Origin of the sequence: Aeromicrobium phragmitis (assembly GCF_003674095.1) — a bacterium.
Taxonomy (GTDB): domain Bacteria; phylum Actinomycetota; class Actinomycetes; order Propionibacteriales; family Nocardioidaceae; genus Aeromicrobium; species Aeromicrobium phragmitis.
In genome coordinates this window covers 226,775-284,445 of record NZ_RDBF01000003.1, presented here as the reverse complement: position 1 = coordinate 284,445, position 57,671 = coordinate 226,775, and the positions used below count along the sequence as shown (strand labels likewise).

At 67.9% G+C, this 57,671-nt stretch carries 54 protein-coding genes and 2 tRNA genes (2 of these 56 running past the window's edge); 15 read left to right on the top strand and 41 right to left on the bottom strand.

Features of this window, described 5'->3' with window-relative positions; genetic code table 11:
• The 7 genes from D9V41_RS06095 to recO form a co-directional block, all read right to left on the bottom strand.
• Positions 1-279, bottom strand: partial view of a YnfA family protein gene (locus D9V41_RS06095; protein ID WP_121793638.1) — the 5' portion only. It extends 57 nt beyond the left edge of the window; only the first 279 of its 336 coding nucleotides appear in the window; the start codon lies at positions 277-279; its stop codon lies beyond the left edge, outside the window.
• A gap of 72 nt (positions 280-351) precedes the next feature.
• A tRNA-Glu gene (locus D9V41_RS06090) sits at positions 352-427 on the bottom strand.
• Positions 428-469: 42 nt separating this feature from the next.
• A tRNA-Gln gene (locus D9V41_RS06085) sits at positions 470-541 on the bottom strand.
• Between the two features lie 92 nt (positions 542-633).
• Positions 634-2,118: a glutamate--tRNA ligase gene (gltX, locus tag D9V41_RS06080; RefSeq protein WP_121793637.1), complete on the bottom strand. Its 1,485-nt coding sequence runs from the start codon at positions 2,116-2,118 to the stop codon at positions 634-636.
• Entirely contained in the window at positions 2,115-2,921 is an 807-nt protein-coding gene (locus D9V41_RS06075) for a fumarylacetoacetate hydrolase family protein (RefSeq protein ID WP_121793636.1), read from the bottom strand. The genes gltX and D9V41_RS06075 overlap by 4 nt, the downstream gene beginning before the upstream one ends.
• Positions 2,922-3,062: 141 nt before the next feature.
• Entirely contained in the window at positions 3,063-3,830 is a 768-nt protein-coding gene (locus D9V41_RS06070) for an isoprenyl transferase (RefSeq protein ID WP_121793635.1), read from the bottom strand.
• Positions 3,827-4,561 (bottom strand): DNA repair protein RecO, encoded by a 735-nt coding sequence (recO, locus tag D9V41_RS06065; protein WP_121793634.1) that lies wholly within the window; start codon positions 4,559-4,561, stop codon positions 3,827-3,829. Before recO ends, D9V41_RS06070 begins: the two co-directional genes overlap by 4 nt.
• A 60-nt stretch (positions 4,562-4,621) precedes the next feature.
• Here recO and D9V41_RS06060 point away from each other — a divergent pair, with 60 nt between their 5' ends.
• Together D9V41_RS06060 and D9V41_RS06055 are read left to right on the top strand one after the other, a co-directional pair.
• Entirely contained in the window at positions 4,622-5,023 is a 402-nt protein-coding gene (locus tag D9V41_RS06060) for a hypothetical protein (protein ID WP_121793633.1), read from the top strand.
• A 150-nt stretch (positions 5,024-5,173) separates the two neighbouring features.
• A complete protein-coding gene (locus D9V41_RS06055) occupies positions 5,174-6,145 on the top strand; it encodes a quinone oxidoreductase family protein (RefSeq protein WP_121793632.1) in 972 nt (323 codons plus the stop codon).
• 130 nt (positions 6,146-6,275) lie between these two features.
• On the opposite strand, the gene leuA is transcribed toward D9V41_RS06055, so the two are convergent.
• Complete coding sequence (gene leuA, locus D9V41_RS06050) at positions 6,276-7,970, bottom strand: 2-isopropylmalate synthase (RefSeq protein ID WP_121793743.1); 1,695 nt, start codon at positions 7,968-7,970, stop codon at positions 6,276-6,278.
• Between the two features lie 226 nt (positions 7,971-8,196).
• On the opposite strand from leuA, the gene D9V41_RS06045 reads away from it, so the two are divergent.
• Positions 8,197-9,201, top strand: coding sequence for a glutathione S-transferase C-terminal domain-containing protein (locus D9V41_RS06045; RefSeq protein WP_121793742.1), 1,005 nt, complete (start codon positions 8,197-8,199; stop codon positions 9,199-9,201).
• Between the two features lies 1 nt (position 9,202).
• Here the strand turns inward: D9V41_RS06045 and D9V41_RS06040 are convergent, their stop codons facing one another.
• The 3 genes from D9V41_RS06040 to D9V41_RS06025 are packed head-to-tail and all read right to left on the bottom strand — an operon-like array spanning position 9,203 to position 13,436.
• Positions 9,203-11,359 (bottom strand): transglutaminase TgpA family protein, encoded by a 2,157-nt coding sequence (locus D9V41_RS06040; protein ID WP_121793631.1) that lies wholly within the window; start codon positions 11,357-11,359, stop codon positions 9,203-9,205.
• Positions 11,356-12,507 (bottom strand): DUF58 domain-containing protein, encoded by a 1,152-nt coding sequence (locus D9V41_RS06035; protein WP_243697176.1) that lies wholly within the window; start codon positions 12,505-12,507, stop codon positions 11,356-11,358. The genes D9V41_RS06040 and D9V41_RS06035 overlap by 4 nt, the downstream gene beginning before the upstream one ends.
• A gap of 2 nt (positions 12,508-12,509) precedes the next feature.
• The gene (locus D9V41_RS06025; RefSeq protein WP_121793628.1) at positions 12,510-13,436 is read right to left on the bottom strand and encodes an AAA family ATPase; all 927 of its coding nucleotides are present in this window, start codon (positions 13,434-13,436) and stop codon (positions 12,510-12,512) included.
• Between the two features lie 65 nt (positions 13,437-13,501).
• Here D9V41_RS06025 and D9V41_RS06020 point away from each other — a divergent pair, with 65 nt between their 5' ends.
• Positions 13,502-13,954: a flavodoxin family protein gene (locus D9V41_RS06020; RefSeq protein ID WP_121793741.1), complete on the top strand. Its 453-nt coding sequence runs from the start codon at positions 13,502-13,504 to the stop codon at positions 13,952-13,954.
• A gap of 32 nt (positions 13,955-13,986) precedes the next feature.
• On the opposite strand, the gene D9V41_RS06015 is transcribed toward D9V41_RS06020, so the two are convergent.
• The gene (locus D9V41_RS06015) at positions 13,987-15,018 is read right to left on the bottom strand and encodes a PHP domain-containing protein (protein WP_121793627.1); all 1,032 of its coding nucleotides are present in this window, start codon (positions 15,016-15,018) and stop codon (positions 13,987-13,989) included.
• Between the two features lie 55 nt (positions 15,019-15,073).
• Here D9V41_RS06015 and D9V41_RS06010 point away from each other — a divergent pair, with 55 nt between their 5' ends.
• Positions 15,074-15,352, top strand: coding sequence for an acylphosphatase (locus D9V41_RS06010; protein WP_121793626.1), 279 nt, complete (start codon positions 15,074-15,076; stop codon positions 15,350-15,352).
• A gap of 8 nt (positions 15,353-15,360) precedes the next feature.
• Here D9V41_RS06010 and era read toward each other — a convergent pair whose 3' ends face one another.
• Positions 15,361-16,281, bottom strand: coding sequence for a GTPase Era (era, locus tag D9V41_RS06005; RefSeq protein ID WP_121793625.1), 921 nt, complete (start codon positions 16,279-16,281; stop codon positions 15,361-15,363).
• The gene (locus D9V41_RS06000) at positions 16,281-16,613 is read right to left on the bottom strand and encodes a cytidine/deoxycytidylate deaminase family protein (protein WP_121793624.1); all 333 of its coding nucleotides are present in this window, start codon (positions 16,611-16,613) and stop codon (positions 16,281-16,283) included. The genes era and D9V41_RS06000 overlap by 1 nt, the downstream gene beginning before the upstream one ends.
• Before the next feature lie 40 nt (positions 16,614-16,653).
• Here D9V41_RS06000 and D9V41_RS05995 point away from each other — a divergent pair, with 40 nt between their 5' ends.
• Positions 16,654-17,394, top strand: coding sequence for a carbon-nitrogen hydrolase family protein (locus D9V41_RS05995; RefSeq protein WP_166375934.1), 741 nt, complete (start codon positions 16,654-16,656; stop codon positions 17,392-17,394).
• On the opposite strand, the gene D9V41_RS05990 is transcribed toward D9V41_RS05995, so the two are convergent.
• The 6 genes from D9V41_RS05990 to hrcA all read right to left on the bottom strand — a co-directional run bounded on the left by D9V41_RS05990 (position 17,351) and on the right by hrcA (position 22,951).
• A complete protein-coding gene (locus D9V41_RS05990) occupies positions 17,351-18,634 on the bottom strand; it encodes a hemolysin family protein (protein WP_121793622.1) in 1,284 nt (427 codons plus the stop codon). The genes D9V41_RS05995 and D9V41_RS05990 overlap by 44 nt on opposite strands.
• On the bottom strand, positions 18,631-19,113 hold the full coding sequence (gene ybeY / locus D9V41_RS05985; RefSeq protein ID WP_121793621.1) for an rRNA maturation RNase YbeY: 483 nt from the start codon (positions 19,111-19,113) through the stop codon (positions 18,631-18,633). Before ybeY ends, D9V41_RS05990 begins: the two co-directional genes overlap by 4 nt.
• 28 nt (positions 19,114-19,141) lie before the next feature.
• Entirely contained in the window at positions 19,142-20,131 is a 990-nt protein-coding gene (locus D9V41_RS05980) for a PhoH family protein (protein WP_121793620.1), read from the bottom strand.
• A 167-nt stretch (positions 20,132-20,298) separates the two neighbouring features.
• Positions 20,299-20,643, bottom strand: a complete 345-nt coding sequence (locus D9V41_RS05975; RefSeq protein WP_121793619.1) for an HIT domain-containing protein — start codon at positions 20,641-20,643, stop codon at positions 20,299-20,301.
• A gap of 109 nt (positions 20,644-20,752) precedes the next feature.
• Complete coding sequence (gene dnaJ, locus D9V41_RS05970) at positions 20,753-21,910, bottom strand: molecular chaperone DnaJ (protein WP_121793618.1); 1,158 nt, start codon at positions 21,908-21,910, stop codon at positions 20,753-20,755.
• A gap of 9 nt (positions 21,911-21,919) precedes the next feature.
• Positions 21,920-22,951 carry a heat-inducible transcriptional repressor HrcA gene (gene hrcA, locus D9V41_RS05965; RefSeq protein ID WP_121793740.1) on the bottom strand — a complete coding sequence of 344 codons (1,032 nt, stop codon included), beginning with the start codon at positions 22,949-22,951 and terminating at the stop codon, positions 21,920-21,922.
• Positions 22,952-23,013: 62 nt separating this feature from the next.
• On the opposite strand from hrcA, the gene D9V41_RS05960 reads away from it, so the two are divergent.
• Both D9V41_RS05960 and D9V41_RS05955 read left to right on the top strand, forming a co-directional pair.
• Positions 23,014-23,436 carry a hypothetical protein gene (locus D9V41_RS05960; RefSeq protein WP_121793617.1) on the top strand — a complete coding sequence of 141 codons (423 nt, stop codon included), beginning with the start codon at positions 23,014-23,016 and terminating at the stop codon, positions 23,434-23,436.
• The gene (locus tag D9V41_RS05955) at positions 23,426-24,262 is read left to right on the top strand and encodes a DUF3097 domain-containing protein (RefSeq protein ID WP_121793616.1); all 837 of its coding nucleotides are present in this window, start codon (positions 23,426-23,428) and stop codon (positions 24,260-24,262) included. Before D9V41_RS05960 ends, D9V41_RS05955 begins: the two co-directional genes overlap by 11 nt.
• Before the next feature lie 7 nt (positions 24,263-24,269).
• Here the strand turns inward: D9V41_RS05955 and hemW are convergent, their stop codons facing one another.
• The 4 genes from hemW to D9V41_RS05935 form a co-directional block, all read right to left on the bottom strand.
• A complete protein-coding gene (hemW, locus tag D9V41_RS05950; RefSeq protein WP_243697167.1) occupies positions 24,270-25,415 on the bottom strand; it encodes a radical SAM family heme chaperone HemW in 1,146 nt (381 codons plus the stop codon).
• Positions 25,416-25,447: 32 nt separating this feature from the next.
• Positions 25,448-27,286: an AMP-dependent synthetase/ligase gene (locus D9V41_RS05945; RefSeq protein WP_121793615.1), complete on the bottom strand. Its 1,839-nt coding sequence runs from the start codon at positions 27,284-27,286 to the stop codon at positions 25,448-25,450.
• 101 nt (positions 27,287-27,387) lie between these two features.
• Complete coding sequence (lepA, locus tag D9V41_RS05940; RefSeq protein WP_121793614.1) at positions 27,388-29,235, bottom strand: translation elongation factor 4; 1,848 nt, start codon at positions 29,233-29,235, stop codon at positions 27,388-27,390.
• Positions 29,236-29,251: 16 nt separating this feature from the next.
• Positions 29,252-29,593: a hypothetical protein gene (locus D9V41_RS05935; protein WP_121793738.1), complete on the bottom strand. Its 342-nt coding sequence runs from the start codon at positions 29,591-29,593 to the stop codon at positions 29,252-29,254.
• A 145-nt stretch (positions 29,594-29,738) separates the two neighbouring features.
• Here D9V41_RS05935 and rpsT point away from each other — a divergent pair, with 145 nt between their 5' ends.
• Positions 29,739-29,999 (top strand): 30S ribosomal protein S20, encoded by a 261-nt coding sequence (gene rpsT, locus D9V41_RS05930; RefSeq protein ID WP_121793613.1) that lies wholly within the window; start codon positions 29,739-29,741, stop codon positions 29,997-29,999.
• Positions 30,000-30,068: 69 nt separating this feature from the next.
• On the opposite strand, the gene holA is transcribed toward rpsT, so the two are convergent.
• The 9 genes from holA to D9V41_RS05885 all read right to left on the bottom strand — a co-directional run bounded on the left by holA (position 30,069) and on the right by D9V41_RS05885 (position 41,928).
• A complete protein-coding gene (gene holA, locus D9V41_RS05925; RefSeq protein ID WP_121793612.1) occupies positions 30,069-31,043 on the bottom strand; it encodes a DNA polymerase III subunit delta in 975 nt (324 codons plus the stop codon).
• Between the two features lie 34 nt (positions 31,044-31,077).
• On the bottom strand, positions 31,078-33,312 hold the full coding sequence (locus tag D9V41_RS05920) for a ComEC/Rec2 family competence protein (protein ID WP_121793611.1): 2,235 nt from the start codon (positions 33,310-33,312) through the stop codon (positions 31,078-31,080).
• Positions 33,309-34,016 (bottom strand): ComEA family DNA-binding protein, encoded by a 708-nt coding sequence (locus tag D9V41_RS05915; protein WP_121793610.1) that lies wholly within the window; start codon positions 34,014-34,016, stop codon positions 33,309-33,311. The genes D9V41_RS05920 and D9V41_RS05915 overlap by 4 nt, the downstream gene beginning before the upstream one ends.
• An 89-nt stretch (positions 34,017-34,105) precedes the next feature.
• Complete coding sequence (locus tag D9V41_RS05910; protein ID WP_121793609.1) at positions 34,106-34,948, bottom strand: DegV family protein; 843 nt, start codon at positions 34,946-34,948, stop codon at positions 34,106-34,108.
• Between the two features lie 51 nt (positions 34,949-34,999).
• Entirely contained in the window at positions 35,000-37,852 is a 2,853-nt protein-coding gene (gene leuS / locus D9V41_RS05905; RefSeq protein WP_243697166.1) for a leucine--tRNA ligase, read from the bottom strand.
• Between the two features lie 55 nt (positions 37,853-37,907).
• The gene (locus D9V41_RS05900) at positions 37,908-38,150 is read right to left on the bottom strand and encodes a hypothetical protein (protein WP_121793607.1); all 243 of its coding nucleotides are present in this window, start codon (positions 38,148-38,150) and stop codon (positions 37,908-37,910) included.
• Between the two features lie 9 nt (positions 38,151-38,159).
• Positions 38,160-39,848: a sodium:solute symporter family protein gene (locus D9V41_RS05895; RefSeq protein WP_121793606.1), complete on the bottom strand. Its 1,689-nt coding sequence runs from the start codon at positions 39,846-39,848 to the stop codon at positions 38,160-38,162.
• A 54-nt stretch (positions 39,849-39,902) separates the two neighbouring features.
• Positions 39,903-40,577: a potassium channel family protein gene (locus D9V41_RS05890; protein WP_243697165.1), complete on the bottom strand. Its 675-nt coding sequence runs from the start codon at positions 40,575-40,577 to the stop codon at positions 39,903-39,905.
• On the bottom strand, positions 40,570-41,928 hold the full coding sequence (locus D9V41_RS05885) for a TrkH family potassium uptake protein (RefSeq protein WP_243697164.1): 1,359 nt from the start codon (positions 41,926-41,928) through the stop codon (positions 40,570-40,572). Before D9V41_RS05885 ends, D9V41_RS05890 begins: the two co-directional genes overlap by 8 nt.
• Positions 41,929-42,002: 74 nt before the next feature.
• On the opposite strand from D9V41_RS05885, the gene D9V41_RS05880 reads away from it, so the two are divergent.
• Together D9V41_RS05880 and D9V41_RS05875 are read left to right on the top strand one after the other, a co-directional pair.
• Positions 42,003-42,974, top strand: coding sequence for a glycosyltransferase (locus D9V41_RS05880; protein ID WP_121793604.1), 972 nt, complete (start codon positions 42,003-42,005; stop codon positions 42,972-42,974).
• Positions 42,975-43,057: 83 nt separating this feature from the next.
• Positions 43,058-44,872 (top strand): glycosyltransferase, encoded by a 1,815-nt coding sequence (locus D9V41_RS05875; RefSeq protein WP_121793603.1) that lies wholly within the window; start codon positions 43,058-43,060, stop codon positions 44,870-44,872.
• Between the two features lie 64 nt (positions 44,873-44,936).
• Here the strand turns inward: D9V41_RS05875 and glf are convergent, their stop codons facing one another.
• Both glf and D9V41_RS05865 read right to left on the bottom strand, forming a co-directional pair.
• Positions 44,937-46,106, bottom strand: a complete 1,170-nt coding sequence (gene glf, locus D9V41_RS05870) for a UDP-galactopyranose mutase (protein WP_121793602.1) — start codon at positions 46,104-46,106, stop codon at positions 44,937-44,939.
• Positions 46,107-46,182: 76 nt separating this feature from the next.
• Positions 46,183-48,033, bottom strand: coding sequence for a hypothetical protein (locus tag D9V41_RS05865; protein WP_133434121.1), 1,851 nt, complete (start codon positions 48,031-48,033; stop codon positions 46,183-46,185).
• Between the two features lie 162 nt (positions 48,034-48,195).
• Here D9V41_RS05865 and D9V41_RS05860 point away from each other — a divergent pair, with 162 nt between their 5' ends.
• The 4 genes from D9V41_RS05860 (at position 48,196) to D9V41_RS05845 (ending at position 51,853) form a co-directional block, all read left to right on the top strand.
• Complete coding sequence (locus tag D9V41_RS05860; protein WP_121793600.1) at positions 48,196-49,251, top strand: glycosyltransferase family 2 protein; 1,056 nt, start codon at positions 48,196-48,198, stop codon at positions 49,249-49,251.
• Positions 49,248-50,345 carry a glycosyltransferase gene (locus D9V41_RS05855; RefSeq protein ID WP_208006759.1) on the top strand — a complete coding sequence of 366 codons (1,098 nt, stop codon included), beginning with the start codon at positions 49,248-49,250 and terminating at the stop codon, positions 50,343-50,345. The genes D9V41_RS05860 and D9V41_RS05855 overlap by 4 nt, the downstream gene beginning before the upstream one ends.
• Positions 50,346-50,383: 38 nt before the next feature.
• A complete protein-coding gene (locus tag D9V41_RS05850) occupies positions 50,384-51,268 on the top strand; it encodes a lysylphosphatidylglycerol synthase domain-containing protein (protein WP_208006758.1) in 885 nt (294 codons plus the stop codon).
• Positions 51,269-51,343: 75 nt separating this feature from the next.
• On the top strand, positions 51,344-51,853 hold the full coding sequence (locus D9V41_RS05845; RefSeq protein WP_121793598.1) for a GtrA family protein: 510 nt from the start codon (positions 51,344-51,346) through the stop codon (positions 51,851-51,853).
• Here D9V41_RS05845 and D9V41_RS05840 read toward each other — a convergent pair.
• The 6 genes from D9V41_RS05840 to ispD form a co-directional block, all read right to left on the bottom strand.
• Complete coding sequence (locus D9V41_RS05840; RefSeq protein WP_166375933.1) at positions 51,779-52,726, bottom strand: NAD-dependent epimerase/dehydratase family protein; 948 nt, start codon at positions 52,724-52,726, stop codon at positions 51,779-51,781. The genes D9V41_RS05845 and D9V41_RS05840 overlap by 75 nt on opposite strands.
• On the bottom strand, positions 52,716-53,705 hold the full coding sequence (locus D9V41_RS05835) for a glycosyltransferase (RefSeq protein WP_121793596.1): 990 nt from the start codon (positions 53,703-53,705) through the stop codon (positions 52,716-52,718). Before D9V41_RS05835 ends, D9V41_RS05840 begins: the two co-directional genes overlap by 11 nt.
• Before the next feature lie 63 nt (positions 53,706-53,768).
• The gene (locus D9V41_RS05830; protein ID WP_121793595.1) at positions 53,769-55,388 is read right to left on the bottom strand and encodes an ArnT family glycosyltransferase; all 1,620 of its coding nucleotides are present in this window, start codon (positions 55,386-55,388) and stop codon (positions 53,769-53,771) included.
• A 79-nt stretch (positions 55,389-55,467) separates the two neighbouring features.
• Positions 55,468-56,235 carry an ABC transporter ATP-binding protein gene (locus D9V41_RS05825; protein WP_166375932.1) on the bottom strand — a complete coding sequence of 256 codons (768 nt, stop codon included), beginning with the start codon at positions 56,233-56,235 and terminating at the stop codon, positions 55,468-55,470.
• Positions 56,236-56,242: 7 nt separating this feature from the next.
• Positions 56,243-57,106 (bottom strand): ABC transporter permease, encoded by an 864-nt coding sequence (locus tag D9V41_RS05820; protein ID WP_121793594.1) that lies wholly within the window; start codon positions 57,104-57,106, stop codon positions 56,243-56,245.
• 95 nt (positions 57,107-57,201) lie between these two features.
• Positions 57,202-57,671, bottom strand: partial view of a 2-C-methyl-D-erythritol 4-phosphate cytidylyltransferase gene (gene ispD / locus D9V41_RS05815; RefSeq protein ID WP_121793593.1) — the 3' portion only. It continues 229 nt past the right edge of the window; 470 of the gene's 699 nt are visible here — the last part of the coding sequence; its start codon lies off the right edge, out of view — the gene reads right to left on this strand; it ends in the stop codon at positions 57,202-57,204.

The following is a 57,671-nucleotide window of genomic DNA, read 5'->3' as shown; positions in this document are numbered from 1 at the left end:
GCCGACGACGTCCCATCGGTCCGGACGGAACCCGTCGACGGCCATGCCCCACAGGAGCGAGCCGGCCACGAACACGCCCCCGTACGCGGCGAGGATGCGGCCGAAGTTGGCGTCGGGCTGCAGGGTGGCGACGGCGCCGTACAGCCCGAGAGCGATGACCCCGAGGCCGATCCACAGCCATCCGCGGTGCTCGCGGATGCCTTGCCAGACGAGCCACGCTCCGCCGATTTCGAACAACGCCGCCAGCACGAACAGCGGAATCGAGCGCAGAACGTCCATGGACCACGATCCTAGGGGGCCCGGAAACCAGCACACCCCCGGTCTCGGGAGGAGACCGGGGGTGAGTCGCGCTGGTAGCCCCGACGGGATTCGAACCCGCGCTACCGCCTTGAGAGGGCGGCGTGCTAGGCCGCTACACAACGGGGCCAGGCGGTGAAAACCTTATCAGACGCTGCTGAGGAGGTCTTCGCTGGGGTACTAGGACTCGAACCTAGAACAACTGAACCAGAATCAGCCGTGTTGCCAATTACACCATACCCCACCGGTTCGGCCGTTCCGAGGAACGCCTCGAACCGAAGGACGACTTTACCCGACGCCCCCTCGCTCCCCCAAACCGGGGTCGCGTCGCGACGGTCAGCCGAGCACGGCCGCCAGTCGCGCCAGCGACGCGTCGCGACCGAGCAGTTCGAGCGACTCGAACAGCGGCGGAGACACCCGGCTCCCGGTGACGGCCACGCGCACGGGGCCGAACGCCAGACGCGGTTTGAGGCCGAGTCCGTCGACGAGCGCGGTACGCAGCGCAGACTCGATCTCCGCGGTCGTCCAGGAGTCGAGCGCCGACAGCGCCTCATGCGCCGCCCGCGCGACCTGCAGCCCGTTCTCGTCGAGCTGCTTGGCCCGGTCGGCCTCGTCGATCGTGAACGCGTCGTCGCTGACGAACAGGAAGCGCAGCATGTCCACGGCCTCGGTCAGCAGGTTGGTCCGCTCGTGGACGAGCGGTGCGGCCGCGGCGAGAGCGGAGCGCTGCCGCTCGGTGATCGGGTCGGCGACGAGTCCGGCGCGCTGGAAGTACGGGACGAGCCGCTCGGCGAAGTCCTCCACCGAGAGCATCCGCACGTGGTCGCCGTTGATCGCCTCGCACTTCTTGAGGTCGAACCGTGCCGGGTTGGGGTTGACCCGCGAGATCTCGAACGCCTCGACCATCTCGGCGAGCGAGAACACGTCGCGGTCCTCCGCGATCGCCCACCCGAGCAGCGCGAGATAGTTCAGCAGACCTTCGGGTAGGAACCCCTGGTCGCGGTACGCCAGCAGGTTCGACTCGGGGTCGCGCTTGGAGAGCTTCTTGTTGCCCGCCCCCATGACGTAGGGCAGGTGCCCGAAGCGTGGCGTCGAGCCGTCTCCGATGCCGATCTCGGCGAACGCCTCGTACATGGCGATCTGCCGCGGGGTGGAGCTGAGCAGGTCCTCGCCGCGCAGCACGTGGGTGATGCCCATGAGGGCGTCGTCGGTCGGGTTGGTCAAGGTGTACAGCGGCTGGCCGTTCGCCCGCACGATGACGAAGTCCTGCACGTTCTCGGCACCGAACGTGATCGGGCCGCGGACGAGGTCGTCGAAGGTCCAGTCCTGCTCGGGCATCTTGAAACGGATGACCGGCTGACGGCCCTCCGCCTCGAACGCCGCCTGCTGCTCGGGCGTGAGGTCGCGGTGGAGGCCGTCGTAACCGCTGGGGCGGCCCTCGGCACGCGCCTTCTCCCGGCGCTCCTCCAGCTCTTCGGCCGTGTCGTAGGCCTTGTACGCCCACCCCGCGTCGATGAGCCGCTGAGCGACGTCGGCATAGACGTCCATGCGCTCGGACTGGCGGTAGGGACCGTTCGGGCCGCCGACCTCCACGCCCTCGTCCCAGTCCAGCCCGAGCCAGCGCATGACGTCGACGAGCAGCTGGTAGGACTCCTCGGTATCGCGAGCGCTGTCGGTGTCCTCGATGCGGAAGACGAACGTGCCGCCGTGGTGCCGGGCGAACGCCCAGCTGAAGAGCGCCGTGCGGGCCATCCCGACGTGGGGGTTGCCGGTGGGCGAAGGGCAGAAGCGAGCCACGACGGGCTTGCCGCTGGCGGTCATGCGTAGGTCTCCGTTTCCTCGTCGTCCTCGTCGGCGACGATCTGGTTGGTGAGTGTGCCGATGCCCTCGATGGTGACGCTGACGGTGTCGCCGACCTGCATCGGACCGACTCCCGCGGGCGTACCGGTCAGCACGACGTCGCCGGGCAAGAGCGTCGTGAAGCTCGTGACGTACTCGATGACGTCGGCCACCGAGAAGATCATGTCCTTCGTGCGACCGTCCTGCTTCACGTCGCCGTTGAGCTCGGTGGTGACCCGCAGGTCGGCCGGATCGAGGTCGGTCTCGATCCACGGACCGAGCGGGCAGAACGTGTCGAAGCCCTTGGCCCGCGCCCACTGCCCGTCGCGTGACTGGAGGTCGCGCGCCGTGACGTCGTTGGCGACGGTGTACCCGAAGATCACCTTGGCCGCGTCGGCGGCGGGCACCTTGCGGCAGATCCGTCCGATCACGACGGCGAGCTCACCTTCGAAGTGCAGGTCCTCGGTCTGCTGGGGGTAGAAGACCGGCTCGCCGGGGCCGATGACACTCGTGTTGGGTTTGAGGAAGATCAGCGGCTCTGCCGGGACCTCCCCGCCCATTTCCGCGGCGTGGTCGGCGTAGTTCTTGCCCACGCAGACGACCTTGCTGCGCGGGATGACCGGTGCGAGCAGGCGGACGTCGTCGATCGGGAGTTTCTGCCCGGTCAGGTCGAAGCCCGCGTAGAGCGGATCACCTTTGAGGGGAGCGACGACGGTCGTCCCACCGTCGTCACCGACCACACCGAATCGGGGTTCGTCGTCCAGGGAGAAGCGGGCCACGCGCATGCCCTCACCCTACCCAGAGGAGCGCGTCCCGCCGCGAGCACGGTCAGAACGCGCTGAGTGTGACGTTTCGCAGCTGAACACGGGGGTTTCGGCTGCGAAACGTCACACTCAGGGTGTGGGTGCGGGGAGCAGCGGGGGTGGTCAGGCGGACCCGAAGCGACGTTGGCGCGCGGCGTACTCCTCGATCGCCGTCCAGAGCGCGCGCCGGTCGACATCGGGCCAGGCGATGTCACTGAAGACCAGCTCGGCGTAGGCCGACTGCCACAACAGGAAGTTGCTCGTGCGCTGCTCCCCGGAGGTGCGCCAGAACAGATCGACGTCGGGCATCCAGGGCTCGTCGAGGTAGCGGGCGAACGTGGCCTCCGTGATGCGATCGGGATCGACCTTCCCCGCCTTGACGTCGCGGGCGAGGGCGGCCGCGGCGTCGGCGAGTTCGGCACGGCCGCCGTAGTTGACGCACATCGTCAGCGTCATGACGGTGTTGTGCTTCGTCATCTCCTCGGCGATCTCGAGCTCGCGGATGACACTGCGCCACAACCGCGGACGTCGCCCAGCCCAGCGCACCCGCACCCCGAGCGCGTGCATCTCGTCGCGGCGGCGCCGGATGACATCGCGATTGAAACCCATCAGGAACCGCACTTCATCGGGCGAGCGCTTCCAGTTCTCGGTCGAGAACGCGTAGGCCGAGACGGCTTTGACGCCCACCTCGATCGCGCCCTCGACCACGTCGAACAACGCGGCCTCCCCCATCTCGTGACCGGCAGTGCGCGGCAATCCGCGTTGCTTGGCCCAACGGCCGTTGCCGTCCATGACGATGGCGACGTGGGCCGGCACCTGGTCCGGGGAGAGCTGGGGAGGTCGCGCGCCGGAGGGATGGGGATGCGGGGGCCGGGGGGCCGGCTGGGTCATGAGTATCGATCCACGTGAGCCAGGGAACGCAGACCGCGCTCCAGATGCCAGGACAAGTAGGCGGCCACGATACCGGTGGCCTCGCGCCGAGCGCGGTCATCGGAGGACTCGACCGCGGGCCAGTCGCCGGCGAGCAGGGCGCCGAGCAACTCGATGGTGACCGGCGATGGCACCGTCGAGCCCGCGACCCGGCAGTGGTCGCACAGGACTCCGCCCGACGGGACGTGCACGAAGCGATGAGGGCCCTCGCGGCCGCAGCGCGCGCAGGAACCGAAGGACGGGGCGTAGCCCGCGATGGCCAGGGACCGGAGCTGGAACGAATCGAGGATCAGACCGGGGTCATGCCGCTTCTCGGTGAGCGCACGCAGGGCGCCGACGAGGAGCGTGAACTGCGGCACGGACGGTTCGGCGGTGTCGGCGACGAGGCGCTCGGCGGTCTCGAGCATCGCGCACCCGGCGGTGTAGGCGCCGTAGTCGTCGCCCAGCCACTTGGCGAAGGGGGTGAGGGTGACGACCTGCGTGATGAAATCCAGCGACTTGCCCTCGCCCAGCTGAAGGTCGACGTGCATGAACGGCTCCAGCCGGGCGCCGAACCGGCTCGACGTCTTGCGGACGCCGCGCGCCGCCGCGCGGACCACCCCGCGCTCGCGGGTGAGGAGCGTGATGATGCGATCGGCTTCACCCAGCTTGTGGGTGCGCAGCACGATGGCGGCATCACGGTAGAGGCTCACCTGTCCATTGTGCCGGGAAGGGCCTCCAGGTGGTGATCACGACACCGTAGGCTGACGGCCATGGCCAGGCTTTTCGTCATGATCGGCGTGTTCCTCGGTTCGGCTGCACTCGGGCTGCTGGCCGCCGCAGGGCTCGTCGACGGGTTCCGCCTGCGCATCTTCGGCTTCGTCACCACGGTCGTCATCTACGCGATCGTCCAGAGCCTCGTGACCGCCTGGCTCGGACGAGTCGCAGAAGCACGGGCGCGGGCGCTCGTCGGACTGAGCGGCCTCGGTGCCACCGTGATCGCCCTCGTCATCGCGTCGTGGTTCGGCGGTGCGATCTGGATCTCAGGGCTGACCGCGTGGTTCTGGGGTGCGATCGTGGTCTGGGCGGTGTCGTCGGTCGCTGCGCTGGCTTTGCCGCGACTCCTCGCGGCCCTCGGCGTCGAGGCCGCCCGGGAGAGGCCCGCGGAGGCATAGCCGGCCCGCGCCCCGCCCGCTCCGTCCCCCGCGAGTGGTGCACGTTCGCGGTCCGGGCGGCCGATGCGTGACGAATCTGCACCACTCGCATCGACATCTGCACCACTCGCGGTTGCGCGATGACCTGCCGGCGGAGCCTAGGCTGTCGGCATGAGCCACGCGATCGTCATCGAGCAGACCGGTGGACCGGAGGTCATGACCTGGCAGGAGGTGCCGCGGCCGGCCCCGGGTCCCGATGAGCTTCTGGTCGAGGTCGGCGCCGCAGGGGTCAACTTCATCGACATCTACCTGCGCACCGGGATCTATGACTCGCCGCTGCCATTCACGCCCGGCAAGGAGGGCGCTGGCCGTGTCGTCGAGGTCGGCGAGCGGTTGCGGGATCGGTTCGCCGAGGGCGACCGGGTCGCCTGGGCCATGGGCACGGGCGGCTACGCCGAGTTCGCGACCGTGCCAGGCGATTTGGCTGTTCGCATCCCTGACGGCGTGAGCGACGAGCAGGCTGCCGCCGTTCTCCTGCAGGGCATGACCGCGCATTTCCTCACCCACTCGATCGTCGCCCTCGAGCCCGGCGACCCGGTCCTCCTTCACGCGGGAGCAGGCGGCGTGGGGCTGTTGCTCACGCAACTGCTCGTGCGCGAGGGCGTGCGGGTGGTGACCACGGTCTCGACGGAGCAGAAGGCCGCACTGTCACGTGGGGCCGGGGCGAGCGAGGTCATCGTCGGCTACGACGGGTTCGCCGAGAAGGTGCGTGAGCTGACCGACGGAATCGGCGCACGGGTCGTCTACGATGGCGTCGGCGCTGACACGTTCGACGGCAGCCTCGACGCCCTCCGCACCCGCGGGACGCTCGTGCTGTTCGGTGCCTCGAGCGGACCGGTCTCCCCCGTCGACCCGCAGACGCTCAACGCCAAGGGATCGCTCGTCCTTACCCGCCCGTCACTCGCGCACTTCATCGCCGACCGCGAGGAGCTCGAGCGGCGCGCGTCCGACCTGTTCGAGGCCGTCGCGACGGACGAGCTGGACGTGCGGATCGGTGCGACGTATCCGATGCCGGACGCCGGTCGCGCGCACGAGGAGCTCGCCGGCCGGCGGACCACCGGAAAGCTCCTGCTGCTGCCCTGACCGCGCCCACCTCGCAGCTCGCGAGTGGTGAAAATTCGTCGGCGAGTGGTGCAGATTCGCGCCCGCCGACGACGCGGCGTGACGAATCTGCACCACTCGCGGAGCGAGAACCGCCGTGACGCGGCTCGGGTCAGACGGCGGGGATGGTGGTGGCGGCTGCCCGGTTGGCGGCGCACACCACCGCGCGCAGTGACGCCGTCACGATGTTGGCGTGGATACCCACACCCCACACGACCTCGCCGGCGATGTCGCACTCCACGTAGGCGGCGGCGAGGGCGTCGCCACCGGCGGACAGTGCGTGCTCGCTGTAGTCCAGCACCCGGATCTCGGCGCCGGTCTGGCGCATGCCGTCGACGAACGCCGCGACGGGGCCGTTGCCCTCACCCTTGAAGGAGCGGTGTTCACCGCGCACGATCAGGTCGACGATCTGCTCGTCGTAGCCCTCGGCCGTTGTGGTGGAGCTGAAGCTCTCCAGCGCGTACGGCTGCTCGCGATCCAGGTACTCGCGGCGGAACGCGTCCCAGATCTGCGACGCCTCGATCTCGCCGGCCTCGCCCTCGCTCATGTTCTGGACGACGCGGCTGAACTCGATCTGGAGGCGGCGCGGCAGGTCCAGTTGGTGTTCGGCCTTGAGGATGTACGCCACACCGCCCTTGCCGGACTGGCTGTTGACGCGGATCACGGCCTCGTACGTGCGGCCGACGTCGTGCGGATCGATCGGCAGGTAAGGGGCCTCCCACGGCACCTCCGCCACCGGCACGCCCTGCTCGGCCGCGATGCGGTCCAGATCCTCCAGACCCTTCTTGATCGCGTCCTGGTGCGAACCGCTGAACGCCGTGTAGACCAGATCGCCGGCGTACGGGTGTCGCGGGTGAACCGGCAGGTTGGTGCAGTACTCGACGGTGCGGCGGATCTCGTCGATGTCGCTGAAGTCCAGCTGCGGGTCCACGCCCTGACTGAACAGGTTCATGCCGAGCGTCACCAGATCGACGTTGCCCGTGCGCTCGCCGTGACCGAACAGACAGCCCTCGACGCGGTCGGCGCCGGCCATCATCGCCAACTCGGTGGCGGCGACGGCAGTGCCACGGTCGTTGTGCGGGTGCAGGCTGATCGCCACGTGCTCGCGATGCTCCACGTTGCGGCTGAACCACTCGATCTGGTCGGCGTAGGTGTTGGGCGTCGCCATCTCGACGGTGGCCGGCAGGTTGAGGATGATCTCCCGGCCGGCCTCGGGCTGCCAGACGTCCATGACGGCGTTACAGACCTCGACGGAGAACTCCAGTTCGGCACCGGTGAAGATCTCCGGGCTGTACTGGTAGCCGAAGGCGGTGTCGGTCATGTTCTGCTCCGCGTACTTCATGACCATTTCGGTACCGCGGGTGGCGATGGAGCGTACCTCGTCGCGCGAGGCGTTGAAGACGACGCGGCGGAACAGTGGAGCGACCGCGTTGTACAGGTGGATGTTGGCCCGGTGGGCGCCGCGCAGGGCCTGCGTCGTGCGCTCGATGAGGTCTTCCCGCGCCTGGGTCAGCACCGAGATCGTGACGTCGTCGGGGATCAGGTCCTGCTCGATCAGGTCGCGGACGAACTGGAAGTCGGTGTCGCTGGCCGACGGGAAACCGACCTCGATCTCCTTGAACCCCATCCGCAGCAGCAGGTCGAACATGCGGCGCTTGCGGGCCGGGGTCATCGGGTCGATGAGCGCCTGGTTGCCGTCACGCAGGTCGGTGGACAACCACCGCGGGGCGGCGGTGATGGTCTGCGACGGCCACGTGCGGTCGGGCAGGTCGATGGGCTCGAACGCGCGGTAGCGCCCGAACGGCATGGGAGAGGTCTGCTGAGCAGAGACGATGTTGTTCTTCACGATGGGGCTCCTCGGGACATGGGGTTCGTCACGTGCGGTCGGTCACGACGAACTCCGCGCCGAGGGGCCCGACCTAGTGGACCTCGACGCGGCAGCGAAGGAGGAGGTTCGCGTAGCGCATGTCACGGTCACAGTAGCACCCCTGCGAACCACGGCCGAGATCCCACCCCTGGGGCAGACTGGGGACATGAGTTCCTCGACCGAGTCCGACCAGTCCACCAGCGGCGCCTACGTCACGGCCGGGCAGGAGTTCGACCGCGACATGAACTACATCCCCGACCGGATCACCGCGCAGGGCGGCGAGCCAATCGACGGCCGCGCCGGCACCGGTGCGAGCAGCCCCTCGGATGCCCCGCGCTGGCCGGTCGAGGCCGGCCGGTACCGGTTGATCGCGGCGAAGGCGTGTCCGTGGGCCAACCGGTCGATCATCGTGCGATCGCTGCTCGGACTCGAGGACGTCATCAGCCTCGGCACGCCCGGTCCGACGCACGACAAGCGCAGCTGGACCTTCGATCTGGACCCCGACGGCGTCGACCCGGTACTCGGCATCGAGCGGCTCCAAGACGCCTACTTCGCCCGGTACCCGGACTATCCGCGGGGCATCACGGTGCCGGCGATCGTGGAGATCGAGTCGGGCAAGGTCGTCACCAACGACTTCCCGTGGATCACCCACGACTTCTTCTTCGAGTGGCGTGAGCACCACGCGCCGGACGCGCCCGATCTGTGGCCTGCGGACGTGCGCGACGAGATGGAAGACGTGATGGTGCGAATCTTCCACGAGATCAACAACGGCGTTTACCGCTGCGGCTTCGCCGGTTCCCAGGAGGCCTACGACGCCGCCTACGACCGGCTGTGGACGGCGATGGACTGGCTGGAGGACCGGCTCTCCACCCGCCGGTATCTCATGGGCGACGCCGTCACCGAGGCCGACGTCCGACTCTTCACCACTCTCGCGCGGTTCGACGCCGTCTACCACGGCCACTTCAAGTGCAACCGCAACAAGCTGACCGAGATGCCGAACGTGTGGGGTTACGCCCGTGATCTGTACCAGATCCCGGCCTTCGGCGACTCGATCGACTTCGAGCAGATCAAGGCGCACTACTACGTCGTGCAGACCGACATCAACCCGACGCAGATCGTCCCCAAGGGTCCGGACCCGTCGCTGTGGCTCGAACCGCACGGACGCGGCTAGGTCATTCGGCGCGACGGGCCAGGGACCGAGGGAAGCAACGTGCCAGCCAACGCCGCCAGGCCGGCACGGACGTCTCCAGCGACCGGACGCTCGACCTCGCCTCCTCGAGCACCGTCGTCGGACCCCGGGTGGAGGCGTACCGCTCGCGTTCGACGGACTCCATCACGGCGACCAGTCCCGGTCCGGCATGGCCCTGCAGCGGCTCGGCCTGGCCCCGCACCGTAGCCCGGGCCGGCAGCGCGAAACCGAGGTCGGTGGCGGTGTCGATGATCTCGCGCCACAGGGGTTCGGTGCGGTCGCGACCCTTCCGCCAGCGCCACCAGCGGCGGGTGCGCCGGGCCGACGCCGGCAGGACGAGCAGCACCGCGGCCGTCGCCGCTGCGCCCAGCGCGAGCGTGGATCGCGAGGGGCCGCCTGCGTTCGCCGCCGCGCCCGCAGCGACCGCCTGCTCGCCCTCGGTGAGAGCCTGCGGGTCCTGCGGAGTGCCTCCCGCGACCGTGCCCGGGTTCGGGAGGTCGCCGACCGGCGCAGGACCGCCGACACGCGGCTCGTCGAATCCGGTCGGCCGGCCCACGCCCGGAGTCGCATCGAACCTCACCCATCCGACACCCTCGAAGTAGACCTCGGTCCAGGCGTGCAGAGAGTCCGAGGACGTGGAGTAGATGCGCTCTCCCTCAGCGGTGCGTCCGGCGGGGTCACCCGGTGCATACCCGACGGCGATGCGCGCCGGAATCCCGAGCGAACGGGCCATGACCGCGAGCGCCGAGGAGAAATGGACGCAGTAGCCGGACTGTTCCTCCAGGAGGAAGCGCTCGATGACCTCGACACCGCTGCCGTCGTAGCCCTCGGCCACCGGTGACGACTCCGAATAGCTGAAGTCCGCGCGCATCCAGTCCTGAAGGGCGACGATGCGGTCGTAGTCGTTCGTGAGGCCCGCCGTCTGTGAGCGGGCCACGGCCGCGATGCGAGGTGGCGTGTCCGGCGGGAGGGTCAGGTACCGCCGCGTGAGCGGGGCCGGCAGCAGCGCTTGACGCTCGCGCATCTGCCCGGCGTCCGGCGTGATCTCCACATAGTCCGCCACGTACGTCTGACCGCGCGTGGTGTCGGTCCGCGACCGCACCGTCCCTCCGACCGGGTGCCAGAACCACGTGCCCACCAGCCCACGGACCCCCTCCGCCGGGTAGGGCATCGGCAGCATCGTGGAGTCCAGATCGTCGACCGCGATGCTGATCTCCTCGGCCGTGCTCTCGATGGCAGGGTCGAGGCCATCGAGCGGTTGCTCGACCGGCAGGCCGTCGGCATTCACGATCGGCTCCCAGGTGTCCCCCTCCACGTCGACGAGCGTCGCGACCTTCAAGTACGGCGCCTCCTCGGCGGACGTGATCGAGCGCAGTACCTCGACGGAGTCACCGCGCCGCAGGTTCTCGCCGAGTCGCAGCATCGGGTTGATGCCGCGTCCGAAGATGTCGACGGGCGCTCGGCCCCAGGTCGACGCGGCTGGAGTGAGGTCGGCGGCCACCACGGACGGCGCGAACACGCCCGCGATCAACGCGGTCGCCCCCATCGCGGTGGCGAGCACCACGCGCGACGGCGACGGCGCGGACGACCGCGCGACGACGAGCGCGAGCCAGCCCGCCGCCGTGACGACGAACGCCGGGAGCGGCGGGTTCGCCCCGACGATGAGCGAGGCGATCGCGAGCCCGACCATGAAGACCGCGCCGACGCCCCACACGCCGAGCCGCCGGGAGCGCACGAGCGCGTCGACGACGATGACGAGCAACCCGAAGCCGACGGCCATCCCGGTCAGCAGCGGCTCCGGTGGGATCAACGGCGCCTGCTCCTCAGCCACGACGGCGATGGCGAGGCTCAGCTGTTGCCGCAACGCCTGCAGCGTCGTCGCCGTAGGGATGCCGGCCACGGTGCTGCCGGGCACGAACACCCACACCACGAGAAGCCCGAGCGCCAGGCCACCGGCGAGCGGGGCGAGCGTGGCGTGCCAACGCCGTGCGACGAGCAGCGAGACCTGCACGCCGACCATGACGAGGACGACCCGCGACCACCAGGTGTCGCCCTGCAGCACGTTGCCGAAACCCCACAGGACGCCGATCAACCCGACGAGTCCCGCCAGGTGCGCGCCGACGCCGAATCGGTTCGTCATCGTCGCACCTCGGCATCGCTCCACAGTTCGGCCACGTCGTCGCGGTCGCGGTACGTGAGACACGTCCAGCCTTCGCGGCGCAGCGCCCCCAAGGCCTCGTCGTCGCTCGACGCGTGGACGAACACGGCAACCGGCGCGCGGTCCGGTTGAGCGAGCCACGCCCGTGCAGCGGCGACGTCCACGCGCCCGGCGAACACGAGGCGATCGGCACCGGGGTCGCCCCAGCGGGCTGCCGCAGCACTCGGTTCGGCCAACGCCAGACTGATGAGCGCCTCGTGCGGCGACGTGTCCGGTGCGACGTCGACCGACGACTCGCCCACCACGACCTGGACGTCGGAGCCGTCGCGATGCAATCGCTCGAGCACCGACGCCGCCGCGCTGGCTCGCCAATCGAGTTCGCGCTCGTCGTCGCTTCGGGTCTCGACGACGAGGACGACCCGGCGACGAGACTGCTGCTCCTCCTGACGAACCATGAGCGACCCGCGGTGCGCCGTCGCCTTCCAATGGAGCCGTTTGACCGGGTCCCCGAAGCGGTAGGGCCGGGCGAGCACATCGGGTTCGCCGAGACCACGCGAGCTGGTCGGCCGCTCGACGAGCTGATCGCGCCCACCGAGCACATCCATCAACGCACTGTCCGCGGACAACGGGACGCGACGCGGGAGCACCACCACCGACGACTCCCCCGGCAGCTCGACCCAGCGCGTCGCGAGACCGAAGGGGTCACTGACCCGGACGCTCGTCGGACCGATCCCGTGGCGGCCGCGCTGGGACAGGCGCAGCTCGTAGCGGGCGGCGGGCGCACGCCCTCGGCCCTCGTCGAGCAGGACGCCGCTGTGACCGCCTCCGGAGGCGTCCTCCCACCATTCCACGACGTCGAGGGCACTGTGCCCCTGGCGGGTTAGCTGCATGTGGACGGCGATGGGTTCGCCGGGATCGGCCACCCGCGGTTCCACGTCACGCTGGACGCTCCACGCCGGACGACCGAACGCGACCGCGAGCATCGCCAGCACGAAAGCGCCGACGAGGACGCCGCCGGCCTGCACCAGGACCGGCACCGACCAGACGAAGGCGAGCACGACGACGAGTGCGGCGACGACGAGGAAGACGACGCCGCGCCGCGAGGGCGCGGGCCACCGCGACCAGGACATGGTCACGGGCCCGCCGGCACCGGGGTGCGCTCGACGATCGATCGCACGATGAGCTCGGCATCCGGTTCGCCGCGCTGGACGATGAGCCGATGCGCGAGCACCGCCACGGCGAGCGTGTCGACGTCATCGGGGACGACGTACTCGCGCCCGCGGACGGCGGCGTAGGCCTTGGCGGCTCGCACCAGTTGGAGCGTCGCCCGCGGGCTCGCACCCAGCAGCAGGCGATCGTCCGCACGGGTCGCGGTGGCGATATCCACGACGTAACGTCCCACCGCGTCGGAGACGTGGACCGCGCGCGCCTCGACGATCATCGCGGCGAAGTCCTCCAGCGACACCACCGGTTCGAGGGCGTCGATGGGTTCGGTGCGGTCGTGGCCGTGAATCATGTCCAGCTCGGCGGCGGCGTCCGGATAGCCCATCGAGATGCGCGCCATGAAGCGATCGCGCTGTGCCTCTGGCAGCGCGTACGTGCCCTCCATCTCGAGCGGGTTCTGCGTCGCGACCACCATGAAGGGCCGGCTGAGCTGATACGTCGTGCCGTCGACGGACACCTGACGCTCGCTCATCGCCTCCAGCAGAGCCGACTGGGTCTTGGGCGAAGCGCGGTTGATCTCGTCGCCGATGACGACGTGCGCGAAGACCGCTCCGGGGCGGAACTCGAAACGGGCCGTCGCCTGATCGAACACCGACACGCCGGTGATGTCCGAGGGCAGGAGGTCGGGCGTGAACTGCACGCGGTTGACGCTGCCGTCCACCGAGCGAGCGAGCGCGCGGGCCAGGGCGGTCTTGCCCACCCCCGGGACGTCCTCGATGAGCAGATGCCCCTCGGCCAGCAGCACGACGATGGCCGTGTCGATGGCATCCGGCTTGCCGTCGATGACCCGACTCACGTTGTCGTGGAGGGCGCGGGCGGCCGCGGCGAGATCCATGGAACGATCCTAGGCACCTCGTGGTCGGCGTGCGCGAGAACGCGGCATGCGATTACCGTCGGGTCATGCCACGTCTGCTGGTCGTTCACCACTCGCCCACCGAGAACGTCGCACGTCTCGCCGACACCGTGCTCGCGGGCACGCGCGACGACGCCCTCGACGGTGTGGAGGTCGTCGAGCGGCCTGCCCTCGAGGCGACCGTCGATGACGTCCTCGCCGCTGACGGCTACCTGCTGGGCACCACCGCCAACTTCGGCTACATCAGCGGGGCGCTCAAGCACTTCTTCGACACCACCTACGACGCCGTCCGCGAGCCGACCGCGCAGCGCCCGTTCTCGTACTGGATCCACGGCGGCTACGACACGACCGGCGCCGAACGCGCGATGGAGTCGATCACGACCGGACTGGGATGGCGACTGGCCGCCGAACCCCTCGTGTTCACCGGCGAGGTCACCGAGGAGCACCTGGAACGCGCCTACGAGCTCGGCGGCACGCTGGGTGCCGTCCTGATCTCCTGAGCCGGTCTCGCTACGCCGCTCGTCCCTCGCAACTACTCGACCACCTCCTCGGTCGAGCCGGCCCAGGCGCGGAGTCGATCCAGCGGCCACGTCGTGACGATCCGCTCCGCCGGGATTCCGGCCGCCGCCGCGCGCTCGGCCCCGTAGTCGAGGAAGTCGAGCTGGCCGGGGGCGTGCGCGTCGGTGTCGATAGCGAAGAGACAGCCGGCGTCCAGGGCGATGTCGATGAGACGTTCGGGCGGATCCTGCCGTTCGGGCCGCGAGTTGATCTCGACGGCCACGTCGTGCTCGACGCACGCCTGGAACAGCGCCGTCGCGTCGAACTGCGACTGCGGCCGCTTGCCTCGGCTGCCTTCCACCAGGCGGCCCGTGCAGTGCCCGAGGATCCTGGTCCGGGGGTGCTCGATCGCGCGGATCATGCGGCGCGTCATGGGACCGGGGTCCATCCGCAGCTTCGAATGGACGCTCGCCACCACGATGTCGAGCCGGTCGAGGAGGTCGTCGTCCTGGTCCAGCCGGCCGTCCTCGAGGATGTCGACCTCGATGCCGCTGAGCAGCGACAGGTCCTCGGACTCGTCGTTGATGGCGTCCACGACATCGAGTTGGGCACGCAGACGATCGGCGCTCAACCCGTTGGCCACCGTCAGTCGCGGGGAATGGTCGGTAAGCGCGACGTACTCGCGCCCGCGCCAGCGCGCCGCACGCACCATCTCTTCGATCGGCGAGCCGCCGTCGGACCAGTCCGAGTGCGTGTGGAGGTCGCCGCGCAGCCGCGCACGCAGTTCCCGGCCGCCGACGGCGAGCGGCCCGTCGTTTCGGGAACGGAGGTCGGCCAGATAGGCCGGCACACCACCGGCGAGCGCCTCCTCGACGACGGCGAGCGACTTCGGGCCGATCCCCTTCATCCGCGCCAGTTCGCCGCGCTCGGCGCGGCGAGCCACCTCGTCCGGGCCCAGCGGCGCCAGGACCGTCGCCGCGCGCCGGAACGCCTCGACCCGATACGACGTGGCCCGCTCACGCTCGAGCCAGAAGCCGATCTCGCGCAGGGCGTCGACGGGATCCATGTCCGCATCGTGCCATCAGGGCACGCCACGCGCCTCGCGATGGTGTGATGGAGACATGACCGACGACGTGATCGCTCGCCATGTCATCGTCCGCGGGCAGGTCCAGGGCGTGTTCTTCCGTGCCTCGTGCGAGCAGGAGGCACGCCAGGCCGGGGTCGACGGCTGGGTCCGCAATCTCTCGGACGGCAGCGTCGAGGCGATGTTCGAAGGGCCGGCCGCGGCCGTGCAACAGCTGATCGACTGGTGCCATACCGGCCCTCCCCGCGCCGCCGTCGAGGCGGTGGAGGTGGACGAGTGTCAGCCGACCGGCGCCACGGGATTCTCCACCCGCTGAGCCAACCGCTAGAAGCCGAGCTTGCGAAGCTGCTTGGGGTCGCGCTGCCAATCCTTGGCGACTTTGACGTGGAGGTCGAGGTACACCGGGGTTCCGAGCAGCCGCTCGATCTGCTGACGCGAGGTCGCGCCGATCTCGCGCAGCCGGGCGCCCTTCTTGCCGATGATGATGCCCTTCTGGCTGTCGCGCTCCACGTAGACGTTGACCCGGACGTCCAGCAACGGCTTGTCGGCGGGCCGGTCCTCGCGGGGAACCATCTCCTCGACCGTGACGGCGAGTGAGTGCGGCAGTTCGTCGTGGATGCCTTCGAGCGCGGCTTCGCGGACGATCTCGGCGACGAGAGTCTCCTCCGGCTCGTCGGTGAGCTGTCCCTCCGGGTAGAACGCCGGGCCCTCGGGCAGAGCCGCGAGGAGCAGATCGGCCAAGAGCCCGACCTGGTCACCGGCGACGGCCGACACCGGAACGATCTGCGCCCACTCGATGCCTTCGTCCTGGCCGGCCTGGGCGATCGCTTGCAGGTGTTGGGCGAGCCGCTCGGGAGAGACGAGGTCGGTCTTCGTGGCGATCGCGAACATCGGTTTGCGCCGCAGCGAGGAGAGCTCTCGCACGAGGAAGCGGTCGCCGGGACCTATCCGCTGGTCGGCGGGGAAGCACATGCCGACGATGTCGACTTCGGACCATGTCGAGCGCACCAGGTCGTTGAGCCGCTCCCCCAGCAGCGTGCGCGGCTTGTGCAGGCCCGGGGTGTCGACCAGCACGAGCTGACCGTCGGGACGATGCACCAGTCCGCGCACGGCGTGGCGTGTCGTCTGCGGCCGCGAGGAGGTGATCGCGATCTTGTCACCCACGAGCGCGTTGGTGAGCGTCGACTTCCCCGCGTTGGGACGGCCCACGAAGCAGACGAAACCGGAGCGGAAGACCTCGCTCATCAGGCGTCCAGGACGGTGTCGACGGTGCCGGTGGCGTCGGCGACGATGACGGGGACACCGGTACCGCCGAACTCCGCGACCGTGTCGGTGCGGATCGGGACGTCACCCTCGGTGACGACCGCCGCGGCCTCGAGACCCTTGGCGCCCGAGGACACGGCCATCGCGACGGCGAGGTCCAACGCCGAGAGCTTGAGCGAGTCCATCGCCACCGTCGACGCCGTGTAGGTACGGCCGTCGAGGTCACGCACTGCCGCGCCCTGCGAGACCGCGTTGCGCGCTCTCGTGGCGCGGGCGAGCGTGACGAGTTTGGCGTCTTCAGCGGACAAGTCCATGAGGTGAAGGGTAACGGGCGACCCCGGCTACTCTCGCATCGTGCGCGTCGCTCTCGTCCAGTCCGCCAGCCTCCGCGGCGACGTCGTCGCCAACGTCGCCCACCACGTCGAGTGGATCGAGCGCGCGGCAGGGGTCGGAGCTCAGCTCGTGGCCTTTCCTGAGCTGTCGCTGACCGGGTACGAGCTGGATCTCGTCGCCGTCGCCCCGTCCCTCACCGTGACCGAGGACGACCCGCGTCTGGAACCGATTCGCCGGGCCTGCGCCGCCGCCGGCATCACCGCCGTCGTCGGCGCGCCGGCCCTGCTCGACGGACGACGGCGACTCGCCGCGGTCGTCATCGACGGCGAGAGCACGCGCAGCTACGCCAAACGACGACTCTTCGGCCGCGAGGCGGACGTCTTCACACCGGGGACCGAGCCGCTCGTGCTGACGTTCGGGGACGTGCGAGTCGCACTCGGGGTGTGCGCCGACCTGGGCGCGGCTGGACAGGTCGACGAGACCGCTCGGCTCGAGGCCGACGCCTGGGTACTCGGTTCACTCGTGTCCGCGGAGGGATACGAGCTCGAGGCTCAGCAGGCGGCCGACGCTGCCGGCCGGATCGGCGGGGTCGTGGCGTTCGCCAACCATGCCGCGCCCACGGGCGGCTGGACGCCGGCCGGGCGCAGCGCAGCCTGGCGCGAGGGCAGCCGGCTCGCTGCCGCCGAAGGGCGAGACGAGAGCTTGGTGGTCTTCGAGCTCACCGCTCGGGAGACTCGCCGTCCACCGAGTCGGCACGACTGACGAGTACCCGGCCGATGCGGTTACGCCGTCCGGCGGGCGCCTGTGCCTCGAACCGCAGGCCGTCGATCTCCACCACGCTGCCCGGAATCGGCACCTTGCCCAGATACTTGGCCATCAGACCGCCGACGGAGTCGACGTCGTCGTCCTCGACCGGCGTGCCGAACAGTTCCTCGAGGTCGTCGACCTCGAACCGGGCGCTGACCCGCCAGGAGCCGTCCGAGAGCCGCTCCCGCTCATCCGGCTCGGTGTCGTACTCGTCGGTGATCTCGCCGACGATCTCCTCCAGGATGTCCTCGATCGTCACCATGCCGGCGGTGCCGCCGAACTCGTCGACCACGATCGCCACGTGCGTGCGCTCGGCCTGCATCTCCCGCAACAGGTCGTCGACCTTCTTCGTGTCCGGCACGAACATGCAGGGCCGGCTGATCGAGTCGACCTTCTCGGTGGTCTCGGCGACGTGATTGTCGAAGACGCGCTTGGTGATGTCCTTGAGGTAGGCCATGCCCACGACGTCGTCGAGGTTCTCCCCCACGACCGGTATCCGCGAGTAGCCGCTGCGCAGCGCGAGGCTCATCGCCTGGCGCAGGGTCTTGTGCTGCTCGATGAAGACGAGGTCGGTCCGCGGCACCATGACCTCGCGCACGATGGTGTCGCCCAGTTCGAAGACGGACTGGATCATGCGCGACTCGTCGCTCTCGATCACCGCCGAGGCGGCAGCGAGGTCCACGAGTTCGCGGACCTCGACCTCGGAGGCGAACGGACCCTCGCTGAATCCCTTACCCGGCGTCAACGCATTACCGACGAGGATGAGGAATTTGGGCAACGGTCCGAGCAGCGCCGTGAGCACGATGACGGGCCAGGCGGAGGCGATCGCGATGCGTTCGGCGTGCTGCTTGCCGACCGTCCGGGGACCCACGCCGATCGCCACGAAGCTCACCACCGCCATGATCGCGACCGCGATGAGGACGTTGCTCCACAGTCCCTCCACCTGGTCGGCGATGACGGCGGCGACCAGCACGATGCTCGCCGTCTCGGCGAGGATGCGCAGCAGCAGGACGGTGTTGAGGTACGGGGCCGGATCCTCCAGGATCGTGCCCAGCCGTTTGGCTCCGGCACTGCCCGACTCCGCGAGCTCCTCCGCGCGGGCGCGAGAGAACGACGAGATGGCCGCATCGATGCTCACCAGGACGCCGGCCACCACGGCCAGGACCACGGCGAGCACCAACGGCGTCACGGTCACGGCGCGTCAGGGTCCTTTCCCGCGGCCGTCTCGTGCCACTCGACCAGGAGACGGCCCTGGATGCCGAACATCTCGGCGTGCTCCTCCGGGGTGGCGTGGTCGTACCCCATGAGGTGCAGCATCCCGTGCACGGTCAGCAGCGCGATCTCGTCGTCGCGGTCGTGACCCGCGGCAGGCGCCTGCTGCTCGGCGACCTGCGGGCACAGCGCGATGTCGCCGAGGTAGCCCGCATCGTCGTCTTCGTCCGGCTCGGCGCGGCCGGGGCTGAGCTCGTCCATGGGGAAGGAGAGCACGTCCGTCGGCCCCTGCTTGCCCATCCACTGCTCGTTCAGCGTCGCGATGGTGGCCGGCTCGACGAGCCGCATCGTCATCTCCGTCTGGGGATGCAGCCGCATGCGGCGCAGCACGAAACGGCAGAGCCGGGTCAGCGTGGCGACGTCGACCTCGATCCCGGACTCGTTGAGGACATCGACACTCATGCCGGCGCCCCGCGTCGCTCAGGCTCGCTCATGAGCTCCCTTGACGTCGCGACGACCCGGCCTCGTAGGTGTCGTAGGCCGCGACGATGCGCCCGACCAGCTTGTGCCGGACGACGTCGTTGCTGGTCAGTCGCGAGAAGTGGATGTCGCGCACGTCGCCGAGGATGCCTTCCACGACCCGCAGCCCGCTGGTGGCACCGCCGGGAAGGTCGACCTGCGTGACGTCGCCGGTCACGACCATCTTGGAGTTGAAGCCCAGTCGGGTGAGGAACATCTTCATCTGCTCGGCGGTGGTGTTCTGTGCCTCGTCGAGGATGATGAACGCGTCGTTCAGCGTGCGGCCGCGCATGTAGGCCAGCGGCGCGACCTCGATGACCCCGCTGGTCAGCAGCTTGGGGATCGACTCGGGGTCGAGCATGTCGTGCAGCGCGTCGTAGAGCGGCCGCAGGTAGGGATCGATCTTCTCGCTCAACGTGCCCGGCAGATACCCGAGCCGCTCGCCCGCCTCGACCGCCGGCCGGGTCAGGATGATGCGGGTGATCTCCTTGGCCTGCAGTGCCTGCACGGCCTTGGCCATGGCGAGATAGGTCTTGCCCGTTCCGGCCGGACCGATGCCGAACACGATGGTGTGCTCGTCGATGGCGTCGACGTAGCGCTTCTGGTTGAGCGTCTTGGGCCGGATGGTGCGGCCACGGTTGGACAGGATGTTGAGGCTGAGCACCTCGGCGGGACGCTCCTGGGTCTCGGTGCGCAGCATCGCGATGCTGCGCTCGACCGTCTCGCGGCTCAGCGACTGCCCGGTGCGCAGGATCGTGACGAGTTCGTCGAGCAGTCGCTCGACGAGGGCGGCCTCGGGCGGTTCGCCCTCGACCGAGATCTCATTGCCACGGGCATGGATGCGCGCCTCGAAGGAGTCCTCGATGAGGCGCAGGAACTCGTCGGCAGGACCGAACAGGGCCACTGCCGGGACGCTCGACGGCACGGTGAACACGTGGCGAGCGCGAATGTCATCAGTCATACGGTCTCCAGTCTACGTGCCCGCGCACTCGCGCGTCGCCATTCGCGCCATACCTCGGGCGGTGGGGTTCCACCTCACGGACCCGTGCGGGGTGCGTGGACAACGCATCAGGCGCGCGGACACGTTGCCCGTTGCCGCCGCACCGCTCGCCGGCGAGAGCGGCGAGCTCAGGCCAGGAAGAGCTTCGAGACGTCGACGCCGGCGAGCACGTGAGCGTGCGCGTGGAAGACGGTCTGGCCGGCCTCCGCACCGGTGTTGAACACGATGTTGTAGTCCTCGTAGCTCTCCTGCCGCGCGACGACCCGGGTCTGTTCGAGCACCTCGGCTGCGACGGCCGGTGACGCTGCGGCGAGGCTCGCGATGTCGGGCTGGTGTTCGCGGGGAATCACCAGCACGTGCACCGGCGCCTTGGGGTTGATGTCGCGGAAGGCGACGGTCTGGTCGGACTCGGCAACGATCTCGGCCGGGATCTCTCCCGCGGCGATCTTGCAGAACACGCAGTCTGAGGCCATGGCGTCAGTGTACGAACGCCGGCAGATCCCTCGCCTCCTTGCGTCATACGTTCTGTGGGCTGCCGACCTCGAAAGGTATGACGCAAGGACGGGTGAGGGCCGCGCGACGTCACTTGAAGGCGTCGCGGATGCGCCCGAAGACGCCGCCTCGGTGGGCGTGGCTCACGACGGTCTCGGGACGTTCCTCGTCACGGAGCCGGGCGAGGTCGAGGAGCAGTTCGCGCTGCCGCTCGTCCAACCCGGTGGGCGTCTCGACGACGACCTGGACCACGAGATCGCCCCGCCCGCTGCCGCGCAGGCGCGTGACGCCCTGGCCGCGAACGATGATCGTCTCCCCCGACTGCGTGCCGGCGGGCACGTCGATCGGAACGGTGGCGGGCGACGAGTCGGCCAGGTCGGCACGCTCGGACTCCAGCGTCGGGATCTCGACGCGGGTCCCGAGCGCGGCCGCCGTCATGGGCACCGTGACCTGGCAGGCCAGCTGATCGCCCTTGCGGGTGAAGATCTCGTGCCGCTGCACGCGGACCTCGACGTAGAGGTCGCCGGCCGGACCACCGCCGGGGCCGACCTCGCCTTCGCCCGCGAGCTGGATGCGGTTGCCGTCGTCGACGCCGGCGGGAATGTTGACCGTGATGCTCCGGCGAGCCCGGACACGGCCGTCCCCGCCGCACTCCTGGCACGGATCGGGGATGACCGTGCCGAAACCGTGGCACGTGGGGCACGGACGCGAGGTGCGAATGTCGCCGAGCAGCGAACGCTGCACGGACTGGACTTCGCCGTGCCCGTGGCACGTCCCGCAGGTGACCGGCTCAGAGCCCTCGCGAGCGCCCGAGCCCGCGCACACGTCGCAGACGACAGCCGTGTCGACCTTGAGTTCGCGGGTGACGCCGAACGCCGCGTCGGCAAGCGTGATCGCCACACGCAGGAGCGCATCGGAACCGCGTTGCACCCGGGAGCGGGGACCGCGTGAGGACGCGCCCTGGCCGAAGAACGCGTCCATGATGTCGTCGAAGCTGAAGCCCTGGCCGAATCCGCCGCCCATGCCGCGGCCGCCGAACGGATCGCCGCCGCGATCGTAGACCGCGCGCTTCTGCGGGTCGGAGAGCACCTCGTAGGCCTGCGAGACCTCCTTGAAGCGCTCCGCGGCATCCGGCGCATCGTTGACGTCCGGGTGCAACGTGCGGGCGAGCTTGCGGTACGCCTTCTTCAGTTCCTCGGGCGTCGCCTGACGCGTCACACCCAAGAGTTCGTAGTAATCCTGTGCCATGTCTCTTCCTCAGCCGTCCGCGAGGATCCGGCCGACGTAACGGGCGACCGCACTGACGGCGGCGATCGTCCCCGGGTAGTCCATGCGGGTGGGTCCGACGGTACCGAGCGTCGCCAGGATCTCCGCGTCCGACCCATAGGGGCTGGAGACGACGGCGGTCCCGGCGAAGCCTTCGTGCCCGGTCTCCGAGCCGATCCGGACCCGCGGATGCTCGGTAGGACGCGGCCGGCTGGCCTCGCCGAGCAGCTTCAGCAGGACGACCTGCTCCTCCAGCGCCTCCAGCACGGGGCGGATGGCGGTGTCGAAATCGGTACCGAAACGGGCGAGGTTGGCCGTCCCGCCCACGGCGATGCGCTCGTCGGAGCGTTCGTTGGAGAACGTCTGGCTGAGCGTGGTGACGATGCTCGTGACGATGGGCCGGTCACCGGGGGCGAAGCTGCCGATGATCTCGGCGAGGTTGAGCGAGGCCTCCGGCAGCCGCTCGCCCACCGTCGCCCGGATGATCCGCGATCGCAGATCGGCCACGAGCTCCTCGTTCGGCGTCTCCTCGAGTTCGACGATGCGTTGCTCGACGCGTCCGCTGCTGGTGATGACGACCAGGAGCACGCGCGCCGACTCCAGCGCGACGAGCTCGATATGGCGCACCGTGGACCGGGTCAGTGACGGGTACTGCACGATCGCCACCTGGTTGGTGAGCTGAGCGAGCACCTTGACGCTGCGCTGGATGACGTCGTCGACGTCGACGGCACCGGCGAGGAACGTCTCGATGGCGCGCCGTTCGGCCGACGACATCGCCTTGACGGTGGCGAGCCGGTCGACGAACATCCGGTAGCCCTTGTCGGTCGGAATGCGACCAGCGCTCGTATGCGGCTGGGTGATGTACCCCTCGTCCTCGAGCGTGGCCATGTCGTTACGGATCGTCGCCGGCGACACCCCCAGGTGATGGCGCTCCACGAGGGCACGCGATCCGACGGGTTCTTGTGTGGCGACGTAGTCCTCGACGATGGCGCGCAGCACCTCGAGCCGACGTTCCTCGGACATGATCGTGCTCACCTCCCCGTGTCGCACTGGCACTCGCGGATTTCAAGTGCCAGTCTAGCGAGGTGGTCGATCTCGAGGTGCGCGACGACGGCGCGATCGCGGTGAGCTCGCAGGACGAGACCCTGCTGTACACGCCCTACCGGGTCACCGCCCCCGACGGCTCCGTGATCGCCCACGAGTCGCGAGGAGGCTCCCTCGCCGGCGCCTGGGCCACGCAGCTCGGGACGGCATTCGTGGAGATCGCGTTCCTCGGCGACGGACCCGAAGGCGGGGAACTCGCGATGGTCGTGACCGAGGACGGCACCACCCAGGTGGCGCTCGGCGCCCTCGTCACCGACGACGTACCCGCCGACGTGCCTCCCAGCTGGCCGGCTGCCATCGACCTCGCCCTCGGGCTCATCGCCGACACCACGCTCGATGCGGGCTCCAAGGACGACGTCGAGCGGTTCCACCAGCGACTCCTGGAGATCGTCCATGGGCTCTGACCGCTACGGCCAGGACGTGCTGTCCGGCGACTGGCGCCGTCCTCCCCGCGGCCGTTCGACCGAGCTGGCCGCCGATCCGGGTCTCGTCGTCGAGGAGGCCACCACCGGCTTCGTCGGAGAGATCACCCGGGTGGAGCGCGACCTCGGGGTCGTCGAACTGGAGGACCGCCGCCTGCGCCGCAAGACGTTCCCGCTCGGGCCGGGCTTCCTCCTGGAGGGCAAGCCGGTCGTTCTCGTCGCACCCGCCCGCGCCGTTCCCGCGGCATCCACCCGCACCGCGTCGGGCTCCCGCGTCGTGGCGGATTCCCGCGCCAAGGTCGCGTTGCCGAGCCGGATCTACGTCGAGGGGCGGCACGACGCCGAGCTCGTCGAGAAGGTGTGGGGCGACGACCTCCGCGCCGAGGGCGTCGCCGTGGAATACCTGGGCGGCATCGACGACCTCGCCGCCATCGTGGCGGACTTCGCGCCCACCGCCGAGCGGCGCCTCGGTGTCCTCGTCGACCACCTCGTTCCCGGTTCCAAGGAGTCGCGCATCGCCGAGCAGTTCAGCGCTCATCCGCACGTCCTGGTCGTCGGCCATCCGTACGTCGACGTGTGGCAGGCGGTCAAGCCCGAGCGACTCGGTGTGCAGCAGTGGCCGACCGTCCCGCGCGGGACCGACTGGAAACGGGGCATCTGCTCCGCGTTCGGCTGGCCGCACGCGGAGCAGGCCGACATCGCCCGCGCGTGGAAGCACATCCTGTCGCGGGTGCGGACCTACACGGACCTCGAGCCCGCCTTCCTCGGCCGGGTCGAGGAACTCATCGACTTCGCCACCGTGGGGTGACCGGGCGCTACGTCAGTTCACGGACGACGTGATCGGCGAGAAGCCGGCCGTCGAGGGTGAGTACGACGCGGTCGCCGCGCGGTTCGAGCAGGCCCTGGGCGATCAGCGGTTCCGGATCGCCCGCCAGTGCGCTTCGCTCGATGCCCTCGCGCAAGCGGATGCGCAGCATGACGTCCTCGAGCCGACGTGACGCGGCATCGAGCCGCTCGCCCTCCATGCGCGGCGACACGCCGTTCGCCGTCCGCTGGGCGTAGGCCGCGGGATGTTTGACGTTCCACCAGCGCTCGCCGGCCACGTGGGAGTGAGCGCCCGGCCCGATCCCCCACCAGTCGCCGCTGTACCAGTACCCGAGGTTGTGCCGACAGCGCCCGGCGTCGTCACGAGCCCAGTTCGACAGCTCGTACCACTGGAGCCCGGCCTGGGAGAACAGCTCGTCGGCGAGGACGTACTTGTCGGCGGTCTCGTCGTCGTCGGGCATCGTGACCTGACCGCGACGGACCTTGCGAGCGAACGCCGTGCCCTGCTCGACGATGAGCGCGTAGGCGCTGATGTGGTCGGGCTCCATCGCCAGTGCGTCCTCGACCGTGCGGCGCCAGTCGTCCACGCTCTCGGTGGGGGTGCCGTAGATGAGGTCGACGCTGACCTGCTCGAAGCCGGCCTCGCGCGCCCAGTGCACCGCCTGCGGCACCCTCGCCGGGTCGTGGGTCCGGTCGAGCATCGCCAACACGTGGGGCACGGCCGACTGCATGCCGAACGAGATCCGGGTGAAACCGCCTTCTCGCAGCTCGGCCAGCGAGGCGGGGGTGACGCTGTCGGGATTGGCCTCCGTCGTCACCTCCACGCCGGGCGCGAAGCCGAAGGCGTTCTCCATGCCGCGCAGCATGCGGACGAGCTCGGACGAAGCCAGCTGTGTGGGCGTCCCTCCGCCGACGAAGACCGTGTCGATCCGCCGTTCCCCCACCGCTTCATGTGCGAGGGCGATCTCGGCGAGCGCCGAGTCTGCGTACTGCGCCCGCGTCGCGCCCTCGCCCAGTTCGTCGGACGTGTAGGTGTTGAAGTCGCAGTATCCGCATCGCACGTCGCAGAACGGCACGTGGAGATAAAGGCCGAAGGAGCGACCCCACTCCCTGGCGGTCGCTCCTTCGGCGGTCACGCGAGCCAGCCTAGCGGCCGGCAGCAAGACCCTCAGGCGGTGTAGAAACCGTCGAGGATGTCCTTGTAGTTCTCCTCCACGACGCGCCGCTTGACCTTCAGGCTCGGCGTGATCTCGCCCGACTCGACCGACAGATCGTGGTCGAGGATCGCCCACTTCTTGATCGTCTCCCAGCGGTTCAACTTGGTGTTGAGCTCGGCGATATAGCCCTCCATCTCCTGCTGCATCTGCGGCGAGGAGACGACCTCCGCGTACGGCTTGCCGGTCATGCCGTGCTGCTGCGCCCAGCCCTCCACGGCGTCGGGGTCCAGCGTGATGAGCGCGGAGCAGAAGTTGCGCTCACTGCCGTGCACGACCATCTGGCTGGCCAGCGGGCAGACCGCCTTGAACATGCCCTCGATGTGCGACGGCGCGACGTACTTGCCGCCCGAGGTCTTGAACAGGTCCTTCTTGCGGTCGGTGATGGTCAGGAAGCCGTCAGCGTCGAGGTGGCCGATGTCACCGGTGGCGAGCCACCCGTCCTCGGTGAGCGAGGACGCCGACTCGGCCTCGAGGTTGTGGTAGCCGCGCATGACGCCGGGCCCCTTGATGAGGACCTCGCCGTCCTCGGCGATCTTGACCTCCGTGCCGGGCATCGGCAGGCCCACCGTGCCGATCTTGAAATCGTCGGGGTGGTTGACGAATGAGCCGGCCGAGGTCTCGGTCAGGCCGTACCCCTCGAGCACCAGCACTCCGGCGGCGTGGAACCACTCGGCGATGTCACTCGACAGGGCCGCGGCGCCGGAGATGAAGAATCGGACCCGCCCGCCGAATCGCGCGCGGATCTTGGTGAACACGAGCTTGTCGGCGATCGCGTACTGGATCTTGAGCGGAGCAGGGATCGTCTTGCCGGCGCGCTCGAGGCGGGAGTGCTGCAGGCCCACCTTCTCGGCCCATCGGAAGAGCTTGAGCTTGACGCCGCCCTCCTCCTCCATCATGCCGACGATGCGGCCGTAGGCCTTCTCGAAGATACGCGGAGCGGCACCCATGAAGGTCGGCTGCACGACCGCGAGGTTCTCGACGATCTTGGGGACGCGGCCGTCGATCGCGGCCGGGAATCCGACCTGGAGCTGGGTGGTGAGGAGCACCTTGCCGAACGAGTGCGCCATCGGCAGCCAGCGGAACTCCAAGTCGTCGACGGAGAGGAATCCGCCGGCCGCGACCGCCGCGCCCTCGTACGTCCAACCGTCGTGGCTCAGCCGGACGCCCTTGGGGCGGCCCGTGGTGCCGGAGGTGTAGATGAGGGTGGCGAGGTCGTCGGGCTGTGTGGCTGCCACCCGGTCCTGGACGATCGTCGGGTGGTCCTGGAGGTGCTTCTCGCCGATCGCCTCGAGCTCGGTCAGGCCGATCACCCAGTCACCGTCGGTCTGGCCGTCGAACGTCACGACCTTGGCGACGCTGGGCAGCTCGGACCGCTTCTCGCGGAGCTTGGCGATCTGCTCGTCGTCCTCGGCGAACACGATCCGGCTGTCGGAGTCGGCCAGGATGTACTCGACGTCGTCGGCCACCGTGGTGGGGTACACCGTCGTGGTGGCCGCGCCGGCCGCGTTGACGGCCAGGTCGGCGAGAATCCACTCGTAGCGGGTGTTGGACGCGATCGCGACACGCTGCTCGCGCTCGATGCCGAGCGCGATGAGGCCGGCCGCGAGCTTCGTGACATGCTCGCCGGCCTCGGCCCAGGTGATGGACTGCCAGTTCTCGTTGGCGTCGGGGAATCGGAACGCTTCTCGGCTACCGGACTTCGCGACGCGGTCGAAGAACATCTCGCCCACGTTGCGGGCGCGGTTGTTGACGATCTCGAGCTGTTCGGGCGTGGCAGTGGCAGCGGACATCGTGCTCCTTCACCAGGGGGTTGTGGTGTGGATCACCCTAACCCATCGGGCGCACTTCCCACAGTGCTTTCCCGACGGGTGAAAGGACGTGGCGCCGCGTTTCAGGACGACTTGGGCTCGCTGGTGGACAGCGCGGCGATGAACGCCTCCTGGGGAACCTCGACACGGCCCACCATCTTCATGCGCTTCTTGCCTTCCTTCTGCTTCTCCAACAGCTTGCGCTTACGGCTGATGTCGCCGCCGTAGCACTTGGCGAGCACGTCTTTGCGAATCGCGCGGATCGTCTCGCGGGCGATGATGCGCGCTCCGACGGCGGCCTGGATCGGCACCTCGAACTGCTGACGCGGGATCAGCTCCTTGAGCTTGCCCGCGAGCGCGACACCGTACGAGTACGCGCTGTCGCGGTGGACGATCGCACTGAACGCGTCGACGATCTCACCCTGCAGCAGGATGTCGACCTTGACGAGGTCCGCGGCTTGCTCGCCGGACGGCTCGTAATTGAGCGAGGCGTAGCCCTTGGTCCGCGATTTCAGCTGATCGAAGAAGTCGAACATGATCTCGCCCATGGGAAGCGTGTACCGGATCTCGACGCGGTCCTCGGACAGGTAGTCCATGCCCTGGAGCTTGCCCCGCCGGGCCTGGCAGAGCTCCATGATCGCGCCGATGTAGTCGGCGGGAGCGAGGACCGTGGCGTCGACGATCGGCTCGTAGACGTTGGCGATCTTGCCGCTCGTGGGGTACTCGCTCGGATTGGTGACGACGACCTCGCTGCCGTCCTCCATCTCCACGCGGTAGACGACGTTCGGCGCCGTGGAGATGAGGTCGAGATTGAACTCACGCTCGAGCCGCTCGCGCACGATCTCCAGGTGGAGCAGTCCGAGGAAGCCGATACGGAAGCCGAAGCCCAGCGCACCGGACGATTCCGGCTCGAACTGCAGCGCCGCGTCATTGAGCTGCAGCTTCTCCAGCGCATCGCGCAGCGTCGGGTAGTCGTCGCCGTCGATCGGATAGAGCCCGGAGAACACCATCGGGTTGGGGTGCTGGTAGCCGCCGAGGGGTTCGGCGGCGGGCTTGCCCGCCGACGTGACGGTGTCGCCCACGCGGGACTGCCGGACCTCCTTCACGCCGGTGATGAGGTACCCGACCTCGCCGACACCGAGACGCCTCTCCTTGAGCGGCTCGGGGCTGATGACGCCCACTTCGAGCATCTCGTGGACGGCCCCGGTCGACATCATCTTGATCCGATCGCGATGACTGAGGCTGCCGTCGACCACGCGGACGTAGGTGACCACACCGCGGTAGGTGTCGTAGACCGAGTCGAAGATCAGGGCGCGAGCCGGGACGTCGGCGTCACCCTCGGGCGGCGGCACCTGGTCGACGATGACGTTGAGGAGGTTCTCGACGCCCTCGCCGGTCTTGGCCGAGACACGCAGGACATCGTCGGGATCGCCGCCGATGATGCCGGCGATCTCCTCGGCGTACTTCTCCGGCTGCGCGCCGGGCAGGTCGATCTTGTTGAGGACCGGGATGATGTGCAGATCGGCGTCCAGTGCCAGATAGAGGTTCGCGAGCGTCTGCGCCTCGATGCCCTGAGCGGCGTCCACGAGCAGGATCGCGCCCTCACAGGCCTCGAGGCTGCGGCTGACCTCGTACGTGAAGTCGACGTGCCCGGGGGTGTCGATCATGTTGAGCACGTACACCGTGCCGGCGTCGTCGCCGGTGCTCTTGGCGAACGGCATGCGCACGGCCTGGCTCTTGATCGTGATGCCGCGCTCACGCTCGATGTCCATCCGATCGAGATACTGGGCGCGCATCGCACGCTCGTCGACGACGCCGGTGTGCTGGAGCATGCGGTCGGCGAGTGTGGATTTGCCGTGGTCGATGTGCGCGATGATGCAGAAGTTCCGCAGCAACGCGGGGGGCGTGGAGCCGGGTTCCGGGCCCAACATGGAGGTCACCTACCGTCTACCAGACCAACGCGATCACGATGTTCACCACGACCAGGCCCGCGACGACGTGCGCCATCGGATTCGGGGCGGGCTTCTTCTGCTGGGTGAACGCCAGAACGGTCGCGATCAGCGCCACGAGCAGCTTGATCCCGATCTTGACGTGATTCGGGTCGCCGTCCTTGACATCGGTCATCTCCCACAGCGCCACCAGGATCAGACCGGTGACGAGAGCACCCGCGATGCTGTGGGCGATCCCCGGCGCGACCCGCGGTGCACGGATGTCGCGCAAGTACACCACGAGGGCGGCGGCCCAGCACACGATGTGCAGGACGAGGAGGACGGTGTAAAGAATGGACACGTCGACCATCCTAGGGGTCGCCTCGATTTGAGTCGGCGCCCCTGCGGCTGGTATCGTTGACGATCGCGTGTTCGACCGCGCCTCAAGCCGGCCGGCCGCGACCACCGCGTCACCCGTCGTTTCATGAGAGAACAGGTTTTGCCCCGTGGCGAACATCAAGTCGCAGATCAAGCGCAACCGTCAGAATGAGGCTGCGCGCCAGCGGAACAAGTCCGTGCGTTCGGCTCTGAAGACCTCGGTCCGCCGCTTCAACGAGGCCGTCGAGGCCGGCGAGCTCGACAAGGCTCAGGAGCTCGCCCGCGAGACCAGCCGCCGGCTGGACAAGGCCGCCTCCAAGGGCGTCATCCACAAGAACCAGGCCGCGAACCGCAAGTCCGCGATCGCCAAGAAGGCCGCTGCGCTCTGACGCACCCGCGCTGACACGATGCCCGCTCCCCCGAGGGAGCGGGCATCGTCGTTTCTGGCGACCCTGAGGTCAGGCGCGCTGGCGAGCGGCAGCGACGCGCAGGATCATCCGCTCGATCGCATACCCGGGCTCGGAGCCACCGCCTTTGACCTCGACGTCGGCATCGGCGACCGCGTCCATGGCGCGTCGCAGACCTTCGCTGTCCCACGAGCGCAGCTGCTGACGCAGCGCGCGAATCTTGAACGGCGGTGCGCCGACCTGCGCGGCGAGGTCCTGATCGCGCAAGCCGCCGGGGGCGCTGGCGAGAGAGGCGAGCTGACGAAGCCCTGCAGCGAAGGCCGAGGTGATGAGCACCGGAGCGACCCGCGCGGTCTCGGCCCACCGGGCGCGTTCGAGTGCGTTGGCGAGTTGCCCGGCGATGGCCGCGTCGGCGATCTCGTAGCCGCGGACCTCGGCCCTGCCGCCGAAGTACTGTCGGACGATCGCGCCGGTGATCGGGGCGCCGGGTTCGGTCGTCACGGTGAGTTGGTCGAGCGCGCCCGCGAGCGCACGCAGATCCTGTCCCACGGAGGTGACCAGTAGCCCGGCGGCCTGCTCGTCCATCGAGCGACCGAGGTCGCGGGCTTCGGTGCGCACCCACGCGATGTAATCGCGCTCATACTTCGGCGGCTGCACCTTGATCTCATGGACGGCCGCCGCCTTGCGCAGCTTGTCGAGCACGCCCTTGCCCTTGTTGCCGCCGCCGTGCACCAGGATGACGGCCACGTCCGGCTGCGGCTCGCCCGCGTAGGCGAGCAGCTCGACGGCCGCCGCCTCGGGGAGGTTCTCCAACTCGGTGAGCACGAGCGCAGTGGAGGCGGAGAACAGCGAGGGGCTCGTCAGCGCGGCGAGCTCGCCGGCGGCGACGCCCCCACCCACAGCCTCGGTGAGCTCGACATCGGCCTGTTCCTCGCGCACGGCCCGCACCGCGCGTACGCGGGTGCGCTCGGCCAGGAACTCGGCATTGCCGGTGATGAGAAGGATCTTGCCGAATGCCGTGGCCACGCCTCGAGGATAACGACGGCGACCGACACGTCCGTCACGGCGTGACGGCACGCAGATCGTCACCGTCGCGGACGACCGCGACGTCGCCGTGCAGGTCGGTCCGCCACCACCGGATACCGTGATCGCGCAGGAGTCGGAGCGCTGTCGCGGTGGGATGGCCGTAGTCGTTGTCGGCCCCGGCACTCACCGTCGCCACTCGTGCTCCGGTGCGCGCCACGAACTCCGCCGACTGGTCCGCGCTGCCGTGATGAGCGACCTTGAGGACGTCCGCCGTGATGTCGGTCGTTCGCATCGCCCGGCGCTGGGCCTCCTCCCCCAGATCGCCCGTGAACAGCACCCGCACTCCGTGCACCGTGACCCGCTGCAGCAGGCTGACGTCATTGCGTTCGGCAGGCGCGACATCGTCGCTCAGGGCGGGCCAGAGAGTCTCCAGCGTCACGTCCCCCAGGCGGATGACGTCACCGGGAGCGGTGGTGGCGCGCGGGACGCCGGGGATCTCAGGACCGCCTGACGGTCCGACGAGGACCCGGTCCACCGTGCGGCCCCGGATCGCTCCACGCCACCCAGCGACGTGATCGGCGTCGGCGTGACTGAACACCAGCACCCGGATGCGGTGGATACCCAGACGCCGCAAGCACCGGTCGATCGGTCCCGGCTCCATCCCGACGTCCACCACGAGCGCTTCGCCGGGCGCCGTGGGAACGACGCTGGCATCCCCCTGCCCGACATCGCAGGCGATCACGACCGCGTGCTCGGGCGGCCAGCCGGTCTGCGGAGGGCGCAGGATGCCGAGCAGCAGGCCGACTGTCAGCCCGGCGGCGATCAGGGGCCGGCGCGCGACGGCAAGGATGACCGCCACGACGAACGGCATGAGCAGGGCGAGCACCCACCATGGCCGCGCCCACGCTACCGCCGCGCCGTCGAAGGACGCCGAGTGCCGCCCGGCCGCCACGATGACGGACGCGGCCGCCACCGCGAGCGACCCGCACACCCGGGCCAGGGGCTCGATCACGAGCGCCAGCAGGCCGCCGAGCAGCCCGAGTACCGTCGCCGGGGCGACCGCGGGCGCGGCCACCACGTTGGCGACGACCGCGACCAACGAGACCTCGCCGGAGATCGCCGCGATCGTCGGGATACAGGCGAGATGGGCGCTCAAGGGCACGGCGATCGCCATCGCGACCCACGAAGGCATCCACCGCTCCAGGCCGAGCGTGAAGGGCGGCCCGAGGACGACGATGCCGCTCGTGGCGCACACCGACAGGATGAAGCCGGCCTCCCGGCTCATCCAGGGGTCGAGGAGCAGGACGGCGATGACCGCCCAGGCGAGGGCACGGAGCCCGTCGCGGGTGCCGCGGCCCATCGCGACCACTGCCACCGTCCCCATGATCGCGGCCCGTTGGACGCTCGGCTCGGGACGCGCGACGAGCACGAAGACCACGATCGCGACCAGTGCCGCGGCCAGCACCACCCCGCTGCGTCTCGTCCGCCGGACGAGCAGGAGCACCGCGCCGAGCACGATCGTCAGGTTGCTCCCCGAGACCGCGGTGAGGTGGGTGAGACCGGCACGCTGGAAGTCGTCGCGCAGCGCGTCATCGACGCCCGACACGTCGCCGCTGACGAGAGCCGGGACGAGGCCGGCGGCCGGCCCGTCGTGGTGCGCGACGGCGGCGCGGATGCCTTGCCGGACACGTTCACTCGCCTCCCACCACCACGGACCGTCGCGGACCGGGCTGATCCGGGTCACGCTGATGGTCGCGACCTCGTCGGAGCGTTCCGCCGGGGCCAGCCGGCCTTCCATGACCACCCGTCGGCCCACGACGAGCTCCGTCGGCTCCGTGCGGACGAACGCCGTCGCCCGCGCTCGTGTGCGCACCGCTCCGGCACTGCTCTGCGCCTCGCGGACCAGCACGGGGACGACGGCCGCCGCCTGCCCGAGTTCGCCGAAGGTGCGGGCGTCCTCTCGCACCTCGACATGAGCGGTCACGTGACGCCCCTCCTTCGCCCAGCTGCGGAGCGGATCGACGTCGACGACGGCGAGTCGAAGCGCCGCCCCCAGACAGATGAGCGCGAGCACGAGCAGCGGGAACGCGATGACCGGGCGGCGGTGGACGAGGGCGGCGACGATCAGCACGGCAGCCGCCAGCAGCATCGGCGCCCGCGCAGCATGGGCAACGGACCACGCGGCGCCGGCCCACGCGGCCAACGCCGCCGGTACGACGCGCAGGTCGTGGCCCAGTCGAGCCCCGGAGATCGCTGCCGCCGCGCTCATTGCACGACGACGTGATCGCGAAGCTCGGCCAGCGTGGCCTCCCCGATGCCCTTGACGTCGAGCAAGTCGTCGACGCTGCGGAACGGTCCGTTCTCGCTACGCCAGTCCAGGATCGCTGACGCGGTCACGGGACCGATACCGGGGAGTTCCTCGAGCGCCGGCTGATCCGCCCGATTGAGGTCGAGCGCTCGCCCCTCCGCTCCCCCGGTTCCCCCCGCCACCGGCGGTGGCGTGATGCCGACGAGCAACTGCTCACCATCGGTGAGCTCGCGGGCCATGTTCAACGAGGTCGTGTCGGGTTGACCGACAAGTCCACCGGCCGCCTCGATCGCCTCATGGACTCGGCTGCCGGGCGGCACTGTCACGATGCCTGGGCGAGCGACGGCGCCGACGACGTCGATCACGAGCTCCTTCGCCGGCGCGCTACTGGGCTCGGCCGACGGTTCGATCGCGACAGGTTCGTCGATCGTCTCCGGGCGGCCGGCGAGCACCCACCAGCCGACCAGGACGAGGACCGCGACCCCGGCGATGCCCAGGAGTGCGAGGTGGCGATCGCGGAGCCTCGCGTGTCGTGGCCCGGGCGGCTCGCCCTCCGCGGGGTCGTCCTCGGGCTGCCATTGAGCGTCGAACGCCGCGGCGAGCTCGGCGAGCCGACGACGTGCGACCTCCGCACGCGTCTCCTCCGGAGCTGGACCTCGAATCACGCCGATGACGCTAGGCGCGATGTGACCTCGGGGTCAGGTGACGGCGGACCGGTTGTGGACGAGCCGATGGTGTGGACGTGCCGGCCCCGTCAACGTTCCGTCACCGTGACCGCGATCATCCCCGGCCCGACGTGAGCACCGATGTCGGCGCCGACCTCGTCGACGGGAACACGGTCCCATCCCCAGGCCTCGGCGAGCTGGGCCGCGACGTCCTCGGCTCGCTCGCGAGCTGCCAGATGCTGCACCCCCGCGACGAAGCCCCCCGGGAAACGGTCCGTCGCCTGCCGTGCCAGTTCCACGACCCGGGCGAGCGCTTTGGACGCCGTGCGCACCTTCTCCAGCGGGACGACCTCTCCGTTGCGCACCGTGAGGATCGGCTTCACCGCCAGCGCCGACCCGATGACCGATGCGGCGACCCCCACCCGGCCACCCCGCTTCAGGTACTCGAGGGTGTCGACGTACAGCAGCACGGTCGACCGCTCCCCCGCCTCGCGAGCCGCCGCGACGATCTCCGCGCTCGACGCGCCCAGATCGCGCAGGCGCGCCGCAGCCGCGGCCGCGAACCCCGTGGCGATGCCGACCTGGCGGGTGTCGACGAAGTGGACCGGCACGGGGCAGCGCGCGGCCGCGATCCTCGCCGAATCGATCGTTCCGGAGACCTTGGAGCTGAGATGGACCGAGACGATCTCAGTGGCCCCGTCGGCGACCAGACCCGCGTAGACCGCCGAGAACGTCTCCGGCGACGGGCGCGAGGTGCTGACCTTGACCTTCGCGGTGAGCGCCTCGGCGATCCGGTCGGCCGAGATGTCGACGCCTTCGGTGAAGACCTGGGAACCGACGACGACGGTCGTCGGCACGACGGCGATCTTCTCGCGGCGCGCGTCGCCGGGATCGAGCGACGCCGTCGAGTCCGTGACGATCGCAACGGTCATGGCGTCACCTTATCCACCCGCCTCCCCGCCGGCGCGGTGTCCGGGGCGGAGTCAGACGACGACGTTGACGAGCTTGGGCGCCCGCACGATGACCTTGCGGATCTCGCGTCCGTCGATCGTGCGCACGACGTTCGGCTCGGCGAGCGCCAGCGCGGTCAGCTCGTCGTCCGACACGTCCGGGCTCACCTGGAGCTTGCCGCGGACCTTGCCCTGCACCTGCACGACGCAGGTCACCTGCGCGGCCACCAGGTACTGCGGATCGGCCTCCGGATACGGCGTATAGGTGATCGTCTCCGCGTGCCCGAGCCGCTCCCACAGCTCCTCGGCGAGGTGCGGCGCGAACGGCGCGAGCATCTGCACGAGCGGCTCGATCGCCGCGCGCCCGGTGACCGATTCCTTGGTCAGATGATTCGTCAACTCGATGAGCTTGGCGATCGCGGTGTTGAACCGCAACTCCTCCATGTCGCCGCGCACGCCGTCGATGGTGCGATGCAGCACGCCCAACGTCGCCGGCGCCAGCGCGTCGTCGGTGACCTTGACGCCTCCGGTCTCCTCGTCCACCACGAGGCGCCACACGCGCTGCAAGAACCGCTGCGAGCCCACGACCGCGCGCGTCTCCCACGGCCGGGACACGTCGAGCGGGCCCATGCTCATCTCGTACACGCGGAAGGTGTCGGCGCCGTAGGCCTCGTACATCTCGTCAGGGGTGACGACGTTCTTGAGCGACTTGCCCATCTTGCCGTACTCGCGCTCAACGCGTTCGCCGTTGTACCAGTACGTGCCGTCCTCAGCCTCCGTCACCTCATCGGCGGGTACATACGTGCCACGCGCATCGGTGTAGGCGTAGGCCTGGATGTAGCCCTGGTTGAACAGCCGGTGGAACGGCTCCTCGCTGCTGATGTGTCCCAGGTCGTGCAGCACCTTGTGCCAGAACCGGGCGTACAGCAGGTGGAGGACGGCATGCTCCACGCCGCCGACATAGAGATCCACGCCGCCGGTCGCACCCGGCGTGCGCGGACCGAGCCAGTACTCCTCGTTGACCGGGTCGGTGAGCCGATCGGGGTTGTGCGGATCGGTGTACCGCAGTTCGTACCAGCTCGAGCCCGCCCAGTTGGGCATCGTGTTGGTCTCGCGCCGATAGGTCTTCGGGCCGTCGCCGAGGTCGAGCTCGACCTCGACCCAGTCGTGCACGCGCGCCAGCGGCGGCTCCGGCTCGCTTTCGGCGTCGTCGGGCGCGTAGGTACGCGGCGAGTAGTCGGGAACGTCGGGAAGGTCGACCGGCAGCATGCTCTCGGGCAGCGCGATCGGCACGTCGTTTTCGTCGTAGACGATCGGGAAGGGCTCACCCCAGTAGCGCTGGCGGCTGAACAGCCAGTCGCGCAGACGGTAGGTCGTGGTGCCCTCACCCTGGCCCTTCTCCTCCAGCCAGGCGATGATGCGCGACTTGGCGTCGGCGACGGTGAGGCCATCGAGGCTGACCTCGTCGTTCGCGGAGTTCACCGCGACGCCGTCACCGGTGAACGGGAGCGTGTCCTCGCCTTCGCCCTGCACGACGCGCGGGGTGGGCAGGCCGAACGACTCGGCGAACTCGAAGTCGCGCTCGTCGTGACCGGGCACGGCCATGATCGCTCCGGTGCCGTAGCCCATCAGGACGTAGTCGGCGACGAACACGGGAATGCGCTCCCCGTTGACCGGATTGATCGCGAACGAACCGGTGAAGACGCCGGTCTTCTCCTTGTTCTCCTGACGCTCGACGTCGGACTTGGCCGCGGCCGCCGTCCGGTAGTCGGCGATCGCCTCGGCCGGTGTCGCCGCTCCGCCGGTCCAGCGGGCGTCCGTGCCCTCGGGCCAGACCTCCGTGGTCAGCGCCTCGACGAGGTCGTGCTCGGGCGCCAGCACCATGTAGCTCGCGCCGAACAGGGTGTCGGGACGGGTCGTGAAGACGACGATCGGCTCATCGATTCCCGGGACCTCGAACTGAACGTGCGCTCCGTGCGAGCGGCCGATCCAGTTGCGCTGCATGAGCTTGACGGGTTCGGGCCAGTCCACGCGGTCGAGATCGTCCAGCAGCCGATCGGCGTAGGCCGTGATGCGCATCTGCCACTGCTTGAGGCTGCGCCGGAACACCGGGAAGTTGCCGCGCTCGCTGCGGCCGTCGGCGGTGACCTCTTCGTTGGCCAGCACCGTGCCCAGACCGGGCGCCCAGTTGACCGGCGCCTCGCTCAGATAGGCCAGGCGGTAGCCGTCGATGACATCGGCACGTTCCTTGGTCGAGAGGTCGGCCCACACGGCGCCACCAGGGACGTCGCGCGCGCCGTTCTCGAACTCGGCGATCAGCTCGGAGATCGGCCGGGCGCGGTCGAGATCCTCGTCGTACCAGGCGTTGAAGATCTGCAGGAAGATCCACTGCGTCCAGCGGACGAAGTCCGGATCGATCGTCGCGAACGACCGGCGCGGGTCGTGCCCCAGACCCAGGCGGCGCAGCTGGCGACGCATGTTGGCGATGTTCTCCAGCGTCGTCTCACGCGGATGGCGGCCGGTCTGCACCGCGTACAGCTCAGCCGGAAGGCCGAACGCGTCGTACCCGAGGGCGTGCAGGACGTTGTCGCCTCGCATGCGTCGATAGCGTCCGACGACGTCGGTCGCGATGTATCCCAGCGGGTGACCGACGTGCAGACCGGCCCCCGAGGGGTACGGGAACATGTCCATGATGAAGTATTTGGCGCCGTCGACTCGCGGGCTCGCGTCGTCCGCGGCGAGGTCGCCGACGGGGTTGGGCGCGTCGAACGTTCCCTCGGCCTCCCAGCGGTCCTGCCAGCGCAACTCGATCCGCTCGGCGAGCGCGCTGGTGTAGCGGTGGCCGGATTCGGTCATGGGCGCGGAGTGCTGCGGGGACGTGGTCACCGGTCAATGCTAGCCAGCGCGCTGCGTCCACCTGGAGACAGGACGAGCTTCGGCCTCATGAGTCCTCGACGATGATGGGTCGCCAGCGCGCCCACGCCCCGAAGATCGCGGCCGTCACGAGCAGGGCGATGCCCGTCCACAGGTTCACGTGGAAGCCGTCGCCCTTCGCGAGATCCTCCTCGGACGTGAAGAACAGGCCGACGACGACGAGGACGACGCCGTAGAAGCCGAGCAGACCGCCGATGATGTAGCGGATGTCGAAGGCGCCGGCGGTCTTCTTGGTGGTCGGTTCGCTCATGATGGGGTCCTAGAAGATCACGTTGAAGATGACGACGATGACCAGCGCGATGCCGGCCAGCTTGGTCGGTGACTGGTACCACGGCATCGTCGACTGGTCGGGGTCGGTCAGCGACTCCTTCGGCGTCAGCGAGTACACCAGGCCGACGAGCTGCTTCTCAGGCTTCGGCACCGTGACGGTGGTGACGGCGACGCTCACCGCGATATCGACCACGAAGGCGGCACCGGCCGCGGCGAAGCTCGCGCCCTGACCGCTGAACGGGAGCACACCGAGGCTCAGCCCGCCGAGCGCGTCCTGGCTGAGGACGGCCACGGCGACCGCCGCCAGCGTGCCGGAGACCAGACCGGTCCAGCCCGCCGTGGGCGTCATGCGCTTCCAGAACATGCCGAGGATGAAGGTGGCGAACAACGGGGCGTTGAAGAACCCGAACAACGTCTGGAGGTAGTCCATGAGGTTGCTGTAGTTCGAGGCGATGAAGGCCGTTCCGATCGCGATCACGGTGGCGGCGACGGTCGCGAGACGCCCGACCAGCGTGTAGTAGTCGTCCTCGCGGTCCTTGACCACATACTGCTGCCACAGGTCGTAGCTGAAGACGGTGTTGAAGGCGGAGATGTTGGCGGCCATACCCGCCATGAACGATGCGAGGAGTCCGGCGATCGCGATGCCGAGCATACCGTTGGGCAGCAGGTCGCGCATCAGCAGCAGGATCGCGTCGTTGTACGTGACTCCCTCGACCGCGTCACCACCCTTGAGAGCCGCCAGCTCGGGCACGATGATCGCCGCGATCATGCCGGGGATGATGACGACGAACGGGATGAACATCTTCGGGAACGCGCCGATGATCGGAGTGCGCCGCGCGGCCGAGATCGAGTCGGCCGCCATGGCTCGCTGGACCTCGACGAAGTTCGTCGTCCAGTAGCCGAACGACAGCACGAAGCCGAGCCCGAAGACGATGCCGACGACCGACCAGAACGGATTGTCGATGCCCGTGAGATCGGTGCCGGGCCACGAGCTGAGTTGCTCCGGGCCGGGTTGGATGCGCTCGCGGAGGCCGTCCCAGCCGCCCACCTTGTGCAAGGCGATCGTGGTGAGCGGGACGAGCGCCGCGACGATGACGAAGAACTGCAGCACCTCGTTGTAGATCGCCGCCGACAGTCCCCCCAAGGCCGTGTAACTGAGCACGATGATCGCGGCCACGACGAGCGAGACCCACAGCGGCCAGCCGAGCAGACGGTTGACGATGGTCGCGAGCAGGAAGAGATTGATGCCGGCGATCAGCAACTGGGCGATGGCGAAGCTCACCGCGTTGACGAGATGGGCGCCGGTACCGAACCGCTTGCGCATGAACTCGGGGACGCTGCGCACGCCCGAGCCGTAGTAGAACGGCATCATCACGACGCCGAGGAACAACATCGCCGGCACGGCACCCACCCAGAAGTAGTGCGCCGTCGCCATGCCGTACTGGGCGCCGTTGGCCGACATCCCCATGATCTCGACGGCACCCAGGTTCGCGGCGACGAAGGCCAGGCCCGTGACCCAGGCGGGAAGGGACCGGCCGGAGAGGAAGAAGTCGATGCTGGACGAGACTTGCCGCCGCGCCAGGAGGCCGATGCCGAGGACCACCGCGAAGTACGCCACCACGATGAGGTAGTCGACGACGTTCGCGTCCAGACGGAACGTCGAGTCTGCTGCGATCACAGTCGGTGACGCTACTCCCGTGGCAGCACAACCGCAAGGCGGCCGCGCGAGCGGTCACGCCCGCAGGGCGCAGAAGGCCTCCACCTTGCGAGTCGGTCCAGAGACGATGAGCTCGTCGGAGGCGTTGACCAGGGTCTCCGGACGCGCGTAGGTGAAGTCCTCGCCGCGTCGTTTGACGCCGACGACGGTGATGCCGTACTTGCTGCGCAACGCGGCTTCGGCGAGGGTCTGGTCGAAGGCGACTCGCGGTGCACGGGTGCGGGCGATGGAGAAGCCGTCGTCGAACTCGATGTAGTCGATCATCGCGCCCGTCACCATGTGGGCGACACGCTCGCCCATCGCCGACTCGGGCCGGACCACATGCGTGGCTCCGACACGCTCGAGGATGCGGGCGTGCTTGGCGTTGATGGCCTTGGCCCACACCTCCTCGACGCCGAGCTCGACGAGGCTGAGCACGGTCAGCACGCTCGCCTCGATGTCCGTGCCGATACCGACCACGGCGCGGTCGAACTGGTCGGCGCCGATCTGCCGCAGGGCCTCGGTGTCGGTGGTGTCCGCCGCCACGACGTGGGTGAAGTCGCTCGCGTACTTCTGCACGATGTCGGGGCGTTCGTCGACGGCCAAGACCTCATGGCCGAGGCGCTCGAGGGACCGCGAGACCGAGGATCCGAACCGGCCGAGCCCGACCACGAGGACGGGGGCGGTGAGGGGACTGTCGTTCTTACCCAATGATCGGTTGCTCCTCGGGAAGGTGGTACCGGGGTTGACGACGCCGCAGGACGAACGCGGACGCTGCCGCAATGGTGCCCACTCGGCCGATGAACATCAACCCGATGAGCACCAGCTGGGATGCCGTGTCGAGTTCTGGTGTCAATCCTGTCGACAGGCCGGTGGTGCCGAAGGCGGAGGTCACCTCGAACAAGGCGTCGATGTGGGACGCGTCGGACCAGAGCATCAGCAGCATGGTTCCGCCGTAGACGAGCATGACCGCCAGCAGCGCGATACTGATCGCGGTTCGCACGGTGCGTCCGCTGACGGAGCGACGGCCGATCTGCACCTCGGGGTCGCCCCGCAACTCCGCGAGGATGACGAAGGCCAGGAGCAGGAACGTGGTGACCTTGATCCCGCCTGCCGTACTCGCGCTGCCACCGCCGATGAACATCATGACCACCGCGATGGCCTGCGTCTCGGCCTCGACGAGGTTCCAGTCGAAACTCTGCAGACCGCCCGAACGCGGCATCACGCCACCCTCGATCGCCGTCACGATCTTGTCGACGAGCGGCATGTCCTGGAGCGTTGCCGGGTTGGCCCACTCGATCGCGAGGAAAGCGAGCGCGCCGATCGCGAACAGCAAGAGTGAGCCCCAGACCGTGAGCCGCGTGTGGATGGTCCAGCGGCTCGGACGCCGCCACCCGCGATAGAGCTCGGCGAGTACGGGGAAACCGACGGCACCGATGAAGACGGCGACCGAGACGGGAAGAAGCACCGCTTCGTCCCCCGCATAGCGCCCCAGGCTGTCGGAGTTGAGGGAGAAGCCGGCGTTGTTGAAGGCCATGACGGCGTCGAACACACCGTTCCAGAGGGCCTCGGGAAGGGAGTCGAAATACGCGATCCGGTAGCGGACGGTGAGGAAGATCGCCGTCACCGCCTGGAAGCCGAGCAGGGTCACCGTGACGCGGCGAAACAGCGGGCGCACCTCGCCGAGGCTCACCACGTGCATGTCGACCTGCGCCAGCATCTGCGTGCGCAGCCCGAGCCGACCGCCAATGAACAAGCCCAGCACCGTCGCGAGCGCGATGATCCCGATGCCGCCGATCTCGACGAGGATCAAGATGATGACGTGCCCGATGGGCGACCAGTAACTCCCCGTGTCGACGGTGGTCAGACCGGTCACCGTGACCGCGGACGTGGCGGTGAAGAGGGCGTCCATGAACGTCGGATTCGTCTCGCCCGCCCGGGCGAACGGCAGGAGCAACAGCAGCGTGCCCACGAGGATCAACGCGAGGAACACGAGCGGCAGCAGTCGCACGGGATGCGCGACAGCGGGCGGAATACGCCAGCGCCAGGAGGAGCTCACCACCGCACGACCGTACCGCGGAGCCGGCGAGGACGGCGATCAGACGCGGCGTTCGACCGCACCGCTACCCTGATGCGGTGACCTCGACGACCGACCGGCTGGCCATCGCCATCGTCACCTTCAACCGATCGGCCCTCCTCGCCGAACTGCTCGACAGCGCGACCCGGATGGAGGCGCAGCCGTACCGGGTGGTGGTCGTCGACAACGCGAGTACCGACGACACTCCGGCGATCATCGAGTCGTTCCGCGACCGCTTTCGCGACGGCGTCCTCGTCAACCACCGGCTCGACGTGAACACCGGCGGTGCCGGCGGGTTCAGCGAGGGGACCCGGGTCGCCCTCGAGCACGGGGCCGAGTGGATCTGGCTCATGGACGACGACGTCGAGATCCTGCCCGAGGCGGTGGAGCGCTTCGCACCCTGGATGGAGCGGTTCGCCGTATTGCACGGCCGCCGGTACGACGTCGACGGTTCGCCGTTCTTCTGGCAGGCCAAGTTCAACCAGTTCCTCGGGGTACCGCTCCCCTACACGAGCAAGGCGTTCAACCCCGAGGGGTACGCCATCACCAACTCGGGGACGTTCGAGGGCATGCTCATCCGCGCCGACATCGTGCGACGGATCGGCCTGCCCGATCCCCGGTTCTTCATCTCCTGGGACGACGCCGTGTACGCGTGGCTCGCCTCGCGATACACGCAGGTCGCCTACGTCGACGCGTTCGTGCTCAAGCGCAAGCGCGAACAGCGCCAGATCAACCTCGGTCTGCGACATCTCAACGACTCGAGCCCCCTGGCCAAGTACCACGTCATGCGCAATCGGGCATACGTCGGCCGGTACTTCGCCGAGCACGGACAGCTGAACCGCCTCGGTTTCGCCCTCGGCACCGCCCTCACCTTCGCCAAGGAGGTCTTCCGTCTCCTCGCGGTGGAGCGCAGCCTCACGGGTGTCGGCGTACTGGTCAAGGGCTGGCGGGACGGGCGTGCGATCTGGCGGGACCGCTCGTGGCGTCCCATGCCCGCCCTCGCGTCCTCCGACGGCGCGCGCGAGAATTGATGCACACCAACGGCGGGGGCGTTGGGTCATCCCAGTACGCTCACTCCGTTGCGGCTCTCGATCTGCAAGGAAGTTGATGCCTCGTGACTGTGCTGGCCCACGTCGTTCCGGGACCGACCGACGATCGTGACCTCTCGGCGCTGTACGTCGACCACACTGGCGCGCCCAAGCGCATCTCCTATGCCACGTACTTCAACGCCTTCCCGGCCGGCTACTGGAGCCAGTGGACGACGGTCGAGCAGGTGACCTTGACGGTCGAGACGCAGGGCGAGGGAACCCTCGAAGTCTTCGTGTCCGACGCGAGCTCGCAGTCACGCGTCGCTCACACCGAGACGCTCGCAGGCCGGCACACGACGCGCGTCGACCTCTCGCTGCGCGGGCGCAGCGCCGGTGGCTGGTTCTGGTTCGACTTCCTGCCCGCCGACACCGACGCTCCGGTGGAGCTCATCGAGGCCAACTGGTCCACCGACGCCGCGCCACGCACCGAAGGCAAGGCATCGATCGGCATCACGACGTTCAACAAGCCCGACTACTGCGTGGAGACGCTCCGCGCGCTAGCGGACGCGCCGAGCGCCCTGTCGGTGCTCGACACCATCTATCTCGTCGACCAAGGCACGGCCAAGGTCGCCGATGAGCCGGGGTACGACGAAGCGGCCGGACAATTGTCGTCGCAGCTGCAGGTCATCGAGCAGGCCAACCTGGGCGGCTCGGGAGGCTTCTCCCGAGCGATGCTCGAGACTCTCGATGCGGGCACGAGCGCGTTCACGCTCCTGCTCGATGACGACGTCGAGATCGAACCCGAGGCCATCTACCGCATCGTGCAGTTCGGCCGGTTCACGACGCGCCCCACCATCGTCGGTGGGCACATGTTCGATCTGCTCAACCCGTCTGTCCTGCACGCCTGGGCCGAGATCCTCGACCTCAAGTACTTCATGTGGCGTCCCGGCCCGCCCGCCCACTCGCGGCATAACTTCCGCGAGCGCAACCTGCGCGCCACGCCGTGGACGCATCGCCGCGACGACGCCGATTACACCGGTTGGTGGATGTGTCTCATCCCGGTTGAGGCGATCAAGCGCATCGGCTTGTCACTGCCGGTCTTCATCAAGTGGGACGACGCGGAGTACTCCGTTCGGGCTCGTGCGATCGGGGTCCCGACGGTCTCGCTGCCCGGCAGCGCCCTGTGGCACGTGGCGTGGATCGATAAGGACGACTCCCGCGACTGGCAGGCGTACTTCCACGCCCGCAACCGACTGATCGCTGCGCTCGTGCACTCGGACTATCCCGCCGGCGGCCGGCTCTTCTCCAACCTCGGCCGGATCGACGTCAAGCACCTGCTGTGCATGGAGTACTACGCGGCGCACATCCGCGAGCGCGCCTACCGTGACGTGCTGCGCGGGCCTGAGCACCTGCATGAGGAGATCGGCACGATCCTCGGCGAGCTGCGCGCCGAGCGCGGCCGCTTCGTGGAGAACCAGGTGCACAACGCGCCGCAGGACATCCCGTTCTCGCGGGAGGGACGTCTGACGTTCGACATCGAGGTGGACGCACCGCCGAGGCGGCCCATGCTGCCCGCCTTCACGGCGCGCCACTTCGCGCGGCACTGGTCGAAGCCCTCAGAGCCGCAGGATGCCGAGCCTCAGGTGGAACTCGTTCGACGTGACGCGACGTGGTGGCGCATGCCGCGTTACGAGTCGGCTGTCGTGACCGACGCGCAGCGTACGTCGGCGGTGATCTACCGACGCGATCGCGACTTCTTCCGCGCCCAGTTCCAGCGCAGTCGCGCAGCGTTGAACGAGGTGGAGAAGAACTGGAACCGTCTCGCGCAGGAGTACCGAGCCGCCATGCCCGACATCACCTCGCCGGAGACGTGGCGACAGACGCTGCTCAAGGGGGACTGAGCGTTCGCTGACAGTTGAGAAGAGGGCGCACCCGCCATGGGTGCGCCCTCTTCTTCGGTCTCCGTCAGGCGTCGCTTCGGCCGAACATCGGCGCGATCGTGTTGCGGAACGCCGACAGTGCCGAACCGATCGCCATGTGCATGTCGAGGTACTGGTAGGTGCCGAGCCGGCCGCCGAAGTGCACGCGGTCCTCACCCTTCTGCAGCTCGCGGTACTTGAGCAGGCCCTCGCGGTCCGCCGCGGTGTTGATCGGGTAGTACGGCTCGTCGCCGGACTCGGCGAAGCGCGAGAACTCCCGCATGACGACGGTCTTGTCGTCGGGGTAGCGGTCGCCGCGCTCGGGGTGGAAGTGGCGGAACTCGTGGATGCGTGTGAACGGCACCTCGCGATCCGCGTAGTTCATGACCGGCGTGCCTTGGAAGTCGGGGACGTCGACGACCTCGCGCTCGAAGTCAAGGGTCCGCCACGACAACGCGCCCTCGGCGTAGTCGAAATAGCGGTCCACCGGCCCGGTGTAGATGACGGGCACCTGGCCCACCACGGCCGACTTGTTGGCGGGCTGCGACGGATCGAAGAAGTCCGAGTCGAGCCGGATCTCGATGTTCGGGTGGTCGGCCATCCGCTCGAGCCACGCCGTGTAGCCGTCGACGGGAAGGCCCTCGTGACGGTCGTTGAAGTAGCGATTGTCGTAGGTGTAACGCACCGGCAGGCGGGTGATGATCTCGGCGGGCAGCTCCGTGGGATCGGTCTGCCACTGCTTGGCGGTGTAGTCGCGGATGAACGCCTCGTAGAGCGGGCGCCCGATGAGCGAGATCGCCTTCTCCTCGAGGTTGCTGGCGCTGGCGGTGTCGAACTCCTCCGCCTGCGAGGCGATCAGCTGGCGCGCCTCGGCCGGCGAGTAGGCCGCCCCGAAGAACTGGTTGATCGTACCGAGGTTGATCGGCAGCGGGTACACGACGCCGCGGTGATTGGTGTAGACGCGGTGCTGGTAGTTCGTGAAGCTCGTGAACCGGTTGACATACTCCCAGACCTGCTCGTTCGAGGTGTGAAACAGATGAGCGCCGTAGCGATGCACCTCGATGCCGGTGTCCGGATCGTCCTCGCTGTAGGCGTTGCCGCCGATGTGCTCCCGGCGCTCGACGACGAGGACCTTGAGTCCGAGCTCGTCGGCGGCGCGATCGGCGATGGTCAGGCCGTAGAAGCCCGATCCGACGACCACGAGGTCAGCTTGCATCAGTGCGCACTCCAGTCTTCTCGAGGGACGAACCGCGTCAGTCTAACGTAGGCGAGCGAGCCGAAATCGGCGCTCGTCAGTTGGTCGGGGCAGTGAGGAGACCGGCGCGGTCGAGGCGGTCTTGCAGCTCTCCCGGTAGCACCCAGAGCTGGCTGCCGTAGTCTCTGCCGCCGCGCACCGCCCGGGCCCCCAAAGAACGGGCATCGGGCCACTCCTGGCATGAGACGACCAGATCGGCGGTGAAGTCTTCTTTCGACGGCCAGACCACCTCGAAGTCGCGGGGGCTCAGCCAGAAGCCAAGGAGATTCTGCGCCTGCGGCGACAGGTTCCCTGGGACGCGGCACTCTCGGTCGAAGTCGACCTCGTCAACGGGAGCGCCGGCGACTCTTTCGACGTTCCTCAGCGTCTGGACCATGCCGGGCCGTCCGCCCTCGCTTGCTTGGAAGCTACCGGAGGCCTCATTAGCGGCCACGCTGGCGGTCACCGCCGCCACCGCGAAGATCGCGACGAACGCGAGCGGGCGACGCCGCAGGACCATCGCGAGGACGAGTCCGACGACGACCGACAGCGAGGCGATGACCCAAAACCGGTTCTCGTTCGTGAACCAGGGCAGCAATCCCGGAGCGAACGGCTCATCCGGCAACAGCCACCACCAGGGCATCACACCGGGAATGTGGGCCGGTGTGATGTAGCCCCACGTCGGCGCGAGGGCCGCGACTTTGAACAGCACCACGGCGAGCACAGCGGCAGCCCCCACCGCGCCGCTCACCAGGAGTTTCCACGACGCCCCTCGCACGATCACGGCGAGGCCGATCGCCACGACCAGCGCTGTGAAGGGGTCCGCGTAGCGCCCGTACAGCCACGCGTCGAGGCGCCGCCACTCGTTCAAGTAGAGGTTGGCCTCGCCGGACCAGGCCAAGACTGACAGCAGTACCATCGCGAGGACGACGCCCAGGACCAATCCCGCCGGGCCGACCATCCCGTACCTCAGTTCCCGCGCCATCCCAACACTGATGGCGACCGCACCGACGGCGACTACCCCGAACGACGCGACGAGTTGATACCAGACCTGGCCGGAACCCGCGACGGCCAGCAGCCCGGCCGTCGTCGTCTCAAGGTTCTGCCTGAATCCCTCGGTTTGGGTGAACGCACCTTCAACCAGACGGTCGTTGAGCGCTGTCGCAAGTTTCGCGACACCCCAGCTGAGTCCGACCAAAGCCAGGAGACCGCACAGGGCCGGGAGCCAGGAGCGGCGGAAGAAGAACAGCAGCCAGATACCCACCGCGAGCACGAACGGAAGAACTCGAGCATGGGTGAGATACGCGAGTGCGACCAAAGCCGAGAGCAGAAGCGCACGGCCCACACTCGGTCGCTCCCACAGGCGCATCCCGGCGAGCACGGACGCCGCCACGACCAGCATTAGCAGACTCTCGCTGAGTACGTAGTCGGACTGCAGCGCACGGCTCGGGAGGCACATCACGACCGCCGCTACCGTGACGGCCTGCGGCCGCGTGAGCCCGCATCGACGCACCAGGGCCGACAGTGGCCAGATGGTCGCCACCGCGAGCACCACCGCGATGGCAATTGCGACTCTGTACACGGCGAGAGGGTCTTGCGTCACCCACCACACGGGGGCGATGACGACGGACCACCCGGGGTAGTAGCCGCCGCTATCCACGGGACCGGCCGGCGGATCCCCCGCGATGAGCCGGGCCATCTGCAAATACGTAATCTCGTCGAACGGGAAGGAGGGCGAACGCGCGCTCCAGGCCACGGTGATGTGCGTCCCCACTGCGGCAATGACCGCCAGGATCGCAGAGAAGGTCCACCAGGAGCGTCGATCGTCGCCGGACGGCTCCCCGTGTTCGGGTGCGTCCGACGCCACCTCCGGCTCGGTGTCAGCGGCGTGACGTTCTCGCGATCTCATGATGTGGAGGTAGCCTCCTGGGCCTCAGTTGGGCGTGTGCCGAGGACCCAGCCTAGACGTCGGGCCTCGTCGGCCGTTGAAGGACACCTCCGCTCTTTTCACCTCGGTTACCATGTGCGAGGCGTAGCACGCGTCGATCCCCGAGCTCACTCGAAAGAAGACATGCGCGTTTTCGTACAGATCCCCTGCCTCAATGAGGAGTCGACTCTTCCGGCGGTTCTGGAGAGCATCCCCGAGTCGATCCCCGGGGTCGACGAGCTCGAAGTGCTGGTCATCGACGACGGTTCGACCGACCGGACGGTCGAGGTCGCACGCGAGCACGGCGTGCGGCATTTCGTTCAGCACACGCGCAACATGGGACTGGCCCGCTCGTTCCGGGACGGTGTCGACTACGCACTGCAGCACGGCGCGGATGTTGTCATCAACACCGACGGGGACAATCAGTATCCGCAGGAGCGCATCGGCGACCTCGTCGTGCCGATCCTCGAGGGTCGCGCCGACATCGTCATCGGCGACCGCCAGACGAAGACGATTGAGCACTTCTCGCCGTTCAAGAAGTTCATGCAGGCGGTGGGCAGCCAGGTCGTGAACAAAGCGGCCGGCACCGAACTTCCCGACGCCGCGAGCGGTTTTCGCGCCTACACGCGCGAGTCGCTCATCCGACTCAACATCATCACGCAGTTCAGTTACTGCATGGAGACGATCATCCAGGCGGGCAACAAGCGCCTGCGTATCGAGAGTGTTCCGATCACGACGAACCCGAAAACTCGGGAATCGCGGTTGTTTGCGAACATCTTCCAGCACATGGCCAAGTCGGGCCAGGCGATTATGCGCAGTTACATCATGTTCAAGCCGCACACGGTCTTCCTGAGTCTGGCCACGGTGTTCTTCGTCGCCGCAATGATCCCGTTTCTGCGCTTCTTTTACTTGTTTCTCAGGGGCGAAGGCGGGGGACACATCCAGTCGCTGATCTTCGGGACCGCCATGCTCGTCGGCGCCCTGCTGTCGTTCGCTCTCCTGGTGATCTCTGACCTTCTGGCGACCAACCGCACCCTGATCGAGGAGTCACTCGAGCGCATCAAGAGGCTCCAGTACTCCCCTGAACGTCTCCTGCCTCCCATACCCGAGGCGGATGAGTCCGACGCCCCGCTCGCCCGGAGCATCGAGGGCGATCAGGTTCCGCCGCCCGTGGAGACTAGCAGCGAGCACTGGCGTTGAGAATCCTCGGTTTCGGCACCTATGAGCGGGCCAAGCACCCACGCGTCGGGATTATCCTCGACGGGCTCCGTCAGCGCGGTCACGACGTCAAGGAGGCCAACCGACCGCTCGGCCTGTCGACGGCCGAGCGCGTCACGATGCTCCAGCAGCCGTGGAGACTGCCGCTGCTCGTGCTGCGGCTCCTGGCTCGCTGGACGTCCCTCGCGGTCGCGGCACGGCGCACTGCTCGATCCCACCGCCCCGACGTCGTGATCGTGGGCTACCTCGGTCACTTCGACGTCGTCCTGGCCCGGTTGGTGTTTCCTCGCACGCCCATCGTCCTGGACCACCTCATCTTCGCGGCCGACACGGCCCAGGACCGCGGAGCCCGCGGGCTCCGCGTCCGCCTGCTCGGGCTGCTCGATCGCCTCGCGCTCGCCTGCTCTGACCTCGCCGTGGTCGACACCGAGGAACATCACGCGCTGCTCCCCCGTCGGACACGTGGGCTCGTCGTTCCCGTGGGCGCCACGCACGAGTGGTACGCGGCCGGTCGCAGCGCATCACGAGGCGGCACCTCGCCCAGCGTGGTGTTCTTCGGTCTGTTCACGCCGTTGCAGGGAGCGCCGATCATCGCCGAAGCGCTTCGATCAGCCCGCGAACGCCTCCCCGAACTGCGCGTCACCATGGTCGGCACGGGTCAGGACTACGCGGAAGCACGCCGCATCCTGGCCGACGACGATACCGTGACGTGGATGGACTGGGTGAACCCGGCCGATCTTCCCCGCCTCGTCGCCGAGCACGATGTATGCCTCGGAATCTTCGGCGACTCCCACAAGGCACGACGCGTCGTTCCGAACAAGGTGTACGAGGGCCTGGCCGCCGGGTGCGCGGTGATCACCAGCGACACCCCGCCTCAACGACGGGCGCTTGGAGATGCCGGTGTTCTCGTACCTCCGGCCGATGCCGAGGCGCTGGCGGACGCTCTCTTTTCCCTCACCGCAGACCCTAAGGCGCTTGCGCGCGCATGCGCTGCGAGCGGCGCACGCGCCGCCGGGTTCAGCGCCGAAAGGGCCGTCGAACCGTTGGAGTCCGCGTTGAAGTCCCTCGTCGCATGAGCGCCGTGCTGTCCGCCCTGCGATCCCCCGCCGTCAAAGTGGCGTTCCTCATCGTCGCCGTCTTCCTCGGCACCTATGCGGTCATGGAGAATCGGGGCGAACTCGCCGAGGCCCTTCGAGAACTGCACGGGCCGGCGGTGATCGCGTCGTTCATCGCGGGCGTGCTTTACATCTGGTGCACCATGATGTCGTGGCGAGCAGTCCTGACCGACTTCGGCTCGCCGCTGCCTCTCAAGGCGGCCGTGCGGCTTTTCGGACTGAGCCAGATCGGCAAGTACATTCCCGGTGGCATCTGGAACTTCCTCGCGGCGGCCGAAATGGGTGCCGACCACGAAATTCCCCGACGCCGCTCCGTCGGCGCCATGGCTGTGAGCGTCCTCGTCTCACTCATGACAGGTCTCGCGCTGGGCGCGGTCGCCTTCGTGCTGTCACCGGCGGACGCGCTCCAGCGTTGGGAGTGGCTTCTCATTGCCACCCCCTTGCTCATGCTCATGCTCCTCCCACCGGTGATGAACCGCCTCATCGGCGTAGTCCTGCAGGTCACCCGCCGTCCCAGACTCCAGCAGCCCTTGACAGTCCCAGGGCTCGGACGCGCCATAGTCTGGGCCGTCCTCGCATGGCTTGTCGCCGGCGCGCACGTGTCGTTCCTGGCGGTGAATCTGGGTATGTCATCATCCCTTCGTACCTGGGCTCTGGGTACTGCGGCATACGCGCTCGCGTGGGTGGCAGGTTTCCTCGTGGTGATCTCACCAGCGGGTGTAGGGGTTCGCGAAGCGGTCCTCGGCGCCAGCCTTGCGGGCGCGGGAATGTCAACGGGACAAGTTCTGGCACTCGTCCTACTCAGCCGGTTCCTGCTGACACTCACAGATTTCGCCTTCGCGGCCGCCGGCCTTGCCAGTGGCCGCAGCCGCCATCCCAACTGACCCGGATCGTTGCTTCCGGTCGGCGCTCTCGGACAGTGACGCCAGCCGGTTGGTAACCAGCAGTATGGTGGTCAAGTGCGAGTGACCCTCCTCGGCTTCCGTCGCCATCTTCGGCTCGTCGTCGGCGATCATCGATCGAGGTTCCTCGCCGTCGGCGCCACGAACACTTTCGTGGGTTACGCTCTTTTCGTCGCCTTCGACACTTTCATCTACCGCTCAGAACGCCTCGGCTATCTCCTGAGCCTCGGCAGCTCCTACGCCATATCAATAGCTCTCGCGTTCTGGTTGTACCGCGTGTTCGTTTTTCAGGTCTCAGGATCCGTCGTCCGAGATTTTGCTGTGTTCGTCATGGTGAACTGCATTTCGGTAGGCATTAACGCCGTGATGCTCACCGGGCTGGTCGAGCTTTTCGAGTTATGGGTTCCCGCAGCGCAAGCAGCAGCATTGGTGCTGACGACGCTCATCAGTTACTTCGGGCATCGATACCTTTCCTTCGGCCGCAGTACGCAATCAGGCGAGGGCGGCGAACTCGCCCCGCGTGAAGCGCTGGAGGATATCGGCGTAGGTACGAGCCACTCCGACTGAAAGGGGCGTCCTCCGCCAGGCGACCACGTCAGCTGGATACTCACTTCGCATCCTTAGATCCCGAGCGTGTGACGCATTGAAGGTCGGTTGGTACTCGATCCCCCCGCGCCGGCCCGAGACCTTGTCGACAATCCGGCTGAGATAGCCGATGGAGCAAGCTCTCCCGTCGGCGATGACACGCATGAGCAGAGGGTCGGAAGTGGAGCGTGTCACCGTCTGCAAGGTCGCCGAGATCGCCGCGGCCGCATCGTCGACGTACAGGTAGTCGCGGAGCGTATCGAGGGGAACGTAGATCTGGGCCGGGCGACGCAACACGGCGTTGAGGCACATTTTCGCGATGATCCCTTGCGATTTCGAAAGATTCTGTCCAGGGCCGTACAGCGTTGAGATTCTCCCGATGACGGTTCGTACGCGACCGCCGAGCAGCTGAGCGACGAGCTGTTCCTGGCGCAGCTTGGAGTAAGCGTAATCGCTCGTCGGCGCGACACGTGATGATTCGGAGAAGGGAGCTCTTACAGCCTCACCGGCGTAAACCGAAGCAGACGAAGCATGGAAGTACCCGCCGTTCTCGGGCAACCGGGCTTCCGCGAGACAAGACAGAAACTGCTTCAGGGTGGTCTCGTCCTGCTCGAAATGGGAAGCTCCTGATCCGATCACGCCAGTGCCTGCTGCCCATATGATTCGCCAGCCCCCCGTGGCCTCGCGCGCGAACTCATCGAGGTTCCGTGCTAGATCTTCGATGGCCTGATCTGAATCCCACCGCACAGGCCGGGAAGCAAACAGTCGCGACCCGTCCACGCTTCGGACGACGGCCCTTCCTAACAGCCCACTGGCCCCGATGACCCACGTCGTCGCTTTGCTGTCAGAGGCCATCGCGCAGAAATCGCTGCTTGGGGTCCTCGAGGACGACGTACAGCGGTCGGCCGATCGCGGCGTTTGCCGCAAGTCCGACATATTCGGCGATGACGCCTAACGCCGTCAACATGACGCCTCCAAGAACCAACGTGGCGACGGTCACCGTGGTCCAGCCAGCTACCGGAATGTCGCCGGCAAAGTACTGGACAACGACGATCAGAGCGTAAAAAACTCCCAGTATCGCGCAAAGGGCACCGAAGCCGGAAACGAGGCGCAGCGGACGGTTTCCGCTAGAGATGACGAGTCGCCAGAAGTGTGAAAGAAGTCTCCTCAAATTGTAGTTGGAGGCTTCACGACCTTCAGCACGCATCGCTACTGGCGCGGTCACGCTCGTCGGAGAGACCCATGACAACGCGACGTCGAGGAACGTCTGTGGACCCGCGTACGCTGCGATCGCTCGCCCGGCGTCCCCCGCGATGAGCCGAAACGAGTGGAAATGCGAGATGCTTCCGCCGGTCAATGCTCGGGCGGCCACGTTCTTGACAAGACGCGAAGCCATATTTCGGAACCATGAATGCGGCGGCGGATTGCTGGGGGCCGCGTACACCAGGCTCGCTCGATCTGTGAACGCTGCGTCGATGAGGTCAGCGATCTTCGCCGGATCGTGCTGGCCGTCCTCGTCCATTGTGACGATCCAGTCACTACCAGTGGCAGCCATGCCTGCAATCGTGGCGGGATGCTGCCCGAAGTTTCGAGAGAGCCAAAGTGGTCGGACCCACTCATGCCGATCGGCGAGCTCGCGAATTGTCTGGTCACTTTCGTCCGGACCATGGTCCCAGACGAGTATGACCTCGGTGATCTCGAATCGACGACCGTTAGGGGTCGAAGAAGATCTCAGCTCCGCGAGCTCCTCGACCAGCATCGGGAGCGTCTTTCGCCCTGCGTACACCGGAATCACCACCGACACAGTGATCGTCGATGACCTTGTGCTGGTCATGCATACTCCTTCGTGACCACGAACGATGTCGAGCGGTCCGCGCTTGGCTTCACTTTCACACCTTCACTCGAGCTGATCTTCGTGCGGCACTTTGTATATCTCGATAGTCGGGCCCACCTTCTCCCGCTCAGCTGAAGCTACCCACCTTGCCAGGTCGAACGCGACCGTCGGAATCGAAAGCTCGAGGAGGTCCGTAGAGCGGAGGTCATGAGTCGACTCGAAGGTGGCGATCCGCTGGTACTGAGCGGCGACCTTATCGTAGAAGTTCACCTGCTCCTTGTATCGTTCCGGTTCCGCTTCGAATCTGCCGTACATTGCACTGCTCAGAACGACATACTGTGTCGCTTCAGGCCGAAGAGGGACCAGCGTGCCGTCGTCGCGGACCTCGAAGTGCGAGAATAACGTCGCCGGACTCCCCGGACGGAACGGCGAGTACCCTTCGAACACGGTATTGGTGGGAGTCAGACCGTTGCGCGTCGCCCACTCCTGCGACTCTAGGCGGGTATCGACCGATCGCAACATCAGCACCTGTTGGATCGAGCTAAGGACGAGAAACGTCACGCTCACCGCGACCACTGCCACACCGCATCGGCGTAGTCGCTGATTCCGTGACTCCACGAAGGCGGCAAAGGCAACGGCCGCGACCACGAGCACCATGGGCCACGCAGGTATGCCCCAGCGCTCCCAGTGCAACGGTAGAGCGCTCATCGCGATGACGAAGATCAGGCCAAGCGAGATCGGCAGGCCGATACTCAATCTCCGCCGGACAAGCAGAACCACGCCCGCGATTGCCCCGACCGAGAGCAAGATGCCGGCCGACCTCGCAAAGCTCTCTCCGTAGAACAGGAGATTTCCCCAGAACCCAAGTTGATCAGCTCCAAGATGTGTCGATCGGGACTCTCGCTCTAACGCCTCTCGAACGCCGGTGAAGTTGGTCACCAGCACGGGCGAGATGACCAGCACCGCAAGCACCATCGCGCTGAAACTCGCCGCTGCATCCCGGAGGAAGTCCCGAACGCCTCGTTGCTGGACCGCATTCCACGCGATCACCAAGGCGACAGCCAAACCGGCGAGCGCAGCAGGGTACTTGATCGTGATGCCCACTCCGACAAGTGCGCCTGCCCATGCGGCGGGCTTCCAGCCTGGAGTGGAAAGGTAACGCATACATGCGTAGGTCACGGCGAGCAGCACGAAAGCCAGCGGTACGTCGGGCGTTGCGTAGACCGAGTTCGTCACCAGCGGCGGAAAGAACGCGATGAAGATCGCCGCCAGTTTGGCGGTGGCTGGCGAGAACATTCGTCCGACGACATAGCCGAGCGCCACCGCGCTCACTCCGAAAAGCACCGTGACGAGTCGCGACATCGCGTAGAACGGAAGAGGGTCCGCATCAAACGCCACCTCGATAGGAGCACCCACCACGAAAGAGGCGTAGAACGCGAAAGCGACGTAACTGAGCTTGATCTCGAGGTGATCGGGCCGGAGAAACAGCTGCGGCTCGAAGGAGTTTCGGCGCGCCATCTCGACGGCGCTATCAACGACGGCCCACTCGTCTGGGTGGAGCAAGAGGGGAAATCCCCAAGGCACCGCCGCCAGGCGAACACCAGCGGCCAGAACGAGCAGGACAATCAGAAAACGATGCTCAGCGCTACGGCTACGCAAGCCGATCCGGGCTGTCCTACTCACGGCGCTCGCTTCGTCGGGAACAAACGACTACACGATACCCGACCGAAGGAGACCGCCGACACATCAACGGCCGAGACGCCTAACTCGCGAGCTTCTCCAAAGCTTCTTCGATGGGTCCGTCGAAGATCTGGTGTCCTTCGCGGATGACGATGCCTCGCTCGCACAGGTCCCGCACCATGTCCAGGTCGTGACTGACGATCACCATCGTCTTGCCCTCCTGGGCCAGGGAGTGGATCTTCTCCTGGCACTTCGCACGGAAGGGGGCGTCCCCGACCGAGAGGATCTCGTCAACGAGCAGGATGTCGAGTTCGGCGTGGATCGCAACGGAGAAGGCGAGCCGCATGAACATCCCCGAGGAGTAGTGCTTGACCTCCTGGTCGATGAACGGCTCGATACCGCTGAACTCGACGATGTCATCGAACCGCGCGTCGATCTCGTGCTTCTTCATCCCGAGGATCGCCGCGTTCAGATAGACGTTCTCGCGTCCGGAGAGATCCGGGTGGAAGCCGGCGCCGACCTCGATGAGCCCGGCTAGACGGCCACGGACCAGCACACGGCCCGCGTCGGGTTCGAGCACTCCGGAGATCATCTTGAGCATCGTGGACTTGCCGGACCCGTTGTAGCCGAGGATCGCGACCGACTCGCCCTCGTCGATCACGAAACTGACGTCATCGATGGCTTGGAACTTCTTGGACCACACGTCTTTTCCGCGGATCCAACCGATCACCGCCTCCTTGAAGGAGTGCGATCGGCGCAGCAGGAAGGTCTTGCGGACGCCCTCGACGATGATGCTTGGCTTACGCGCAGGTGTCAGGGACTGGTCCGTCGAGGCAGCTTCATGGGTCACGGCGCGATCAGAGCTCCTGCGCGAAGCGACGCTCGAAACGACGGAAAACGGTCTGGCCAAGCGTTAGCGCGGCGATGCAGATCGCGATCGCCACGCCGCCGTGCAGCAGCATGTCCTCCGGGGGCGGGAAGGCGGACGACGTCGTGGGGCGCCACATGGCCTCGTGGAACAGCTCCACAGCCACGACGAGCGGATTGGACATATACACCGTGAAGAGCCACTCGGGAAGCTGCGCCTCCGGCATCTGCCACGTGTAAAGCACGGGAACCGACCACGTCGAGAACAGCTGGATCAGCTCGACGAAGTTCTGTGCGTCGCGATACGCCACGTTGAGGGCTCCGAAGAACAGACCCAAGCCGAGGGCGATGGCCGCAACGATGGCGATCGCCAGCAACGTCGCGCCGATGCCCGCAAAACTAGGGACCCAGCCGAGCAGGATGCACACGACGAGCAGGATTGCCGCCTGCGGCAGGAAATGGATGAAGGCCACAAGGATCGCGGCGATGGGAAACAACTCGCGAGGCAGGTAGATCTTCTTGACGAGCGCGCCGTTGTCCACGATGGACCGGGTCGCATTGCCGAACGCCTCGTTGAAGAAGTTGACGACCACAATGCCCGCGAACAGGTAGACCGCGAAGTTCTCGATGTCGCGATGGAACTGCAGGAACACACCCATCACGATGTAGAAGACGAGGAACTGGGCCGCCGGCTTCACATAGGACCACGTCCAGCCGAGGACGGAGTTGCGGTAGCGGGTCTGCGTGCCCTGCCGTACCAGCAGCCGCAGCAGGTAGCGCCAACTGAAGACGTCCAGCAGTCCCCGGCCGCGGCCGGGCTGCCGATACTCGGTCAGGTCTACGGAGGTCGTCACGTGGTCTCGATGGCTTTCTGTGTCAGGCAAGGCACCCGAAATGCGCCTGGGGAATACTACCCAGTATCACAAGCCGAGCGGGCGGTCCCCAGCCGTTACGGTCGATCGGACAGCGCCTCGGCGATGCGAAGGTCGACGGCGTCGGTGATCTTGAAGTTGCGCGCGTCGCCCGTCACGACGCCGATGGGTTCGTCCGGGAGGTAGCGGGCCACGACCGATGCGTCGTCCGTGGCCGTGAAGCTTGGATCCTCGTCGGCCAGGGAGTAGGCCTCGACGAGCGCGGTGCGGGCAAATCCTTGAGGCGTCTGGCAACGTGCCAGGCACGACCGGTCGAGACTTCCGGTCATGAGCCCATCGCGCACCGTCACGATGGTGTCCGCCGAGTCGATCGCGGTCGTCACTGCCCGATAACCACCGCGCAAGGCGTCGACGCATTCCGCGATGATGCGGTCGGTGACGAAAGGACGAGCCGCGTCGTGGAAGAGCACGAGGCAGTCTCCCTCCAGCACTTCCAGCGCCCCGCGCGTCGATGCCGTCCTCGTGTCACCGCCAGGAAGCACGCGGG

Coding starts and splice junctions, on each gene's coding strand:
- glf (WP_121793602.1), bottom strand. CDS start 46,106: ATGCAAGCTGACCTCGTGGTCGTCGGATCGGGCTTCTACGGCCTGACC.
- D9V41_RS05865 (WP_133434121.1), bottom strand. CDS start 48,033: ATGAGATCGCGAGAACGTCACGCCGCTGACACCGAGCCGGAGGTGGCG.
- D9V41_RS05920 (WP_121793611.1), bottom strand. CDS start 33,312: ATGAGCGCGGCGGCAGCGATCTCCGGGGCTCGACTGGGCCACGACCTG.
- ybeY (WP_121793621.1), bottom strand. CDS start 19,113: ATGAGTGTCGATGTCCTCAACGAGTCCGGGATCGAGGTCGACGTCGCC.
- D9V41_RS06025 (WP_121793628.1), bottom strand. CDS start 13,436: ATGGATCTCGCCGCGGCCGCCCGCGCCCTCCACGACAACGTGAGTCGG.
- D9V41_RS05860 (WP_121793600.1), top strand. CDS start 48,196: ATGCGCGTTTTCGTACAGATCCCCTGCCTCAATGAGGAGTCGACTCTT.
- D9V41_RS06045 (WP_121793742.1), top strand. CDS start 8,197: ATGAGTTCCTCGACCGAGTCCGACCAGTCCACCAGCGGCGCCTACGTC.
- D9V41_RS05910 (WP_121793609.1), bottom strand. CDS start 34,948: ATGACCGTTGCGATCGTCACGGACTCGACGGCGTCGCTCGATCCCGGC.
- D9V41_RS06035 (WP_243697176.1), bottom strand. CDS start 12,507: ATGTCCTGGTCGCGGTGGCCCGCGCCCTCGCGGCGCGGCGTCGTCTTC.
- D9V41_RS05840 (WP_166375933.1), bottom strand. CDS start 52,726: ATGGCCTCTGACAGCAAAGCGACGACGTGGGTCATCGGGGCCAGTGGG.
- D9V41_RS06000 (WP_121793624.1), bottom strand. CDS start 16,613: ATGGACTTGTCCGCTGAAGACGCCAAACTCGTCACGCTCGCCCGCGCC.
- D9V41_RS05975 (WP_121793619.1), bottom strand. CDS start 20,643: ATGGCCTCAGACTGCGTGTTCTGCAAGATCGCCGCGGGAGAGATCCCG.
- D9V41_RS05980 (WP_121793620.1), bottom strand. CDS start 20,131: ATGACTGATGACATTCGCGCTCGCCACGTGTTCACCGTGCCGTCGAGC.
- era (WP_121793625.1), bottom strand. CDS start 16,281: ATGAGCGAGGTCTTCCGCTCCGGTTTCGTCTGCTTCGTGGGCCGTCCC.
- D9V41_RS06055 (WP_121793632.1), top strand. CDS start 5,174: ATGAGCCACGCGATCGTCATCGAGCAGACCGGTGGACCGGAGGTCATG.
- D9V41_RS05900 (WP_121793607.1), bottom strand. CDS start 38,150: ATGAGCGAACCGACCACCAAGAAGACCGCCGGCGCCTTCGACATCCGC.
- gltX (WP_121793637.1), bottom strand. CDS start 2,118: ATGACCGCCAGCGGCAAGCCCGTCGTGGCTCGCTTCTGCCCTTCGCCC.
- D9V41_RS06075 (WP_121793636.1), bottom strand. CDS start 2,921: ATGCGCGTGGCCCGCTTCTCCCTGGACGACGAACCCCGATTCGGTGTG.
- D9V41_RS06020 (WP_121793741.1), top strand. CDS start 13,502: ATGCCACGTCTGCTGGTCGTTCACCACTCGCCCACCGAGAACGTCGCA.
- D9V41_RS06040 (WP_121793631.1), bottom strand. CDS start 11,359: ATGACGAACCGATTCGGCGTCGGCGCGCACCTGGCGGGACTCGTCGGG.
- lepA (WP_121793614.1), bottom strand. CDS start 29,235: ATGTTGGGCCCGGAACCCGGCTCCACGCCCCCCGCGTTGCTGCGGAAC.
- D9V41_RS05945 (WP_121793615.1), bottom strand. CDS start 27,286: ATGTCCGCTGCCACTGCCACGCCCGAACAGCTCGAGATCGTCAACAAC.
- D9V41_RS06010 (WP_121793626.1), top strand. CDS start 15,074: ATGACCGACGACGTGATCGCTCGCCATGTCATCGTCCGCGGGCAGGTC.
- dnaJ (WP_121793618.1), bottom strand. CDS start 21,910: ATGGCACAGGATTACTACGAACTCTTGGGTGTGACGCGTCAGGCGACG.
- leuA (WP_121793743.1), bottom strand. CDS start 7,970: ATGCCGTTCGGGCGCTACCGCGCGTTCGAGCCCATCGACCTGCCCGAC.
- D9V41_RS05835 (WP_121793596.1), bottom strand. CDS start 53,705: ATGACCAGCACAAGGTCATCGACGATCACTGTGTCGGTGGTGATTCCG.
- D9V41_RS06015 (WP_121793627.1), bottom strand. CDS start 15,018: ATGGATCCCGTCGACGCCCTGCGCGAGATCGGCTTCTGGCTCGAGCGT.
- D9V41_RS06060 (WP_121793633.1), top strand. CDS start 4,622: ATGGCCAGGCTTTTCGTCATGATCGGCGTGTTCCTCGGTTCGGCTGCA.
- D9V41_RS06070 (WP_121793635.1), bottom strand. CDS start 3,830: ATGACCCAGCCGGCCCCCCGGCCCCCGCATCCCCATCCCTCCGGCGCG.
- hrcA (WP_121793740.1), bottom strand. CDS start 22,951: ATGTCCGAGGAACGTCGGCTCGAGGTGCTGCGCGCCATCGTCGAGGAC.
- D9V41_RS05955 (WP_121793616.1), top strand. CDS start 23,426: ATGGGCTCTGACCGCTACGGCCAGGACGTGCTGTCCGGCGACTGGCGC.